Genomic DNA, 57,671 nt, shown 5'->3' with positions numbered 1-57,671 from the left:
ATGATAGATGCGCGTCAAATTGCGAAGCTCAGTAAAGAACAACTGAATATCGGCTTTGTTCCTGTGGCTGAAATGAAGGTCTTTCCTTATATCATGCCAAATATTCGAGCTCAGTTTCCTGAGTTAAAAATTCATTTTCATAGTTTAATGGATGTCGATCAAATCAGTGCAGTGCGTAAAGGAGAGATTGATATTGCCTTTACCCGTTATGTCGAAGAAAGCCCTGATATAGAATCTGTTCAGATTTTTACTGAGCCTTTGGCGCTGATTGTACCGAAAAATTCGCCTGTTGCAGAACAGCGGCATATCAGCATTAAAAACATGAATAATCAGGATTTTATTATTAGCGATGAACACTCATCACCTGAGCTATACCGAATTATTCAAGATTTCTTTAAGCAAAATAAACTGAATGTGAACTTGGTACAGCACTCGACCAATATTTTGTTAAATGTCAATTTGGTCGGTATGGGCGTGGGATGGAGTTTGGTGCCGTCTTATGTCATTCCATTGCTCGGTGATAAAATATTGGTTAAAAGTACCGTTGAACCTTTGCCGACCATTGGTCTGTATGCGAGCTATCGAAAAGATCGTAAAAATGATGCGATCGAATTGATTTTAAAAGTCTTAAAAGAGCAGTTCTATATGGGCTTTTTCTAAGCCTTTAAATATTGCCCTAAGATTTAAATGAAAAAATCCCGAATTAAGCGCTTCGGGATTTTTTTAGTTATCGTATTTTTAATCATAGATTAAATGAAGAATGGAGCTTGTTCAGCTCATTCATTTAAACCATTTTTGTAAATAGGGTTTCATCACGCGGTAGGCAATCAAACCGATAATAATAATCAGATAGAGTGGCCAAATCGTAATGAGAACAACCAACAGGCTCAACACAAATTGCCAACCTTTTTGAATACCGTACCACGCTCTTTTCCAGAAACTATCGCCATTTAATTGAGCAATAGCATCAAGGTTAATATCGATATGTTCACGGACAGTGGCAGGTTCAGTAAAGCCAATTACAATCGTGCTATAGCTGACACGATCTTGAACTTCTAAGCGGGTCAGACGTGAGATTTCATTGATTTGTGCTGCTGCAACATGGTCGGGCACGACCTGTGTTTGCGACATTTTTTCTTCGAGTAGTTTTAGCTCATAGCGTTTTGCCGAATATTGCTGACGGTTCAAAAAATGCATTAGTGGTAACAGTTGATTGACGAAATGTGCAGCTTTTTCACTTGGCACACGAATGATCATTTCCGCGTTCGGATTTACTTTTTCAAAGATTTTAATTTTGCCGTCAGTAATCGGGTAGGATTGACTCTCTTGCACCACAAAGTCGATATTTTTCTGTTCAATAAAGCCGCCTAAACTTAGCGTCAGTTTTTCAATTTCTAAAGCAGTTTTAACCACATCTTTCGACTCAAAACTGACATTGGCTTCTCGTACCATTTTACGAGAGGCTTCGGCTGGGTTGACCTGCTCATTTAAAATAGTTTCAGGTTTCTGTGTTGTTGCAGGCGTGGTAGACGGCTCATTGGATGTGCTTTCCGCTGCTTGATCTTGCTGTGTACTGACTTGAGCAGGTTGTGCATCTGCGCTGGCTTCAGTTGCCATTTCTTCGGTTTTCTTGGAACAGCCTGAAATTAAAATCACCGTTAACATGACAATTAAATATTTATTTTTCATCGATGTAGAGCTCAATTGTTTGATTATCAGAAAGTCGGAGTAAATACTTTTTGCTTTAAATATAAATTCAAATTTAGCGTAATTATTAGTCGGGCGTATTGTATCGGAAAGTGTTTAAAGCACGGATGAACGCAACATAATTCTACATAAAGCCGCGTATAGTAATAGACAGAACAACAAGGATGAAAATAAGGATATCTACAATGAACCCAGCAATGAAACTCTACAGCAATCCACGCTCACGCAGTAATACTATTCTGCCTTTATTGAAAGAATTAGACATCGAGTCAGAAGTTGAGATTATTGAAGTGCCATATGAAGAGATGCACCAAGCGGCATATCTCAAGATTAATCCCATGGGCAAAGTTCCCTGCTTGGTCGATGGTATTGTCGTGATTAGTGAGACCGCAGCCATCTTTAGTTATTTAGCCGATAAATTCAGTGACAAAGGTTTGGCACCCGCCTTGGATGATCCCAAACGTGGTGAATATTTGAAATGGATGTTTTTCTGTCATGGTCCGCTGACTGAATACCTGGACATGAAAAATGTCGGCATTAGCACAGAGTTGATGGATGAGAAACGTGGCAGTTTGAGTTTTGGTAATGAAAAAATACTTTTAGATTTTATTAAAACAGGGCTTGCACAGGCTCAACCATATCTGTTGGGGGATAAAATTAGTGCAGCAGATTTGTATTTAGCTTATTGGATGGTGTATGCAATTTCATTCAAAATATTGCCATATTTGGATGAATTTAAACCTTTTATTCAGCTGATTCAGCAACGTGAATCGGTAAAAGATGTGCATTGGTTTCAGTCGGTTTAACTTGGATACTTATTTGATTAATGACTGAACGTAGTGTTGCTATATGTCTATTCATATAACTCTTTCTTTGAGAACTAAAAAGAAAGAGTTTTAAATATCAATCACGAAGATGCTAAAGCGATTTTAATTATTGCCTAGATAATGTATGGCATATATTGCGCTAAATTAAATAGACTCAATCGTTGTTGGTTCTATTTAAAAAATCATGGGATTCATCATCAGATAGAGGTGGGCCTAAATCTCTTTCAATTTTGGCATATATTTCAAGCAGTCTTTTTTGTTGTGGATCCATATCTAAGGCACGATGCTGCTGATATGTTAATTGATCATTAATCCAATAATAATGCTGAACCGCAGCCCCTGCGAAACTGGTTTTCAAATGGAGTTTGTAATAACCAGAAAATTTATGTTTCTTGGTATCTAGACAGAGATACGCGAAGGTAGACCAACCACTTTCGGGAAATTTAAGGCGAGCTCGGCAGGGCTTCTTTTCTAGTGTAAATGTAGGTGAATAGACTTGGCCTTTTAGAATGATATTTTTATCTTGACCAAAATATTGAGTTTGTAATGCAAATAAAGCAAGAATCACTGTGGTGAGAAAAAAGCTGGCAATGACTGAATAAAAAAATGAAATGTATAAATGGAAGGACAAAAAATTAGATTCTTCGTTTTTGTTCACATCTTTTTCTAAGCGTAATAAATAGCAATTCAAAGAAATAAGAAAACAGAGGCAAAAAACGAAAATAGGTAACCAACTATTGGCATGAAAATGATGTATCTCTACGAAAATGAGTGAACAGATAAAAATAAAACCTAACAAACTATAAATGAATAATTTCTGAAATCTTTTTTGCATTTTGCGAAGCTTATAATTATGTATTGAACGATTATAGCATCTGATGTTTATAGTGATTGTAGAAAAAAATCACCATGCTTTATGCATGGCGATTTTTAATTCTTGCAGATCTATTTAGATTATTAAGCATGCAATTTTGCAAAAAATTGTTGGCTCACGCTGTCTAAAGTTTGTGGAATTGCAATCGCTGCAACAAAACGGTCTGGGCGAAGAATCGTAACAGATTCAGTGGTTTTACCAAACCAACCACGAATATCGGTACCAATATCACCAATCGTAATCACATTGTCGTACTTGGTGCGATTTTCATTGCTAAGTTGAACAGCAGGCAATACTTGGATAAATTTAACGCCCAATTTTTGCCATTTTTTCATGGTCGCATCTGACAGACCCCATTTTGGATCGACGCCCCAAGCAATGATTGCAAAGTCGTTACCGATGACTTCATCAAGTAGGACTTTCTCACCAGATTCAAGTTGAACATGTGGTTGAATGAACATTTTACCCACAGGTGAGTCTTTAACGCCGTTATTGATCAACGCACCGTCGTTGTACTTTGGCATCGGCTTGAAGCGCATTTCCAATAGATATTGCTTGATCGGTTTGATGTAATTGAGCGCATACGCGATACCATCACGCACGAAACCTTGCCATTTTTTAGGTGGCGCAAGGACATGACCTGCCATTACAGAAAGATCAATCATCGCTTTGGCATGATCTTTACGTTCAACTTGGTATGTATCTAAAAGCGCAGGGCCAGCTTTGCCTTGTACAACCATTGCAACTTTCCACGCAAGGTTGAACGCATCACGCATACCACTGTTATAGCCTTGACCTTGCCATACTGGCATGATGTGCGCAGCATCGCCTGCAAGTAAAATACGGTCTACACGGAATTTATCTGCAATACGGGCATTGTGGGTATAAACGCGCTGACGAATCACTTCAATACCATCGGTCGTTGGAAGCACTTTCGACAATAGTTTGGCAATGTTTTCAGGTTTGCTTAATTCTTCTTGAGTCTCCCCAGGCATCACCATAAATTCGAAACGACGAATACCGTGTGGAAGCGCAGCAGATACATAAGGACGCACAGGGTCACAGCATAGGTAAATGTGTGGCGTTGCAAGTGGGTCATTATTGATGTCGATCACGATCCATTGGTTCGGTGCAGTTTTACCATCGAAGCCGATGTTGAGGGTACGACGTACCACTGAGTTACCACCATCACAAGCAATCAAATACTGCGCTTGAATTTTTTCAGCTTCACCGTTTTTATTTTGAATATTTAGCGTTACACCATTGGCATCTTGGCTAAAATCAGACAATTGACGAGAGAATAAAATATTTGTGGTTTCGTACTGTTTTAAACCTTCTAGCAGTACATTATCGACTTGTGGTTGAATAAAGGCATTACGACGTGAGAAACCAAATTCACGAGTGAGCGGTTGAATGTCTGCGAAACAACGACCTTTAGGTGTTAAGAAACGCATCGCGTGGTTCGGTGTTGTATGAGGTAACACTTGGTCCACTAAACCTAATGATTGGATGGTACGTAATGATTCATCATCAATACCAATCGCACGTGGGTAGTCAATCAGGCTGTCCAGTTGTTCAATCACAGTGACTTTGACACCTTGCTTACTTAAGTAGTTTGCAATGGTTAAGCCGACAGGACCTGCGCCCAGAATGGCAACTTCCGTTGTGTAATTTGCTTTATTGCTCATGCGTAAACATCCAATCACTTCACATATGCCACTATTAAGTTCTAAAGCGAGGCTTTCAACAAGCTAGGCATAAGTCGAAACGATGAATCGAATTGTCGTGTTTTTTGCAGGGTTTTATTTTAAGTGAATGATATATATTTATTTATATGAAAATCATCAATCATTTTGAATGATTTATCGATCATTAAAATCTATCAATCAGTGGCTTTGAGCATAAAAAAGCCGAACCATTTTTAAATGATCCGGCGACTTTAATTCATTTAGCACAACATTTTATTAGTGAGGGATAAATGTTGAGCAGCAGACTAAATGAATTTAGCGTGTGGAGTACGCTATTCGTCTATTACTGAGCAGATTGAGCTGGTGCAGAACCTTCAGCATTTGCTTCTGAAGCAGGTTGAGCAGCAGTACCTTCAGCAGCAGTTGTTTCAGTCGCTGGCTGTTCTTGAGTGCTAACCACTACTTTTTCTTGTTCAGGCGCTTCTTGTTTATCTTTGCTCGCAGCAAAACTTGTTGCAGCTGCAGCAGCTAGAGTAGAAGCAAGTAAAATTTGAGTTAATTTCATTTTGAGCATCCTTATATATTTTAGTAAGTCCTGAAAAGATCATCACGTCCATCAGGAGAGAACTCATGCTAAATCGAGAAAACCGAGTGATCAATGCGAGCAACAAAGTGAAACAGACTGGTTAACTGGATGAATACATAACCGTCCATCCTGTGTTTTAAATGTAAAAAAATATCGGAATCTTCATTTAACTTTGCAAGAAAAAATGACCAAATCGACTTCATGATTCATTCATTGTTTACATGATGATTACATCGATGTCGTAAATAAGCAGAATCCAGAAATTTCACTAAAATCCAAATGTAAGGATTCTTTTCGAGATAACCATTTTTTTAAATATAAGAGTTAACTTTGCCAATAAAGTGTGACCAGATATGTCATGCATTCATGCAAATGGAATAAACAGGCTGTTTAACAGCCAGATTATCATTCAATGCCTCGGATACTAGGCTGATCTATGCTTTAGGAAAATGAAGACGGAGAAATGAAGACTAGGCTTGCAGCATTTTTTTGAAATCATTATGGTAAAGGCCATCAATCATTGGCTATTTATTTGAGTGATTCACTTTTGAAATTAGTTTCTACCCACGGTGCGATTCCTGTTCATATTATTTCTGGCTTTTTAGGTGCGGGTAAAACCACAGTTTTACAGCAGCTATTAAAGCAAAAGCCAGCGGGCGAAACTTGGGCCGTACTGATGAATGAGTTTGGGCAAATTGGGGTCGATCAACAGATGTTGCCGCAAGATCAAGGTTATGCGGTGAAGGAACTATTGGGTGGTTGTCTATGTTGTAGCAGCCAACTGCCGATGCAAATTGCGTTGTCACGATTATTGTCAGAGGTGAAACCCGACCGACTGTTTATTGAGCCGACAGGTTTAGGTCATCCGGGACAACTTTTGGAGCAATTGACCGAGCCACATTGGCATCCGCATTTAGCCATGCGAGCATTGGTGACCGTGGTCGATGGCTCACGCTTACATGATCAAGAGTGGACGTCACAAAACCTGTATGCCGATCAACTCAAAGTGGCACAAATCGTTGTGGTGTCTCATGTCGATTGTATGAGTGATGCCGATCAAGCTGGTTTGGAACGACTCAAACAAGCATATTTACCGTATCAGCAGCAATGGATCAATGTTGTAAAAGGTGATTTAAAACTGGCAAATATTGATCTCGCCTATGTGGGAAGTCCGCGTAAAATTCAGCCTTTATTGGCGATACAAAAGCAAATGCTGGTCGATGTGCCCACAGAAATTAAACAGTTGCCTTATCATTATGTTGAATCAGCTCAGGGTTATAGTGTCGCAGGTTGGAAACTCCCAAAACGATGGACCTTCGATTTTTTTGAGCTGTTAGATTTACTCTGTGAGCAGCAAGATTGGCTACGGATCAAAGGTATTTTTCAGACCGACCAAGGGTGGAAAACCTTTAACTTTAATCCCGATCAGTTTAATTATCAGTCGAGCGATGAAAGTATCGATAATCGTGTCGAAATTATTTACCAAACTGAACGTGAATGGCTCGAATTTGAAGATCGCTTAATGCAGTGTCGTATCGATGCCGATAAAGCTGAGAAATAAGTAAATCAGCGCAGCAAAAGCTTGCTAAATCTTATATGCTAGGCGCCAAATTTGAGGACTTTACCATGGCGCTAAAAGCTACAATTTATAAAGCAGATTTGAACATTGCCAATTTGGATGTACACCAATATGGTGATTATCAATTGACGATGGCTTTGCATCCTTCTGAAACGATTGAACGTTTGATGGTGCGTGTCTTGGCATATGCACGCTATGCCAATGAAGCATTAGAATTTACCAAAGATCTTTTCGAAACAGACGAACCAGCGCTGTGGGAAAAAGATTTAACAGGTCAATTGGTGAAATGGATTGAAGTCGGTTGCCCTGACGAAGACAAAGTCAAAAAAGCCAGTGCTCGTTGCCCACAAGTCGCTGTGATTACTTATGGCTCATCAGTAGACGAATGGTATAAACGCAACAGCAAACTGAAAACCCTGAAGAATGTTGAAATTTGGCAATTATCTGAAGCGAGTACAGCTGCCATTCAAGAGTTATGCGAACGAACCATGTCTTTACAATTAAACGTAATGGATGGCGAATGGACTTTGATAGGTGATAAAGCTCAAGCTGTGATTGAATGGACACAATTGCAATAAGTTTATCATTTGATTTAACTTTTCATGATGGGTGTGAGTTTAGGCTTGCATCCTTGTCGCTATAACTATTTTTTCAGCTAATACGATTCTGTTAATTTAACTGTCGATTTAAAACTCAGTTGACCTAAAACCAAAATAAAAATTTAATTCGGGAAATTTTCTAGCCCCCCATTTATGTAATGCCTATGGATGAATCCTCTTTATTATCTTTGTAAATAGCGTTGTTCTTACCGCATAAACGTCTTCATTCAATGAACGTTCAAACTTTTAGAGCGCTTTAAATTTTTTATTCGTTTCTTCCCAATGCATCTTAGTGATAACGGAATACTCCTAAATGTTTCAAGACATGTGAGCTTTACTAGTAAATGTTTATTTGCATGCTGATCTAAATCATTGTGTTCTCAACTTTGAGTCGGTCCGTTCTAGCACATTCAAGGGCATCATGTTCAGACTGATTCTGTTTATAATAGGGCTTTATTTAGATTGCGGCATTTGAGGTTGAGAGCATGAGCACGGAATTAGAAATTATTGACTTAGTGGTAGGCGAAGGTAAAGAAGCGGTTAAAGGCGCTTTGATTACAACGCACTATACAGGTTGGTTAGAAGACGGTACAAAATTTGATTCATCACTAGATCGTGGTAATTATTTTGAAACAGTGATTGGTACTGGCCGTGTGATTAAAGGTTGGGATCAAGGCATCATGGGGATGAAAGTCGGTGGTAAACGTAAGTTAATCGTGCCATCACATTTAGCTTATGGTGAACGTAAAATGGGTAATGTAATTCCTGCCAATTCAAATCTTATTTTTGAGATTGAATTGTATGATGTAAAAACTCGCGATTAATACAGCGACTGTTTTAGATCAGTGACATGGAAGTTATTGATCAATTTGATAAAATAGTAGTTGTTATTTTTGTCTTTTACCGTAGATTAGAATAATAGCTCGAGTATAAACGCAGGAATCAAAGCCGTTGTCTTTACAGTTGCCTTGCACCAGATTGTTCTGGGTTCTTACCTTTATTATTTTTACATTGGCATTCACTGTATCGACTGCTCAAGCACAGTATGAAACTGCTCCTAAATCGTTTTATTTAAAACATCAAAACGAAGTTAACCAAATCTACTTCACGGAAGACACCAGTAGCCTCTTACAAGGCAAATGGTTGTTTTATCCAAATCAATTTTTAACTTCTCCGAGTTCGGTTCTAGTCGGTCAAACGGTCTATCTGCCTGCATCATTTAAAGACATCACAGGGGATAGTAAAGGCTTTGGGACATATACTGGACATTTCCAAATCCCCAAACAATTTATTGGTCGTCGTATCGCGGTATTGATTCCAAATCAGTACGGTGCGTATCGGGTCTTTTTAAATGGTGATGTGATCGTTCGTTTGGGTGAAGTTGGGCGAACTGAAGCAGAACAAAAAACGGAGAATGCACCACGAATTGCCTATTTTGTGGCACAAGATGAATATTTCACCTTAACCATTCAGGCTTCAAGTTTTAACAGTATGCACGGCGGGTTTGAAAACCCGATGCGTATTGGTATTGCTAAGACAGTAAACCGCCAATTCCAACAACAGATGATGAGTATTGGAATGGTGTCTGGTGCCGTCTTGGGTGTGGGACTATTTACAATCCTATTTTCAGTCTTTCGAGGTTTACGCGGTCGCAATAGCCGAAGTAATTTGGTGTTTGGCTTATTTATTGTCTTTTTAGCACTCCATAATTTATTTTCAGCACCTTATGCCTATACCACTTTTACCGATATTAATTGGTTGTGGGGCACGCGATTAGAATACTTATTTACCTATTTGGCATCGATTTTCTTTTTAAGTTATATCCACTTGCTCAGTCGTCGCTATTTATTTACCTTAAATTATCAGATCGCGATGTTGCTGTTGTCGTTGAATATTTCAGTGACTTTTGTTTCGACGCCTGAAATTTTTCAACCTTTGGCAACTTACAGTTTTGCCTATGTGATCGTTGTTCTAAGTAATTTTGCTTATGGTTTTTACCTAACACTGAAAAAGAAAGAGCCGTATTCAAAATTAAATTTAATCGCGGTTATTTTCCTGTGCATTACTTTTTTAAACGACTTTTTGCTGATGATGAATTTGATTGATTCCGTCAATTTATCGTTCATTTCAACCAGTTTGTATGCCTTGTTGATCATGTTTCAGCAATCGCATCATTATGCACAGCAGTCGATGCATACGGAGCAGTTAAATAATAGTCTGCTTGAGCTAAACAGTTCACTCGATCAGAAAGTCAAAGAGCGCACCTTACAGCTCCATGAGCTGAATAAAAAATTAGAGCTACAAATTCGTATTGATGCCTTAACGGGGGCATTCAACCGTCGTGCTTTGAATGCCGAAATTCAACGTTTATATTCAGAAGTCCGTTTTCATAGTCATCGAACATTGGTCTTTGCCATGTTAGATGTCGATTATTTTAAAAATTATAATGACCACTATGGACATCTCAAAGGCGATGAGGTGTTACAGCAGATCGTGAAAACCATGCAAAATACCCTGCCAAGTTCAGCCTATGTGGCTCGCTATGGGGGAGAAGAGTTTGCCATATTGATGCATGATGTTCCGTATGCGATTGCCCAAGAACAATTGCAATTGGTACTCGAAGCCATGCGTAATGAACAACTTGAACATGTTAATCGGGGGGATGACAAAAATTACGTCACACTGAGTTTGGGCATGGCATGGATGGATAAGCAAAATGACTTCGACAGTATCGAAGCCTTAATGAAGCATGCAGACCATTATTTATATATGGCTAAACAGGCAGGACGCGATCAACTTAAGCCTTGATACTCCGTTGTAAACGGCGAAAACTTTGCGGTGCTATCGCTAGTATCCTTTGCCAATACTTATTTAGATTGATCTCTTTTTAAATTCACCTATCATAATCATCCTATTTGAAAATCTATCTTTTTATGAGGTTTGCCTCTCTACTAACAGAGCTGTTTGACCAATTTGAGCGGAACATCGGCAGGCTCAAAATCCTGATGTGCGACAAAGCCATATTTTTGGTAAAAGGCGAGTGCTGTATGAGTACTTTCTAGACTGATCTCGGTAATATTCTTTTTTCGGACGCAGTGCATCATGTTTAACAATAACGCCTTACCAATGCCTTGGTACTGACGTTCAGGGCAGATATAGTTCAGTAGAATTTGTCCCTGATCACTGACTAAAATAAAGCCGACCACTCGATTGTCACTGACGTAGACCCAACTGTCGTTGTAAAGCATCCACATTAAGATATTTGATTGATTTGCCTCCTCAAGCCAAGTTTGAATCACACTTTCATTACGTTGATGGTCCTGGATACATGAACGAATGCTGTTGTGAATCACGTGAATAATTTCGGGTATATCCTGAATTTGTGCTTCGCGTATCATAATTTTTTCTTTTTATAGAAAACTCCAACAGCCTGTCATTTCAGAAGATATCGCCTTGTGCTTAAAGAGGCTTCTTGTTGCGTTTTATGTTTTTTTGCAGCCATTGCACCGTTGGGTTGGGTTTTTATTTCAAAATTGTTGCAAAATTTACAAATGTATATTTATAAATTAATCGTTAAATACGGATAAATAACCACATAAATGCATCTAACTATACTGTTTTAAAAGTAATAATAGATTTTTTAGAAATGTATACATACTCAATGATTTCAACAGGTGTAATAGTTTGAAATAAATTAGCAAAGAAAATTGGCAAGATTTCAGCTTTAAAATAATTTTGTATGAATTTTAAACGTTATTGTGCGTTATATTAGTCCATAAAAATATTCGATGATTCAAGATGTGCATGCGCGTCATCGGCAGTAGGTTGTTATTATGGTAATTTTTCTCATTGTGATGTGTATTCTGATTGCGTTGTCTGCAGCAGGAATCGTGGTCAAAAAAATAATAAAAACAGAAAAATATCGTCAAAAATATACGCGTTACCAAGCACCAAAAAAATCGAAAAGTATCTCTTTAGCATCGAATGATGATGCTATTCGTGACGTCGATCAAGTCATTGAAGTAGATGAATATGAACAGCAACTTTTTGATGATATTGCGGAAATTTTCTTTCAACAACAATACAAATTAGATTCGCTACAGGCAGCCGAACAGTTACAAGAAGTTTTTTTACGTCGCATGCCAGTCAATTGTAAAACTCAAATTCGCCAATTAGATCTGAATGAATGGTCGATTTATTGGAGTTTTTACAATCAATCGCTCGAGTATTATTTAGGCCGATACGGTGAGTTTTATACACATGTCGACCGTTTTGGCGAAGAACATAAAATTGAATATCGCTATCAAGACTCCGCAAGTTGAAGCAAAATGCGATCTTGGACTAAATCGAGATAACTCAAATCATCGGTTATTCGGGCCATTAAAATCGCGCCTTCATAATCCGCCAAGCTGACTTTGGCAAGTTGAGCGGCATGTTCGATGCTCATGCATCGCTGAAAAAACACTTCAAAGGCAAGTTGCCACTCGTGAAAGATGGACTGTAATTTTGCAAAAATCTCGGTAGGCAAATGTTGCCGCTCCATACTTAATATCCCGACTAAACAACCTAATCCACCTTGGCTAAAAAATTGTATGGCGAGTTGATGGATGTGCGAGAAAGCCTGTTGAGGTGAGGTAGTAGTTTGCTGTAATTGCTGAAAAATACTGTGCTGTAACTTTATATGCGTCAGGTTTAAAATTTCCATCAGCAATGCGTCTTTATTCGGATAGTCATAATAAAACGCAGCTTTTGAGAGTCCACAGGCTTCAGCCAATTTCCCCATGCTACAGCCCATATAGCCATAGCGTTTAAAGGCGTGTGCTGACTGTAACAATAGATGTTCAGAGGTGTTTTTCCGTGGACGCATGTATCTCTCTATCCGAATAATTCAATATGATGTGTATGAAGTAAATTGGTCTAGGCGATTAATAGTTCGTCAAACCGTCCAATGATTTCCTGCCATAAAGGTTCAGCACCTTTGCGGAAATAACCCATATGACCAATCTGTTTTAGACCATAATCTTGCGCTTCAATATTGATATAGTGCATTGATGCTTGCGCATAATGTTGCATAAAAGCATGTCGTGAATTGGGTAATGCCCAGTCATCATCGAGCGCAGCGACCGCATAGATCGGCGTTTGAACTGCAGCATATTGTTGAGACAGCTCACTCAGCTCAGGGTCGGCAAAGAAATAGGTTGGGTTTTTACACCAACGACGCCATTGCTTATAGACATCGACAGGAAGGTCAGCGCCCATATTGAGTTTGCTCCAAGGCAAATACCCTTTGACGGCAACCATCGGTGGAAAAACGATATTCCACATCACGTGCACTTTCATTTTTTCCTTAAAGGGCATATAGCCATGCCAACCTGCGCCAGTGCCAAAACAATACATGGCACGTATCTGATCATGATTTGAGGTGAGGCCTAGTGCTTGACCGCCATAGGAGTGTCCCACTAGAAAAGTTTCCTGACCGTGTTGTTGCATATAAGCTATGGCACCAGAAAGGTCATAACGTCCCCAGTCAAGATAAGACATCTTAAAGCCTTTGAGTTTTGACGGTGCAGAACGTCCAATACCACGATAATCAAAAGTCAGTACTTGATAACCGAGTCCTGTGGCATACTTGGCAAAACGACGGTAAAATTGTTGAGGTACACCTGTCGCACTTGAAATAATAATATTGGCCTTAGCGGCAGTATTAGGCCGATATTCAACGCCTGAAAGCGTATAACCATCGGTTGCAGGGAAACTCACGGGTGTACTATGTATTTCTTGCGCTGCTGGTTCTAAATCCGTTGACATAATTTTTCTCTTGATAGGCAGGACGTAAAGGGTTTACTCAGTTTAAATAAAGAGTTATTTGCCCTGAAAATTGGCTGCGCGACGTTGTAGCATGGCCATCACACCTTCTTGTACATCTTGTGTTTTTAGTAGTGGTTGTAAATGCTGATCTAATTGAGCAAAGGCAGCATCGGCTCCCAAATGCACACCTTGCTGTGCTGCAGCGAGTGTTGCCTGAACCGCCAGTGGTGCAGCCTGTGCAATTTGTTCTGCAAGTTCAATTGCACGAGATAAGGGCGCTTGGTCTGTGATTTCAGTCACCAAGTTCATGTCATATGCCGTTTGTGCATTGAAACGTTCACCCGTGAGTAAATAGCGCATCGCCTTATTCCAACCCGCTGCTTGCACAAAGCGAACAGTTGCACCACCAAAGGGAAGAATGCCACGTTGCACTTCCATTTGAGCAAACTCTGTCTGACGCTGAGCGATCACGACATCGGCATTCAGCATGAGTTCAATACCCGCTGTAAAACAGAATCCTTGTACCGCGACCACAACTGGTTTTTTTCGTTGCCGTGAGTTGGTTCCCCACGGATTAATTTGCTGATCAGGAAAATTAAATAGTCCACTGCCAAGTTTGGGTTGTAGTTCAACCAGATCCAGACCTGCAGTAAAATGATCACCATGTGCAAAAATCACTGCACAGCGTAAATTTGGATCATCTTCATATTCAGTGAGTGCCAGTGAAAGGTCATGAATTAAATGACTGTCAAACGCATTTCGTTTATCTGCACGGTCCAAACCGATCAAATAAAGATGACCACGGATTTCTCGACTTACACGACCTTGTTGTTCTGACATTTTAATGATTCCTTCTGATTATTCTTTAGGCATAGATAAGTTTTTAAACGATTGTTAGAAAACTGTCAAAACTGATGCGTTCAAAACATCAAAATCATCGTCTGGTGGATGAGTGGTTTGATTTAAAATTTACAGAGTTGATATGAAATAGTGTGGGATATAGCTTGCCTTTGGGCTGATTTTTTCCATAATAGCTGCAGCTTTTTTAAGGCCCAATCAACCATGTCGAACTTAGAAATATTTGCAGTTATTATTAGCTTAATCGGGGTGAGTTTAACCATTAAGCGAAATATGTGGTGTTGGTGGTTTAACTTTGCAGCTTTTTTGCTGTATGCCTACCTGTTTTATACCTACAAACTTTATGGCGAAACCATTTTGCAGTTTTTCTTTGTAGTGGTGAACTTCTACGGTTTTTATCATTGGTTGAAGGGCAAACAACAAGATCATGACATCCGTATTGAACCGATTGCGACCAAACTCGTGATCTTTCAAATGCTCTTAGCAGCGGTGGGCGGTTTGATTTTTGGTTTAAGTTTGCACTATTTTACCGATGCAGCCGTGCCAATTTTGGATGCACAATTGGCCGCGTTTAGCTTACTCGCAACGTATTGGACCAGCCGGAAACATATTGCTACTTGGGTGCTTTGGGTATTTGTCGATATAATCTATGTGGGTATGTTTATATACAAAGACCTGTATCTCACTGCGGCGTTGTATGCTGGTTTTGTGGGCTTGGCGGCATTTGGTTGGTGGCAATGGACACAAGTCAAAAATAAACAGCAGCAACAGGCGATGAAAGCTTTATCCATTTAGCCCACAGATGTTTTTTTCATTCCCAATTTGACAATTTATAAAAATATATTTACTTATGTAACCATAAAGGGCATTTCATAATCGGGCTTCACCCCGATGAGAAGTGCCTTTTTTATGCCTTAAGAAATGTGGCTGTGTTCATTTGAGTCTAAGACATGTCATAAAATCCTCTGTGAATTTATAAGCAAAATTGGGTGTCTGCGAAGCTTGATTTTAATAGCCGATGATCCGATCCCGATGAATAAGTAAAGAGCGTGCAGAGTCATGATTATCGACTTTCAACTTGAGCAGCAACTGCGTTTTGACCGACAAGCTACGGTTCTACTGCAGCAAAAGGCGAGCTTTTTTCAGTTTGAGCAAATAGCAGATGTGTATAACGCTGAATGGCTCAAGGCATTTCCACAAGGGACGCAATGTAGCATCAGTGGTTTGGATGATGGTGCAGATGAATACGGCATCCAGATCAGTTATAAACACCAAAGCATCTTGATCGATTATTCACAACCGATCAAACTGGTACACCGTGATCGGGATGGTGTGGTGCATAGCATGCTGTTAAATTAACTAAAAAAAATTTTAAATCAGTACCACAAAGACTCGTTTTATAAAGATAAAAAAAGCGCAAGAAGAGTTGAATAGATAAGGGAAGCTATTAAAGCTATGACGCAACTTGACCCAAAAAATTCATCATTTAAAATTTTCAATCAGCTATGTTTCGAACTTTTTCATCATTATGGCTCGCACTGCACGTCTTATGAACCTAGCGGTTTGATACATGCAAAACCAATGCAACAGCTTCCTGAACAAGCCAGCTTTGATATTTTTAGCCTCGACTTCGGTCATTGGTACGCAAAGTTGTCTTATGCAGGGATGTATTTAAAAATTGATGCGGGCTAGGAATTTCAGCTTGAGTTGAAAAATCAGCATGGGCAAATCTTTCAAAAAAGTATTTAAGGCAGAGTCCCTCTGAGTTGCAGTATGGCAATTCTGTTTTTTTAGCTTGGTTTCAGGTCAATGACAGCCACAGCGCTTTCCGATTTAATCCAAAACACAGTTTTAGCAACTGTAGACTGGGCGAAATAAAACAATAAAACCAATATTGACCTGAAGGATTACGAGAATGGCACATCAATTTACCGTCAATGCCACAATTCATGGCGTTTCACTTGAAGATTTTAAACGACTAGCCGCAGATATCAGCTTGCATGAAGCGGTGTGCAAACGCATACCGGGTGAAAATCTAGAAATTTTAGAATCAAAAAAAACAGGTGATATGTATACCTTAAAACGTGCCTATAACTTGGATGTAAATATTCCAGATATTGCCAAGAAGTTTTTAAAAGATGCGTTTCGTCTGAAACGTACGGATATTAGTAATTTGGCGGCATTAACCTCTGACGTCAAACTAGATCCGAACCTACCGCTCGAAGCCAGTTGTAAACGAAGTGTCAGTGGTGATGCAACACAAGTGAGTTTCAATTTGGACTGGACGGTGAAAGTCAAAGTTCCACTGCTTGGTGGATTACTTGAAAAACATGCAGAAGGTGAAATTCGTCGTTTTAGTCAGCTTGAGATTGAAATTGTAGAAGATGAATTGCGTAAAAATTTAAAAGCCTGAATTGATTTGAAAGCAAGTTAAAAAAAGCGGTCATTGACCGCTTTTTTATTTTTAGTGCGAAGTTTTTTCAAAACGTTGACGATAGAGCATCGCAGTAAAGAAGGTCACCAAACAGACGCTCCATATATAATACATGGCGCCAATGTTGCTGTATAAACTCAACCATTGAACCAATGGCAAGGTGATACCACCCGCGATGGCATAAGCCAAATTGTATGAAAATGAAATGCCCGAGAAACGAATCTGTGCAGGGAACATTTTCACCATACTATAAGACACCATACCAACCGTGCCTGATGCCAAACCGAGCAGCATATAGAGCGCAAACACGGTCGATGCTGCCACATGGCCCAAGCTGTTATAGAACACTCCCGCAATTATCGCAACAAGGAGGGAACCGAATAGCATCACTTTACCCGCACCGAAGCGATCTGCCAAAAGACCTGCCAAGATACAACCGACCATTTGCATCACAATAGCGGCACTTTGCATTTTAAAGGCATCGGCACGTTCAAAACCAAAGGCGCTCGTGAGTAAATTTGGCATCGCTAAAATCAGCACAACAACGCAGCCAGTTAAGAACCATGTAAACAGCATACCAATCACAACGCCTGTTTTGTGCTGTTGCAGTACTTGTTTCACTGGAAGCTCTTTAGCCAATTGTTTCTTTTCTTGCATGGCTTTAAATACAGGCGTTTCTTTTAAATAACTGCGGAGATAGAGCGCAACAAAGCCAAAGATCCCGCCTAAAATAAATGGAATCCGCCATGCCCAATCATGGATTTCTGACTCTGTAAATTGTAATGAAATAAACAAAGACATCAGTGCGCCCAATAGGATACCCAAAGATAAGCCGGCAGTGAGTAGGCCGTTGGCGATACCAATTTTTTGCTCAGGCACATGCTCTGAAACAAAAGTCCATGCCGCAGGGATTTCACCACCAATCGCGATGCCTTGAATCACACGCATCAGTAGGAGCAAAAGTGGTGCTGCATAACCAATACTTTCAAAAGTCGGCATCACACCGATCATCAGCGTAGGCAAAGCCATGAGTAAAATAGACAAACTAAATAAACGCTTACGACCAATCAAATCGCCAAAATGCGCCATTACGACACCACCCAATGGGCGGAAAAAATATCCTGCTGCAAAAATACCGTAAGTATTCAGCATCGCCCAAAATGGACTGAGTCCAGTGGGGAAAAACAGTTCCGAAATAATTTTGGCGTAGAACACATAAATGACAAAGTCATAAAACTCAAGTGCGCCACCGAGGGATGACAGTCCGAGGGTGCGTTTATCTTGACGAGTCAGGCGTGGCTGAGCTTCCATGCAAATATTTTCCAGCAGCAAATAGCATTTGACGATTTTAGTGATTCAAATTTTTATTGAATAATCAAACTTTGTTGCCTTATTAAAAACTTATAGTTATGAAAAAATTATTAATTAAGAACAAAATAATATAGATAAAGTCGCATTAACTAAAAGAATGATTGGTAATAGATAATAGTGTACCTTGATGTATAAATGATAAATATCAATGGTATAGGGTAGTGTGATCTACTATTTTACTTTGTGCTCTATATAAACCACAAAAGATTCAAAGCCATAGCACGCTGTTGTTTTATACTCAGAACCGATAATTATACATATCGTGTGGTTGTTTTTTTACGTGATTTAAGCCCGCTAGACTTAAAAGGATAAAAACATGAGTTATGTTGATGTTGTTGCACAGCGTGGTGAAGCAATTTTGACGCTAACTGCCGCAGAGGTACAAGCATCTGAAATAGGTTCTGCATGGTTAACTGCACTAAGTGAAACACTGCATGCCACTATGCTTGAGCGTCAAGGCGTAGGCATTGCCGTGCCGCAAATTTATGTTTCAAAGCGGGTGATTATCGTGGCTTCACGTGCAAATTTACGCTATCCCGATGCGCCTGAAATGGAGGCGATCGTGATGGTCAATCCAGTGATTACATCTCGATCTACGACCACGGTTTTGGGTGAAGAAGGCTGCTTAAGTGTGCCGAATGCACGAGGACAAGTCCCGAGAGCCGAGCAAATTCACGTGCGATATTTGACCCTTCAAGGTGAAGTCAAAGAGAAAACCCTGAATGGCTTTCCCGCACGGATCGTACAACATGAGGTCGATCATCTGAATGGGATCTTATTCACCGAGCGTTTAGAATAAAAACCGTGCTATTCCAAAAATATAAAAGTAACCAATTGAGCTAAAAAAAATAGCGGAAAAGTAATTTGAATAGTGGTGCAATTGAAGTTTAAAGGCTTTAAAGGTTGCATGCTCATCTGTGAAAATAGACTTTCTTTTTGAAGCTAAAACCTTGTATAACTAGCGAAATAATAAAATAAAAAAGAAGATTAATGGGGAAAAATTGGGGCAATGCTGTCTGTACGAAATGGGGCGTACAATGGCGTAAGTTGAAGCATCTTTTATTTGAATCCGACTATCTCATCATCAATTGGTCTGACTATGATAAAGGACGTTTACTCCTCATCTTTGGCATGCTGAGTCAAGTCAGCGTGTTGAAGTGGTGCATCATGAATTTTTATTATTCGACCAATCGGATTTGGTTTAATCCGAGTGAACTCAAGTTCAGGATCATCGTCGCTTGTATAGTCCTACTCAGTTATGGCGTATTGGCAGTACTCAGTCTTTATTTCAAAAAATATTTAAATTTTAGACTGTTTTTTAGCTATTTTGCGCCCGTCCTGTTTGGGATCGGCATGATCTATGGTGGCTATATGATCGGGATCTATAGTCCTGCCACTATGGCGGGGACGGTCAATCTGCTGATGGTCGGTTTGGTTTTTTATCGTCCTGCGATTATGCTCAGTATTACATTTCCGATCACACTGTTTATTGGCTACATTTGCTATCAAACTTCGATTGACCATCTAGAATATGCACCGATTTTCAGCCCAGCTTTAAAACAGAGTGAGTTTTACGACAACGCCTTTTGGCTCATGAGTATGGCGGAGTTGTATTTGCCCATATTGATCGTCAGTGCAGTATTTTTTCAGATTTTGCTTTTACAGTGGCGACACCGTGAACAAAAGATGGAAGTCCTCAGCCGTGTCGATGGCCTGACCAATGTGTTTAACCGTCGTTATGTCAGTCATGAACTTGATACGCTCAGCAAACAGACACGGCCTGAATTTGCAGTGGTTTTGCTTGATCTCGACCATTTTAAATTGATCAATGACCAATATGGACATGATGCAGGAGATGCCGTTTTACAACGTGTTGCTCAAATTTTAAATGACAATACTCGTGTACAAGATGTGGTTGGGCGTTATGGCGGTGAAGAATTTATTTTAATTTTAAAAAATCAGAGTTTAGAGCAGGCGATAGAGGTCGCTGAACGCTGTCGATTGGCCATTTCTGAAGCTGAAACTATGATAGCCAACCATCAAATGTTGAAGATTAGTGCAAGTTTTGGTGTAGCAAATGCGATCGAGGGGACACCGTCTGCTGTGGTCACGCGTATGGCCGATCAAGCGCTGTACATGGCAAAGCAACAAGGACGTAACCAAGTGCGTAGCTTTCGTGAGTTAAACTTGGCAGAAGATTAAATAATTTAAACGATAGCGATGCAGCAATTACAATTTCAGATCGGATTAGCGCAGCTCGACTTTCAGACCGAGCAACAGAATATTCATTTTGATCATGGCTTAGTGGCTTTGGTACAAAAATGTGTCCGACATCAGCGCTTCGATGCTTTGGCAATTGAATATTTGATCTATGAAATTGAAGAAATTTTAGAACGATTACAGCTCGATTATCAGACGCAGCGTTATGCTCAGTCGAATGATGCGATGCTGCATATATTGTCGCAGACCTTTTTTGAACATGAGACCCGCATTGACCGACAAAGCTTAGAACATGGCTTTAATGAAATGATTGAACATACCGAATATTATCAAAATCTATTAGGTGAGCAGGCAATCATTCAACTCAGTTATTTCGTTTTTATTCGAGAAATGATGCACCATTTAAACCTACAGCACATACAGGTTTTAGCTCAGAACGCGTCTTCACCATAAGGACTTATACAGATGGAGTTCAATTTGTTATAAATAAAAAAGCGCACAACAAAAAATAACCCTTATGAAAACGCCTGTTCCAGATTATTTACAGCATGTCCTCAATGCCTGCGATGCCAATCAGCACGGAGCTTTGGCAGATTATATTCCTGAGTTAGCTAACGCCAATCCAAATAGACTGGCTTTGGCACTGTCTACCGTAGATGGCACGATTTATTCCTCGGGTGATGACGAAGTCGAGTTCACCATACAGTCGATGTCTAAACCTTTTGCTTATGCCTTAGCGATTCGTCATCTTGGCTTGGACAGCGTTTTACAAAAGGTCGGTGTCGAGCCATCGGGAGAGGCATTCAATCAAATTGCGCTCGATCCACAAAGCAATACCCCGAAAAACCCGATGATCAATTCGGGGGCAATCATCACACATTCACTTTTACCGCATGACGAACACAGCACCCGAGCTGAAAAACTCCGCGAATTTTTAAGTGAACTGGCAGGGCATGAGGTGGTTGTTCGAGAAGAGTTGAGTCAATATTTACAGCAGTTTGATGGTTAATTGATAAAAATCCATTGTTGATTCATACAAGCTGCTCATAAGTTTAGTGCTTAGATCGGCTATAATTTTCTTTTTGCGTTAAATTTGCTTATGTCTTTTGAGTTAAAAGTCAGTTTACTCCCGAGTGTTGACGCTTTATCCCCACAGCATAAAAAGCTGAATAAACTGATTGAGCAAATCGAACAGCAAAAGCTGGATTTAGCGCTTTGGCAAAATGCAAAAAGTGAGATTCAGAGTTATATTCAGTTAAAACTTGTGCCGATTTATCGTGATTTGCATGCGGTGTACTACCGTCAGCTTGCACAGCTTTGGCTGCATCTACAGCAAGAAGACTTTGCCAAAGCGGATGTAGCACAGCTCGATGCCAAACTCACGAAATTGGCAAAGCAACTGAAAAAATCCAACTATTTAAATACAGCAGAACTTGAAAAAGTCGCAGAGGTAGATGCCTTTTATCAGCAGCACCATGCGCATAATCAAAAGCCAAATAAAAAGGCCAAGTCAGCCCAAACTGAACAGAGCAAAGTAGAAGGTCATGTTGATATAGAACAAGAAACTACAGAACAAAATGAGTCTTATGAAGCGTGGGACAGCGAACAATATCAACGTGAGAAAGAAGAGCATCAGCGCAGACGCTTAGCGCAAAAACGCGAGCAAGCTGAAAAGTTAGTGAACCAATCACTGAAAACCGTGTATTTAAAAATTACCGCCATGATTCACCCAGACCGCGAACCTGATGAAACTAAAAAAGCTGAAAAAACCGAATTGCAGCAAGTGGTGAACCAAGCCCATGAAGCACAGGATTTGTTTTATTTATTAAAGTTGCAATTACAGCTTGAGACCAATCAAGGCAAAAGCCCTAAAGCCTTAACCGATGAACATTTAAAGTTTTATAAAATGGCGCTTGAGGCACAAAGCCAACGCCTTGCAAGTCAGATTGATGACATCACGGATAGTTTCCACTGGAGTGAAAAGCCGAAGCCTAAAAATATGCAGGTGAAAGATGTATATAAGGTGATTGATGGCGATGTTTCAGTGCTGAAAGAGCAAGTGAAGTGGGAAAAAGAACGACTGAAATATATGGAGAGGGTAAAAGGGTTGGAAGTATTGTTGGGGAATGGGGTTTTATAAAAGCACCTCTCCTTTACGCAGCAGTGCTGCTCATCTCCTAGGAGGAGAGGGAACTTCATTACTAAATTTTGAAAAATTTTTCATTTTCGGATAACTCAAGAATTACACAGTCTTTATACTTTTCAAAAGTATCATTATCTATTTTGTCTGCAAGCATAGATAGGATTTCATAACCTTCAATTTTTTGAGCTAACTCAAATATTTTTTTAATTTGATTTTTATCGATATCTTCAATACTGTCATGAAAAATAAAATTAGGTCTATGAATATTTAGAGTATTTAAAATTGTGATATAAGCTAGGTCGAAAGAAATTACTTCAGCTTTTTTCTTTCCACCTTCTGGATTAGCATTATTATTAATGAATAATTTAAGAATACCTTTTTTCTCATCATATTCATAATCTAAACTAATTTTTTCATGATATAAAAAATAATAATTATTACTAAATTCAATATTTAATTTTTTAATAAAGTTTTCGACAGTATTAAAGCTCTTAGCAACCTCAATACTAAGTTTATAAAGTTTAACTTCAGCAGAATTTTTATCTGTTTCAGCCTTTATTTGCTGTTCAATAAGTCCCTCAAGTTTTCCAATCTCAGTACGTAGCTGAGATAGCTCCTTAATTTTTTTACTCAATAACTCAAGATTTTCATTTGAGGTTAATTCTCGCATTAATGTATTTTTAGTAGATTGAATGTGATCTATATTCTCGTTAAGTGTGAGCAATCGATTTCTAAGTATAGGTAATTCTCTGCCGATAAATGTTTGTTTTTTATCAAGTAGATTATTGTGAAAGTCTATGACTTCGGACAAATCAAGTAGAGCTTTATCTAAAGCAATGCCTGCATACGCATAGATATCATTTAATTCCTCTAAAAGTTGATTTTTAGGATGCTCATTTAAAATTAGAATGGTTTTTTCGATATTATCAATCTTACGTTCAATATGTAAGATATCCGTATTATAGTTATTTTCTCTGACTTGCAATTCAGTTAATTCATTAAGTGGACTCGATGAATCTTGGTCATAACTAAAAGTAACGATTTGTTCTTCTATAGTTTTAGATTGAGCATATAGATTTGTCAAATTTGATTTAGGATTTTGTTCCTTTACTAAATATTTAACACTAGCAAGATTTTTAGATCTTTTATTTAATAGATTAGAGGCTTCTTTTTTTTCTGATAATAGTTGAGTATTTGAGAAGCCAAATAAGTATAAAAAAACTTCTGAAAAAAGTGCATCATTTGTATACGCATCTTGAAATTTCAAAGTGTGTAGCATTTTATGCGTATCGTTTCTAATAAATTTTGAAATTATTGATCTCAAAGTAGGTTTTTGGGACTCGATACTAAAAAATTCTGACTTTATGAATTTTTCATAATTTGTTTTGGATGTTCGGTTGTTATTAATGAAATATGTGTCTTTTTCATTTTTTAATATTCTTGAAATTTGTATATTTTGTTTTTTTTGATTTATATAGAATAAAGTAGCTGAAACTTCATTATTATTAAGAAATTCTAAAATTTCTATATTGTCTGTGCCGAATTCGTAATCTCTATATAACTGCTCAATCTTTCCAAGAAATAGGCAGTCAACTACTTTGGATAATGTGGTTTTACCAACACCATTGCCTGTATTGGCTGATTTCTCTGATTTGTTTAATACAAGGTTTAAACCCTTTTTAAAAGGAATTTCCCTAATAGTTTCGCCATTTTTAGAAATAACTAATTTTAAGATTTGCATATAAAAACCTGGTTTTCTCTAATATTTATGGCTTTTATCATATAAAGCCAATCTAAACTTAAAATGATGTGGTCTAGCGAAAGATTAAAGTTTTTTTGAAAATATTCAAATAAACTATCTATAGTACAACACTGATTTTTTTGACTTAAATAAATTAAAATTTTAGCACCAATAGTTAGTATGTTAATTTCTGGATTTGTACCAACTTCCGGAATCATGGAATAGGATTCTCCATAATAATGCATTCAATAAACGCATGTGCTACGACAACTTTAATACCGATATCGATAGCTTCGTGATTTAAATTACAGTTATTAGATTCGACTGATAAGTTTTTTAGTTTAAGAATGATATAATCAATAATATCATCTGAATTTTCTCTAATTTTATTAATATCAATTACATCTGAACATATATAATCAATTTCTAGTTCATCTAATACTTCAAAATATAGATTCTGAAGATTCTCTAGAATAATTGTTTTACCATTAATAATCTGCTGGTCAATGTCTATGAAAGATTCTTCAATTTGTAGAGAGTAATTTTGATAAGTTTGAACTATATTTTGACGTGCCTTCAGATTATTGTATTCAATTTTAATAATTGTATCTGCAGATGGTCTTCTTCTTTTTGCTTGGAATGTCCGTGGTTTTTTAGTTAACGTATTTAAGAGTTCATTAATAGCTGAACCTATTAATAATTCAGGGTTGGTTGAGAAATAAGTGTTTCCTATCTGTTTAGAGATAGTTACCTTATTTTTAATATTTTCTTGTGGGGCAGGTAGGTTCATATTTATTTAAAGTGTATTCCACCTTTATTTTTTTCTACGTAAGCATTGTTTTTGCCAATTTGATTAATTTCATTATTATCAACTTCTTGCGTTAGTGTTTGAATCGTTTTCTCTAAACTCATATTGGCTATTGTAAGTGCTTTTTTAGTCCGCATAGCCCAGATAGTAAGTAGTAAACTTAAAATAGTAGCTATCCAAGCAATTGTGATACCTATGTCTGACTTTACAAATGCAATTATTATATCCATAAAAAAATCCCCTCAATAATGAAGGGATTTTAGCTTATTTTTTAGATATTTAACAACACATTAAAGCGCTGCAATCTGCTCCATATTCGCTTTAATCTTCGCTAACTGGTCAGCAAACTCAGCAAGTTTTACTTTCTCGCCTTCAACTACAGCAGCAGGCGCTTTCGCCACAAAACCTTCGTTAGAAAGTTTAGTCGCAATTTGGTCATGCTGTTTTTGAACCTTGTCTAAGTCTTTTTGTAGACGACCCAATTCCGCTTTAGGATCAATTAAGCCCTTCATTGGAACAAATACAGATACGTGACCTACGACAGATGAAGAAGACAATGGTGGTTGTTCAGCATCTGAAAGGAAAGTAATGCTTTCAACTTTAGCCAATGCTTTAAACAATGGTTCAATACGAGCGATTTGCGCTTTTTCAGCATCAGTCGTGTTTTGAAGAAGAACAGGCAACAAGCGAGCATTACCTAGACCCATCTCACCACGAATATTACGTACCGCACCAATCAAACCTTGCAGCCATTGCATATCTGCTTCAGCTTGTTCGTTGATTTTCGCTTCATCCGCAACAGGGTACTGAGCCAACATGATTGTTTCGCCAGAAATGTTCAGTTTCGGCGCAAGCGTTTGCCAAATTTCTTCTGTTAGGTAAGGCATCAACGGATGAGCCAAACGTAAAGATGCTTCCATTACAGCAAGAAGAACACGACGTACTTCAGCTTTACGCTCAACTGATACGTTTTCATCATTTAGAACAGGCTTAGTCAGCTCTACATACCAGTCACAGTATTCATTCCAAATGAACTCGTAAATCGCTTGTGCAGCCAAGTCTAAACGGTAAGTCGCAAATGCTGTTTGCACCGCTTGTTCCGCTTTTTGCAGACGGCTAACAATCCACTGTTCAGGCAATTCCCAAAGGTCTTGACGAGCATCGATACCAATCACTTGCTCTTCGCAGTTCATCATCACGAAACGGGTAGCGTTCCAGATTTTGTTAGCAAAGTTACGGTAACCTTCAACACGTTTCATGTCGAACTTGATGTCACGACCTGTGTTTGCAAGCGCACAGAATGTGAAACGTACAGCGTCCGTGCCGTAAGATTGAATACCTTCAGGGAATTCTTTACGGGTTGATTTTTCAATCTTCGCTGCTTGTTTCGGGTTCATCAAACCTGTCGTACGTTTTTGTACTAAAGTTTCAAGATCAACACCGTCAATCAAGTCTAATGGGTCAAGCACGTTGCCCTTAGATTTAGACATCTTCTGACCTTCGCCATCACGTACCAAACCGTGAACGTACACTGTTTTGAACGGAACTTGCGGTGTGCCATCTTCATTTTTCATGAAGTGCATGGTCATCATGATCATGCGGGCAACCCAGAAGAAGATAATGTCGAAACCTGTTACCAGTACATCAGTCGGGTGGAAAGTATTTAAGAAATAGTTTTCTTTATCTTTCGCAGCGTCGCCAGTCCAACCTAAAGTTGAGAATGTCCAAAGACCAGAAGAGAACCATGTATCAAGCACGTCTTCGTCTTGTTTCAATTCAACTTCAGGTGCAATGCCGTTTTTCGCACGAACTTCAGCTTCATCACGACCTACAAATACGTTACCTTCAGCATCGTACCAAGCTGGGATACGGTGACCCCACCACAATTGACGTGAGATACACCAGTCTTGAATGTTGTTCATCCAAGCCATGTACATGTTGCTGTATTGCTCAGGAACGAATTTAATTTCGCCATCTTTAACCGCTTTAATTGCAGGCTCAGCAAGTGGTGCAATTTTTACATACCATTGGTCAGTCAGTAATGGTTCAACGATCACACCTGAACGGTCACCGCGAGGTGGCTTCAAGGTATATGGTTGAATTTGGTCTAACCAGCCTTCAGCTTCCGCTTGAGCAACCAATTTTTTACGTGCTTCAAAACGTTCTAAACCAATGTAATCCGCAGGTGCAGGAATGGTTTTAGAAATTTGCTCGCCCGCTTTTGCGATGTATTCAAACTCAGCCAACACTTCAGCATTTTTGTTGAAGATGTTGATGATTGGAAGTTCACAGCGTTTGCCCACTTCATAGTCATTGAAGTCGTGCGCAGGGGTGATTTTCACACAGCCTGTACCAAATTCTTTGTCTACATATTCGTCTTTTACGATAGGAACAGCACGGCCTGTAATAGGTAGGATGATGTTTTTGCCTACAAGCGCTGCATAGCGTTCATCATCAAGCGCAACCGCAACAGCTGTATCGCCAAGCAATGTTTCAGGACGTGTTGTCGCCACAACAATGTGATCTTTGCCGTCATGGGTACGAAGTGACTTATCTTCAAAGAAATATTTGAAGTGCCAAAGTGAACCTGCTTCTTCTTTATCAGACTCAACTTCTAAGTCAGAAAGGGCAGTTTGTAGTTTAGGGTCCCAGTTTACAAGGCGTTTACCACGGTAAATTAAGCCTTCTTCATGTAGCTTAACAAATACTTCTTTAACCGCGTTAGAAAGACCCTCGTCCATGGTGAAGCGTTCACGTGACCAGTCTACAGATGAGCCTAGACGACGAATTTGACGGGTAATGTTCCCGCCAGATTGTTCTTTCCATTCCCACACTTTTTCGATGAACTTTTCACGGCCTAGGTCGTGACGGCTGATGCCTTCAGCACCCAATTGACGTTCAACAACCATTTGCGTTGCGATACCTGCATGGTCGGTACCCGGCTGCCAAAGAGTGTTTTTGCCAGACATGCGGTTATAACGAGTCAACGCATCCATAATGGCATTGTTGAAACCATGACCCATATGCAAGCTACCAGTGACGTTTGGTGGCGGAATCATAATACAGAATGAATCACCTTTTTGAGATGGCTTGAAGTAGCCTCTCTCTTCCCAAGTCTTGTACCATTTTTTTTCGATCTCGGTCGGATCGTAGGTCGTAGCAATATTTTGCGCTGAATCAGTCATAGTCTAAACAGATCAAAAGTGGATAAAAAATTAGATCTATTGTAGCAAAAAAAATGGTGAATTAGGGATGTTGGGCGAATGTTAACTTTTAGGATTTGGCAGTAAATAAAAGAGTCCGTATGATAGGACCTAAGATAAGAAGTATCCATTGATCCCAAAACTAAGATAAAAGGAGCAATATCAAATGACTTATTCTATTTCTTTAAAGATTCAACCTACGACATATCAACGTTTTGAGACGATTCATCAAAAACTCAATGCAGGTGAAACAGAAAGTCAGTCCAAAGCCTTAGGGGATAATTTAGCGGATATTGCATGTGAAATTTTAGATCAAGTTTTTGGCCAAATGGCGCGCATGAATAAGTCTGGAGACAATGAATCTGAAAAAATTATTCAGCAAATACGTGAAACGACCCGTAAATATATGCCGTGGTCGGTGTCTTTTTTCAGCAATGACCGCCTTGTATCGATGGTAAATTATTTATATGGACGTTTTTACAGCGAAGATGGTCAGCATTATATGCATTATCCGATCGATGCCTCTTTAGCCACCGACTTGCTTGCCTATGTTAGTCAAATGAAAGAAGGGCAGAATCAATATGTCCCACTCGCATTGAAGGCATTTACACAAGTGGTCGATGCCGGGGTGACGCATTTGGTGCGAGAACCGAAAAAAATGCTGAAATTTAACATGGTGGTGGATAAAACTTTAACCGGTGTCATCAATCTCACCACGCAACTCGGTTATAAACGTTTTGATAAACTCGGCAAAATTTATGATGCACAATCGATGAGTCAGTACTTTGACCATTTTATGGTGTTTTTGAACAATGAGCCTGTACTACGTAAAGCATAAAATATATATAAATGAATAAATTAGTTATTTAAAAGGATGTCAAAATGGCAAAACGTGATGATTTGAACGGAAAAGTGGTATGGATTACTGGGGCATCTTCAGGTTTGGGTGAAGCTTTAGCAAAAGAATGTGCTTTGCAAGGGGCGCAGGTTATTTTGACCGCACGTCGTTTTGAAGAGTTGGAAAAAGTCCGTGTTTCATTATTACATCCAGATCAGCATCTTTCAGTGTGTGCAGACATTACCAATGAAGAACAAGTTCGCCATGCTTATGAACAAGTCCTTGCGCATAAAGGCCGAATTGATTGGCTAATCAATAATGCGGGATTGAGTCAGCGTGCATTGATCACGGATACGACTATGCAAACTGAACGTGCCATCATGGAAGTAGATTATTTTTCGCAAGTCTATTTAACCAAAACCGTTTTACCGACATTTTTAGCACAAAAGTCTGGTCGAATTGCTTTTGTTTCAAGTGTTGCAGGCTTATTAGGGACACAATACCGCGCGACCTATTCTGCTGCAAAAGCTGCTATTCATATGTGGGCAAACAGTTTACGTGCGGAAGTTGCGGATCAAGGGGTGGGCGTATCGGTGATATTCCCCGGATTTGTCAAAACCAATGTTTCATTTAATGCACTCAATGGTGCCGGCAAGCCACAAGGGCATCAGGATGAAGCCATTGAAAATGGTCTAGAAGCCAATGAGTTTGCCGAAACGGTGGTGCAATCTTTGCAACGTGGGGAAGAATACATCGTGGTGGGTGGTTCTAAAGAAAAGCTCGGTGTTTGGGTATCTCGATTATCACCGACAACGTTATATAAAATGATTCGTAAAACCAAAGTGAAGTAAATTTTATCAAGTTTAAATAGTTTAAAAGTCACTCTTAACAGTGACTTTTTTAATGAGTAACGAGATTATAAGAAATGAAAAAGAATAATTTTAACAAATGGGGAATAGCCATCATTTTGTGCGCAATCATTGGTGCAATCGGTACAGTGGCATATTTTTATTTTAAACAGAAAACTCAAAAAATTGAGCAGAAGTCAACGCTCGAAAAGCCTGAAAAAGAAATAGGAACTGTATCAGAACCAGTTATTGAATCTGTTGAGATTGAACCTAAAGTTGAAGCGGCGAGTGCAGAAGTTGTTATGCGAGGACCAAATGAGGGGTGGTTACCGATCGAAGCACTGTTTGATGAAAAAGGATTATTGAAGTCTGAGTATTACAGTCAAAATCCTCAAGATTCAGATGTTGATAAATTACCTTATAGCTCGAATAAAATTGGTGATTTTAAATGGCGAGCTGAATTTCATCCTGTTGATGATTTTAAAGGCGATCAGGCTAGATTCAAAGATCAATGTTTTGGATATTGTGTTTTAGTGAAAGGTAAGTTGCTGACCAGTGTTGAATCGACTGTATTTACGGGAGCATTTATTGCGAAAGATCATTTGATCGAAGTGATTGCACATAAGGGGAGTGGCGCATATATGCCTGTCAACTATAGCTTTATCAAAATCGACAAAGCTGGTAATGCAGAGTTAATCTCAGATGATCATAATTCTTACAAAGATCAATTGGCTCGTATCAATCATTCGGGACTCGAGATTGACTTAAAACCATTTAGAAAACTTCAATATTTTCTTCTAATGAATGAAAATGGTTTAAATGTGTCGATGCAAAAACCCAATAAGGTGGATGTCGAACCGACTCAGTGTAAAGAGTATTACGAAGGAACATTAGAGGCATGTCCAACTTTATATGGATGTAAAGCTGACATTGTGGTGCAAGATCTGGCACGTGCTTATGCTGGAGATGTTGCATTTAGTTATCATGATCCAAATATTGATGAAAAGAAATTTAATGAAGTTTGTTTTAAAGTTTGTCGCAATGAAAATGTGAGTTATGAAGAGTTTGAAAACACATTGTGTAAAGTAAATTAAATAGTAAAAAATGAATAGGGGAGAAGTAGAGAGATCAGATGTCTCTCTTTTGAATTGCTGTTCCATACGCAAAGACTTCGACCATGCCGCCTTGCATACCCAGCTCAGTGGTGCTTAAACGCAGGCCCATAATTTGCGTTGCGCCCATCTTTTCAGCTTCTTGCTTTAAACGCACCACGGCTTCACGACGTGCCCGATCGACGATGCTTTCATAACTGGTTAAACGTCCGCCAAAGAAGTTCTGAATATTGGCAATCACATATTTAAAATAATCATGTGAAATCACTACATTACTTGAAATCAGTTGTCCGAAATGTTCAGTAGTTTTAAAACGGTTGTTGTCTATTTGAATATGCGCCAATCGCTTTTCTTGAGCTTCGAGTTCTTTGAGATGTTTTTGTTCGATATGGCGACCAAAGCCCCAACCAATACAAAAGAGCACCACAAAGATCAGGACTTTAAAAATAAAGGCATCCATGACTTAGTCCTGAGTTGGAAATGGGTCTGGTAGTTTTGCTGAGTTGGCTTCTACGCAAACTGCCGTGCCATACACAAATAATTCAGAGGCGCCTTGAGCAATATTTGAGGTTGAAAAACGGATACCGACGATCGCATTCGCGCCTAAGGCACGTGCTTTGTCAATCATACGGCTCATAGCTTCTTGACGGGATTCTTCGAGTAGTTCTGTATAACCTTTAAGTTCACCACCCACGATATTTTTTAGGCCAGCCATAAAGTCACGACCAACATGTTTACTGCGGACAGTACTGCCATAAACGACATCAAGTTGTTGTGTAATGGTATGACCCGGAACAGATTCAAGATTACTTAAAAGCATTTTTAGTTATCAATATAAAAAGGTGAATTGAAGATAGGAAACTCTTTAGCAAAAAGCAATATCTTCATTTTTATTTTGTAGCTCCGATCTAAAAATGAAAAAGCCCACCGAAGTGAGCTTTTCAAATATTACGGGCTAGGCTAACTCAAATTATTGTTTTGATGCAGCTTTACGCTCAGCAGTAGAAGGTTGGTATTGCACAGCATCAGAAGTGTTGGCTTTGATACCACCACCAAGTGTTTTATACAATTCAACTTGGTTGTTGAGATTTGCTTGTTCAAGCAACAACAAACCTTGCTCAGCTGCATAAGATGCACGCTGCGCATCCAGTACAGTTAAGTAGCTATCAATACCAGCACGGAAGCGGGCATTTGATAGTTTGTAAGTTGTATTGGTTGCATCAACTAAACGGCGCTGTGCTGCAATACGGTCACCAATGTTTTGGCGAACTGCAAGCGCATCATTCACTTCACGGAAAGCTGACTGAACTGATTTTTCATAATCAGACAATGCAATTTTCTGGTCAGTTTCAGAAACTTTAATATTGGCCTGACGTGTACCCCAGTCGAAGATTGGAATATCTAGGCTAGGGCCAGCAGACCATACAAAGTTGCCTGATTTAAATAGATCACCTAAGTCCGTTGAAGCATAACCCGCAGAACCTGTCAGGCTAATCGTAGGGAACAGACGTGCTTTAGCTGCACCAATGTTCGCACCGGCAGCAGACAGTTTATATTCAGCTGCACGGACATCTGGACGGTTGTTCAACAAGTCACTTGGAATACCTGAACCAATGGTATTGGTCGAAGTAATTCGATTGACACGTTGGTTCGGCAGCAAGTTCGCAGGTACTTGTTGACCCACTAATAGGTTCAATAAGTTTTGCGCTTGAGCAATTTGAGTCTTGTAGTTTGCAACATCATTACGTGCAGTTTCTACAGAAATTTGAGCCTGACGAACAGGAACTTCACTGTCAATACCGACATCAAAACGCTTTTTGTTGAGGTTGTAAGATTCAAGCTGAGCTTTTAAGGTTTGATCCGCAAGCTTCAAGTTCGAATTGGCATACGCGTAGTTTAACCATGCTTGAGCCACTTGACCGATCAACGCAATTTGTGTTGCATCACGGGCACTTGCAGTTGCAAGGTAACTGTCCAAAGCATTGTCTTTTAAGCTACGTACACGACCCCAAAAATCAAGTTCATAGGCAGTGACACCTAAACCGACATTATAAGAGGTGATAGGCTTTTGTGTATTCAACGTGTCTTGACGAAGTACACTACCACTTGCACCAATGGTTGGTAATTGACCATTGGCAGTGATTTGATACTGTTGCTGTGCACGTTCAATATTTAAAGCAGCCGTACGTAGGTCACGGTTATTGGCTAAAGCTAAGTCAAGAACTTGTACCAGACGTTGGTCAGCAAAGAAATCTTTATATCCTTGTTCAGCAACAGAAGTACCAGAAGCACTTGCTGTGTAGCTTTCGGGGATATTGGTCTGAACAACCGGCTCTGGACCACGCATGCTTTGGCAGGCAGCCAAAGCAAGCGCAAGTGAAGAAACCGCAATGCTACGACCTGCAATAGACCATACATTTTGCATCACGATAAATGCTCCTGATTATTTTGTTGTTTTGGTTTGTACTTAAAGATACTTCGGATCCATACATAGAACACAGGAATAAAGAAGATACCAAGTAGGGTAGAACTGATTACGCCACCCAATACACCATAACCTACGGAGTGCTGACTACCTGCACCTGCACCCGAAGAAAGTGCAAGCGGAAGTACACCAAAACCAAAGGCTAAAGTGGTCATGATAATTGGACGTAGACGCATTTTAGCGGCATGCAATGTTGCGTCAAACAGATCTTCACCTTTTTCTTGAAGTTCTTTGGCGAATTCTACGATCAAGATCGCATTCTTCGCGGACAAACCAATGACGGCAATAATAGCCACCTGGAAGTAAATGTTATTCGCCAAGTTTGGATTTTTGAAGAACACCATTCCAAGGAAAGTCAGTAATAACGCACCCAATACACCTAATGGTACAACCAGTAATACTGAGAACGGAATAGACCAGCTTTCATACAAGGCAGCAAGACATAGGAAGACGATTAACAATGAAAGTGCGTATAGGAATGGTGCTTGTGCGCCAGACTCACGTTCTTCTAGAGATAAACCAGTCCATTCATAGTCAAAGCCTTGAACGCCCATCGAAGGAAGTTTTTGTACAATTTCTTCCATCGCTTTCATCGCATCGCCCGAACTTACACCCACACCCGGTGAACCTTGAATGTTCACAGATGCGATACCGTTATAACGTTCAAGACGCGGTGAACCATAAGTCCATTCACCAGTAGCGAATGTCGAGAATGGAACCATTGTGCCTTGGTTGTTACGGACATACCACTGGCTCAGGTCTTCAGGCATCATACGTGCCGCAGCTTCACCTTGTACATAGACTTTCTTCACACGACCACGGTCAACGAAGTCATTGATGTAAGAACCACCCCATGCCATACCCATTGTGGTGTTAATCTCAGAAATACTCACACCCATTGCACCAGCTTGAGCTTGGTCAATCGTGATTTTGTACTGTGGCGTATCTTCTTGACCGTTAGGACGAACACCCATGAGGCGTTTATCTTGAGCAGCCATACCGAGCACCATATTACGGGCATCGATAAGTTGTTGATGGGTTTGACCTGCAGAAGCTTTTAACTGCAAGTTGAAGCCGGCAGTTACACCCAATTCAGGCATTGCTGGTAATTGGATTGGCATGATGTATGAAGCATCCTTCACGATCATGTTCAATGCCATACCACGTTGAATAATCGCACCCACTTGAGATTCAGGTGATGTACGGTCTTCCCAATCTTTTAACTTGATGAATGCAAGACCTGCGTTTTGACCTACACCTGTGAACGAGAAACCGGCAACACTGAATACAGAATCGACATATTTTTCTTCGTTTTTCAGGAAGTAATCGGTCATTGCAGTGACAGTTTTATCCGTACGCTCAAGTGAGGCATTCGGTGGTAACTGTACCAGTGTCATTACAACACCTTGGTCTTCTTCAGGTAAGAATGATGATGGTAACTTTTGGAATAAAAGCACTAATAACCCGATTACAACTGCATAAATCACACCAGAGAAAATCTTGTGGTGTGTCATGAAGTTCACGCCGCCTTGGTATTTATGCGCAACTTTATCAAAAGAGCTGTTAAACCAACGGAAGAAACGGGCAAAGATATTGTTGCTTTCTGGTTTGTTTGGATCATGTTGTTTCAACATGGTCGCACATAGGGCAGGGGTAAAGGTCAATGCCACAATCAATGACAGAATCATTGCTGTTACCAGCGTGATTGAGAACTGACGATAAATTACACCTGTCGTACCACCGAAGAATGCCATCGGCACGAATACAGCGGTTAACACAGAGGTAATACCGATAAGGGCACCCGAGATCTGTTTCATTGAGATTTCAGTTGCAGTCACTGGGTCAAGATGATCTTCAACCATGACACGTTCAACGTTCTCTACGACAACAATAGCATCATCCACGAGGAGACCAATCGCCAGTACCATCGCGAACATGGTGAGTGTGTTGATCGAGAAACCAAACATGTTAATGACAGCAAAAGTACCCAATACCACTACAGGTACAGCCAATGTCGGAATAATCGTTGCGCGCCAGTTCTGTAAGAATAAGAACATCACAAAGAATACGAGAATCACGGCTTCTACAAGGGTATGTACAACACTTTCAATCGATAACTTAATGAATGGAGTCGTATCAAATGCAAGCGTGTCTTCTAAACCTTCAGGGTAGTTTGGACGTAGTTCTTTTAAACGTGCTTCAACAGCTTCGGCTGTATCTAATGCGTTTGCACCAGTTGCTAGTTTGATCGCTACACCACCAGCAGGTTTGTTGTTGAACTTAGAGTCGAACTGATAGTTGTCAGCACCTAATTCAACACGTGCAACATCACCTAAACGTACCTGAGCACCATCACTACTGTTACGCAGGAAAATGTTTTTAAACTGCTCTGGTGTTTGCAACAAACTTTGTGCTGTAACTGTCGCGTTCAGTACTTGACCTTCAGTTGCAGGCGCACCGCCTAACTGACCAACAGCAACCTGAGCATTCTGTGTACGGATAGCCGCAGCCACATCACTTGGTGTAACTTTCAGGTTTGCCATTTTGGCTGGATCTAGCCAAATACGCATCGCATAAGAACCACCAAATACTTGGACTTCACCTACACCTGCCACACGGCTGAGAGGTTCAGAAATATTCGAGTTTACATAGTCCTTAATGTCGTCCGCAGTCAACTTGCCCGACGGTGAGTGGAATGCTACAACTTGTAGGAAGCTTGCGCCAGATTTGGTGACTTTTACACCTTGACGCTGTACATCTTCAGGTAATAGCGCTGTCGCAGACTGGAGTTTGTTTTGGACTTGAACTTGGGCGATATCTGGATCGATCCCTTGTTCAAAGTTCAATGTAATAGATGCCTGACCGTTACCCGCACTGTTTGACGAAATATAACGTAAGCCATCCAAACCATTCATTTGTTGTTCAATGATTTGGGTTACGGTGTTTTCAACTGTTTCTGCAGATGCACCAGGGTAAGTCGCAGAGATTGAAACCGTTGGCGGCGCAATGGTCGGATACTGTGCAATTGGCATATTTGATAGCGTGAGTACACCCGCCAACATAATCACCAATGCAATCACCCATGCAAAAATGGGGCGATGAATAAAGAATTGAGCCATTCAGTCTACTCCCTATGCGTTTGAAGTAGCTTTTTGTTCAGTTTTAGGCGCTGCTTGTTCTGCGGCTTTAGCATCTGGCTTTGCTGCAGCAGGTTGTTGCGCACCTTGAGGTGCAGCAGCCTGAGGTTGATACGGTTTGGCTACAACTTGTTGTTCTGGCTTAACTTTCGCAATGCCGTCAACAATCACTTTATCGCCAGTGTTTAAGCCTTGAGTAACGATCCAATTCGAACCTTGCGTACCAACAGTGGTTACAGGACGAGATTCAACAGCACCTTTTGCATTTACAATCATTGCAATCGCTTGACCTGTAGGGGTACGCGTAATGGCAGCTTGTGGAATCAGGTAAGCATTTGGAATCACACCTTGAACGATGCGAGCATTGGCAAACATACCCGGAAGTAATAAATGATTCGGGTTAGAAAAAACAGCACGAAGTGTAACCGTACCTGTATCTGGGTTTACACTCGCATCAGAAAATGCAAGACGACCTTCAATTGGGTATTCGCTACCATCTTCAAGACGTAATTTCACTTTGGTGTTATTACTGCTGTCTAAGTTGCCTTGGCTTAATTGTTGACGTAAGCGAAGAAGTTCAGCACTTGATTGGTTAATGTCAACGTACATTGGATCAAGACGTTGAATTGTTACCAATGGATCAGCTTGAGATGCAGTAACTAATGCACCAGCAGTCACAGTTGAACGGTTTGTTTGACCCGAAATTGGCGCACGTACAGTTGAATAACCTAAATTAATTTCTGCATTTTTAAGTTCTGCCTGAGATGCAGCAACGTCTGCTTCAGCCAGTTTAACTTGAGCAACAATATCGTCGTATTCTTGTTTTGAAATCGCATTTGAGCCAACAAGCTGACGGTAGCGACCTTCTTTAACACGTAACACGCCTAAATTTGCTTGTTGACGTCTTAAAGCAGCACGAGCACTGTCAGCTGAAGCACGGTTTGTACGCGAGTCGATCTCGTACAAGGCTTGTCCTTCTCGAACATAGCTACCTTCTGCAAATAGACGTTTCAGTACTACACCACTGGTTTGTGGACGTACTTCTGAAATTTCATAGGCAGATGTACGGCCTGAAAGTTCAACAGATTGTTCAACGCTTTGCGGTTGGGCAACAATGACACCGACTTCAGTTGGTGGCATTTGCTGTGCAGCAGCAGCTTGCTGTGCATCTTTAGGATCTTTGCTACAACCAACAAGTGCAATACTTGTTGCCAATGCGCAAGCAGTCAGGGCGGGAGCCCAAAGCTTTGCAGACATCATTGTTCCACCTCAATTAGATATTTATCTAAATTATTCATTTGTTTACGCTTTACTGATTTTGATGTAACTCAAATAAAGTAGCGCGATCCAAATAAAACTTATGCTCCAACCGGATAAGACATCTGTCGGAAAATGAACCCCAACATATACTCGCGAAACACCCATACACAGCATCCATAACAATGCCAAAATGGTGATCAAGCGATGTTGAGCATGTTGTCGGTAAATCAAGATCATCAGACACGCAAGCGATGCAGCATAACAACTGTGTGCGCTTGGGAATGAACTCCCGTAAGACACTACAAGATGGTACATTTCTGGGGGACGCGGTCTGGTGAACGTAAATTTAAGCAACCATGCAAGGCCGATACTTCCAAAGATCCCTATACTGATAAAAACAATCTCTGTGTATTTTTTATACCACGCAAAGTGTAAACACCATAGCGTGGTGAAAAATAATACAAAAGGCATGCCCCCTAGCGCCGAAAGTCCGATGGCAATTTGATTAAAAACAGCAATACGGTGCTGACTCATCCATTCCACGATACTCAAATCTAATAGATTTAAATGGCTAGAATAAAGCGACAACACACTGATAATTAATGCAAAAAAACCAACAAACAGTAGCGTTCGTGGCATATTTTATTCCTTGTCATTTTAACCGGTTTGAGCTCGGTTAATTAATGGACTAAAGTGTACTCATCAGTACACTTTATTTCAAGTATGTGTAAATCATACTGATTTTATTTTTTGCGTTCATTCACATCTTACTAAAATAAAACACAAATCTGCTAATGATTGTTCTTGCTGGCTTGTGTGCCATCTTCAACTTCAAGTGGGGTTTTCGGTGGCCAGAAAAAATCACTTGGTCGCGTTAGAAAATGAGTCATCACCAGTTTAGCCAGTGGTTTCCATTGTTCAAATCTTACGCGACGTGCCCGTAGTGCCACAATAATGGTTAACGTGAAACTGACGAATAAGTTGGTAAGACCGATCAGAATAACCCCTAAGAATGACACAATGATTAAGCCAATGTCTGGTGAACCATTAATATTGATGAGGCCTTGAATGAAGTTGGCCGAGGCGAAGGCGATATGGCGAATATCTAAAGGTAAACCAAAAATAAATCCAATTGTTCCCATACTGCCCAGCATGATCCCGAATAAGAAGTTACCTGCTAAAGCACCTAAGTTTCGCTCAATGTAAGCGGCAAGCTTATCCAGTCTCTCTTGACCCATGATGCGTTTTAACTTTGGATGTGCTTGAATCCGTGGTCCAACTTTGCGATAGATCGCCATGTTGTCAAAGTACCCAGCAAGCAAACCTGATAAAAACAAACATACTCCAGCTATCGCAGCATGTGGCACAGCCAGTGAGGTAAATGGATTGAGGTCGTGTAAGGTTTTAGCTGCTTTTGCATGATTCATTAATGGCTCATGTAAAGCCATGTCCCAACTTAATGCGATCAATGCTGCAACAGGAATCGCAATACTGATGTTGCCTAAGATTGCAATAAACTGGGTTCGAATGATATTAATAATCAGCGCGGCAAGCTCGGCAATCTGCGCCATTTTCGAGCCTTTACGATGCTGAACCGTCGAGGCAAGGGCGGCAGCTGTCATCGCAGGCTGTTTAGTGGCAACAGTAAAATGTAAGACATGAATCAGCATAAAGCCGAAAGAGTAGTTCAGACTATATGAAATGGCTTGCATGAGCGGTGCCATGCTGACACGGGCCATCAGCACTTTTAAAGTTGCCATACATGCAATGATCACACCGGCACCTGCCGCAGATCGGTACATGCTCATAAAGCCTTGTTTGTCCGTACTTACATAGTGTTCGCCAGTTTTACTTGCGTTTTCGGTGACTTGTAGGGCAACCAATTCACTATTGGTGGCGAGCAAATCGCGCACACTGCGTTCGCTATAAATCGCTGACGTCACATCACTGAGTAAACTCCCCATAGACACATAGCGGACATCATCTTCTTCAACAATCAGGTTGAGTAAGATTTCTAAGCGATCTAAACACTGTTCTAAAAGCGACAATAAGTAAGTCAGGCTGACACTTACGCCAATTCGTTTGGTCGCACGCCGAATCTTCAGCACCACATCACGACATTGTTCCAGCATTACCAACGCTTGAGAAGCATCTGGCGGTAGCACAGCACTCATTTCTTCAGCACTTTGATGGAGCTTTTTATACTGCTGAATAAAATCATTTATTTCACGGTTTTGCACCAAAAAAGGTGATTCATATTCAGTCAGTTCAGGCTGTGCATTAATAAATTCAGGATATAAGCCAATACCACTTACCCGATAGGACAAAACGGTAATGGCTTTAATTAACTCACGGCGAATTTTCTTTTTTTCTTCCTGATTGCTATGACCTTGATTAAATAGTCGAAAGAGCTGCATCCATTGCTGATCATCAATACTGTCCAGCCAATATTTGTCGCTATGACGATAAAAAACTCGACGGACTAAATCTTGTAATTGAGTTTCGTCATTGATCAGAGGAAGAAAATGTGCGCCAAGCCGTTGGAACAGTTGTCCCCAGAAACCATCGAGAGACAAAATACCCGTGTCCGCATATAAACTGGTTTGTTTATATCGGCTAATGAGCTTTAGGACAAAACTTTGCAGGGTAGAGGCTGCATCTGGCGTGATGAGTAAAGCTTGGATGAAAGCCTGAAATTTTTTCTTAATTTCGTCGGTATTTTTTGTATCTTCTGGTCGAATTCGGTTGACCAATTCGATCAGCAAGTTTTCATCCAGCACAGCCCGAGGGGTATCGAGCTGTTGCTGCATGGTCAAAAAGATATCATTGAGTTTTATATGCATAGGCAAGGGGAATTACGATGAATATTGTTAATTATTGAATTCGGTGTAATGCCAAGTTTGCGAGGTTGATTAAAGCTTGACGATATTCAGTATCTGGTAGCGCTGCTAAAGCGGCTAGTGCTGCCTCAGTTTCTTCAGTCGCTCGTTGGCTACAATAATCAAGTGCCCCAGAGCTTTGTACAATCTGAATAACACGCTCTAAATCTGCCGTACCACCTGTGGCAATACTGCGGCGAATAATGTCATGTTCTTCGCCAGTGGTATTCTTTAAGGCAGAGATTAAAGGTAAAGTTGGTTTACCTTCCATTAAATCATCACCAATATTTTTACCTAATGTTTCAGCGTCTGAGGTGTAATCTAAAATATCGTCAATAATCTGAAAGGCATTTCCAAAGTGTCCGGCAAATTTTCTAAGCGGTTCACGGTACTCTGGTGTACCCGTCAAAATCGCGGCACCTTCGGTAGCGAGCTCAAATAAACGTGATGTTTTGCCGTGAATAATATCTAAATAGGTTTGTTCAGTAGTTTCAGGTTGGTGCTGTGATTGAAGTTGTAAAACTTCACCTTCAGCAATTTCACAGGTACCTGTTGAAAAGTCTTTGAGTAATACTTTGCTGTCTAGATCCACCAATAAATCAAAAGCGCGAGAAATCAAAAAATCACCCACTAGTACGGCAGTTTGATTATTCCATGTCGCATTTGCGGTTGGGCGACCACGGCGTAATCCCGATTCATCGACTACGTCGTCATGAACCAAGGTTGCGGTATGTAGCATTTCAATAATTGCTGCAAGTTTACGGTGTTTTTCTAAATCTTCTGCGCCACATGCCTTTGCTGCAAGTAAGCACATAATGGGACGCATGCGTTTACCGCCTGCTTCAACTACATGTTTACTGACTGCCATGACCAAGGCAACTTTAGACGTGATCCCTTCATTAATAAATTTGTCCATCGCAGCAAAGTCAGTAGCAACAGGCGCGAGAATATCTTGCTTAAAGTCGATGGTCATATGAAGAGAAACCTCAATAATTTTTGAATTACAGACGTAGTGTAGCAATTTGTTATATGAATAACAGATAAGAACTTACTCAATTGACTTAATCTTAAGTGATTTTTTTCATCAAGCGGAAGTATTGTACTTATTTTTTAACAGACTTTTATCTTTAGCATGTTGTTTGAACAGCATGTTGTTGATGTCAGTCCAGAGTATATTAGCGAATCGTTGCTAAAAATCTATGTCAAACCTTGCAAAAAAACATGGTAAGTGAAATAGATCACTCATTTTAATACTTTTAATGACACTGTTTATATAATAAACGCATACTCATCTAATATTTTACGGAAATGACTTGTTGTTTTTCGGGTTATCCCTTAAAATCTTTGCCTTTGCGAAACCCCAGTGACGATCGTTTTAAGATCGGTATATCCCTTTACCGGCACGACAACACGGGCATGTTTGGAGTACTTAAATGTACGCAGTAATCCAAAGCGGTGGTAAACAACACCGTGTAGTTGAGGGTGAAACCCTTAAAGTAGAATTATTGAAAGCTGAAACTGGCTCAACTGTTACTTTTGATGACGTGTTGATGCTTGTTAACGGTGACAGCATTCAAATTGGTGCACCAGTAGTAGCTGGCGCTAAAGTAACTGCTGAAGTAGTTAGCCATGGTCGTCACGACAAAATCCGCATCATCAAAATGCGTCGTCGTAAACACTATCGTAAACAACAAGGTCACCGTCAATGGTTCACTGAGTTGAAAATTACAGCTATTTCAGGCTAATTACGAGGAGTAAGTAGACATGGCAACTAAAAAAGCCGGTGGTTCGACTAAAAACGGTCGTGACTCGAACCCAAAAATGTTGGGTGTTAAAATCTACGGCGGTCAATCTGTGACTGCTGGTAACATCATCGTTCGTCAACGTGGTACTGAATTCCACGCTGGTGTAAATGTAGGTATGGGCCGTGACCATACTTTATTTGCAACTGCTGACGGCGTTGTGAAATTCGAAGTGAAAGGCCAATTCGGTCGTCGCTACGTATCTGTTGAAGCGTAAGCTTGAATAGAAAAAAACCCGCATTTTTGCGGGTTTTTTTTTCGTCTGAATAAAATGTGAGGTATTTTTTAGATTGTTACAAACGTTATATGTATCAATAAATCACTATAAATAGTGATTTAAATCACAAAACATAAAGGGCGTAATAGAGGAGTACAAATACAAAAAAAGGATAGGGACATGAATAAAATATTGAATACAGTTTTTATCGGTGCTGACTATCAGAAAAGGAATTGTCCTGATAAAAGCCAACAAATTGAATTTGAAAAGACACTAGGACTTGGTGAAACAACTTCAATCGCTATTAAAGCTGTACCAAAATTACTTGCTGTGAGTATTTTGCTTTCTCTAGGTTCAATTGCATGGGCTGGTGGAATGGCTCGTTATACCTGAGCATACTTGTAATCGTTGCAATAGTGGAATTCCTGGCCCAGAAGGGCCAATAGGTCCTCAAGGTCCTGCTGGTGAAAAAGGCGATACAGGAGCAACAGGTGCTACTGGTAAAGATGGACTCAATGGCCGAGACGGCATCGATGGTAAGGATGGGTTGAACGGTCTGAATGGCAGCAATGGTCTAGATGGTGCAAGTGCTTATCAAGTTGCGGTGAGCAATGGTTATGAAGGCAATGAAGACCAATGGTTAGAAAGTCTACGTGGTGCAGTTGGCGCACAAGGACTAACTGGTGAAAATGGTTTCAGTGCATATGAACTTACGATAAAAAATGGATTTGTAGGTACTGAAGTGAACTGGTTATTGAGCTTAAAAGGAACAGATCCGTACATTAAAATACAATCAAACGTTGCTAATACCGCACCTAAACCAACTGCGAATGGACAAAATGCGATTGCAGTTGGTGCAGGTAATAAAGCTGATGGCAATCAGTCTACTGCCCTCGGTGTAAACAATACAGTCAGTGGTGATGGATCTGGTGCTGTAGGTTCAAACAGTCACAGGTAATAATACCTATGTGGTTGGTAACAATATCAACACCTCTGCAAATAATGCTATTGTACTTGGCAATGGTTCAAGCTCTGACCGCAATAATACGGTTTCCGTTGGCTCGGCTGGTGTAGAGCGGCAAATTATCCATGTGGCAGCAGGTACGGCAGACACCGATGCGGTAAACGTGAAACAAATGCGTCAAGCAGATCTAGAAGTGTTAAATAGTTCAAAAGCATATACAGATCAGCATGGGGCAAATGTACTTAATCAAGCCAATAGTTATACCAATCAACGTGTGAATGAATTGAACCATAATTTCAATAAATTTAAAGATAATGTTTACGGTGCTGTTGCTTCAAGTATTGCAATCGCCTCCTTACCGCAACCCACAGATGCCGGATACAACATGTTTAGCGTAGGTATGGGGGCTTGGGAAGGTTCACAAGGCTATGCAGTTGGTTTCAGTGGAGTGACTGAAACCAATAAATATGTGTATAAATTGGCTGCAACAGGGAATTCTGAAGGTGACTTTGGCGCTGGTGCATCGATCGGTTGGCAATGGAAATAACTCAATATTGGATTATTAAAATTGCTAAATCATGGTTTAATTATTTGAAAGGCATTTGAGTCAAATTAAGTGCCTTTTTATTTTATATTTCTCCATCATGATGAATAAAAAACAGCAATTTGCATTAATAACCATACAAAACTTCTTATTTTCTCTAAATTTAGTCAATGAAAGTGGTTTAAGATGGAGCCATCTAACAAATTGCGTTGATGCAAATATAAAAGGTGAATCTATGAAAATGCTTCGTAAAACCATCTGTGCTATGGCATTAGGTGCAGCGACACTGGCACCGGTTATGAGTACGACAGTATTCGCGGCACCAGTTGCAGCGTCGGAGCAGCAGGCAACTGCCAATTTGGTGAAACAATTATCGGGTATTAAAAGTTTTACAGCTAACTTTCAGCAAACTACAAAAGTGACCAACCCGAAAGCTACTCAAAAGAAAGGTTTAAGTGCGCAGCATATGAACCAAACTTTTACTGGGGTCATGAAAGTTCAGCGTCCGGGTAAATTCTATTGGGAAACAACCAGCCCATCTAAGCAAACCATTGCGACTACAGGTAAAACAGTTTGGATTTATGACCCAGACCTACAACAAGCGGTACGCCAAAGCTTAGATGACCAAGTTGCGAATACACCTGCATTATTATTGTCAGGTAATACGGCTCAAATCATGAAGTCTTATCGTATTACACAGCCGAATAAGACCAAAACTTACTACACTTTATATCCAAAAAGTGATGATGGTGTGTTTCAAAGCTTAACTATTAGTTTTGGTGCGAAAAATGCGCCGACTTTAATGATTCTCCAAGACTCATTAGGTCAAACAACGCATGTACGTTTCAATAATGTGAAGGTGAATGCGTCTATTCCAGCATCAACCTTTAATTTTGTACCTCCAAAAGGTACGGACATTATTGATCAATAATTGTCATGAACGAAAAAAAGCAGACATCGGTCTGCTTTTTTTATGGAGAAATGTAAAGCAAGCAAGCTGAATTTAAGTGAAATTTAGTAGTATGCTGATATTCACAGTTTGCTTAAATGAAGTGACTTGTGGTTTTGACTGTTGCTATAGGGAATTTTGGGATGAAAAAAAATCATATGAATAATATAGCTTGGGCTGTTTCAGCTGTGGTTTTAGTCGGGTCATTAACGGCCTGTCATCCTCGAAATGAACCTGTTGAAGGTGAAACGACGGAACAGAAGCCAGCGGTCGTCGCTGATGCGATTCCACTTATTCAATCTAAATCTGTTGCAATGCAATTGCCGAAAGCACAAGTTTGCGATGCGGAAGGTTGTACCCAATATACGATTCAAACGGTTGAAACCAATGTTGATTGGATCAATCAATATTTTACTGACCGGATTAAAAAGGCAGATCCAATTGCATTTTCAACTGAGCCGAATCAAAAAATTGATTTATCGGACAAGACGGATGCAGGCTTAAGTCAAAGTACCACTTCTGTTCGATACATTAGTCAGTGGGGACATATCGCAACTTTTGCAATCGAAAGCTATACCTACGCAGCGCATGCGGCTCATGGTATGTCCCATGTTGAATATGTCAATTTTGATTTAAAAGCCAAAAAACGTTTGGCTTTACAAGATGTCTTGGTCAAAGGTGCAGATGCGAAAGTGATTAGCGCACTTTTTGATGCCAACTATATGTGGTTAGATAGTCATGATATTGAACGTTCAAAACTTCAGTTAAGCGATAATTTTTATTATGGTGCGAACGGGATTGTATTTGCTTATCCACTGTATGAATTGGCGAGTTATGCGGAGGGCATGCCTGAGCTAAAACTTCCATATTTTACGGCTAAAGGACTATTTAAACCTGAATATTTACCAAGTTTGCCAAATTACGACACCAAATAAGACAATTTGAAGCAAGATTATTGGTCTAATAAGGGGCAGCTGTAAGCTCGGTCACTGTATTTTTGAGTGTTAAGAGCTTACACTATAGCCAGTTTTTTTCTTTACTTAAGATTGGCTATGATCGACCCGAAATTACTCAGAAATAATATTGAGGCTGTAAACTTAGCCTTAGCAAAACGTGGTGTTCAACTCAACGTAGCAGAGTGGGCAGACCTTGAAGCTCGCCGTAAGGAAATTCAGTCTAAAACTGAGTCGTTACAAGCTGAACGTAATGCTGGTGCAAAACAAGTTGGTCAAATTAAAAAAGCTGGCGGTGATGCATCTGAAATCATGGCACGTATGTCTGCTATTGGCGATGAAATTAAAGCGGCTGAACTCGCACTTTCTGACCTTCAGGCTGAACTCGAAGCCAAATCTTTATCGATTCCGAACTTACCTCATGAGTCTGTGCCAGAAGGTAAAGACGAAAATGACAATGTTGAAGTTCTAAAATGGGGTACACCGCGTCAGTTTGATTTTGAGATCAAAGACCATACTGACCTTGGTGAAATGATGGGCGGTTTAGAATTTGAAACCGCGACTAAATTGACTGGTACCCGTTTTAGCGTACTCAAAGGCCCATTGGCGCGTTTACAACGAGCAATTACCCAATTTATGTTAAATACACATACCTTGGAAAATGGCTATACCGAAGCGTATGTACCGTATTTAGTTAATGCAGACTCTTTACGTGGTACAGGCCAATTGCCTAAATTTGAAGAAGATTTATTTAAACTTCAAGGTGAAAAAGAATATTACTTGATTCCTACAGCTGAAGTCCCTGTAACTAACTTCGTGCGTGATGAAATCATTGACCCAGAACGTCTACCTTTAAAATATGCAGCACATACGCCATGTTTCCGTAGCGAAGCGGGTTCGTATGGCCGTGATACACGTGGTTTGATCCGTCAACACCAATTTGACAAAGTAGAAATGGTTCAGATTGTAAAACCTGAAACTTCGATGGATGCTTTGGAAGAATTAACGGGTCATGCCGAAGGTATTCTTCAAGCATTAGGCTTACCATACCGTAAAGTCGTTCTGTGTGGCGGAGACATGGGCTTTGGTGCAATCAAAACTTATGATTTAGAAGTTTGGGTGCCAAGTCAAAATACCTACCGTGAAATTTCATCTTGCTCATGCATGGGTGACTTCCAAGCACGTCGCATGAAAGCACGTTACCGTACTGACCAAAAGAAAACTGAGTTTGTACACACGCTAAATGGTTCAGGTTTGGCAGTTGGCCGTACTTTACTTGCCGTGATGGAAAATTATCAACGTGCAGACGGTTCAATTGAAATTCCAGCAGTACTTCGTCCATATATGGGCGGTGCTGAATTTATCGATTAATAGTCGATAAAGTGCATACATTTGTGCACAAAAATTGCTTAAGACAATCAGATTTAAACTATTGAGGTCGTGTGTGGATATCTTTCCAATCTCTTTGAAGTTGCAGCAGCAACCTTGTCTGATTGTTGGTGGTGGTCGAATTGCATATAGAAAGGCTGTGCTGCTTGCAAAAGCGGGCGCTCAGCTGACAGTTTGCTCACCCGAAATTGAAAATGATTTATTGAGCTTGGTTAATCAAACTCAAGGTCAATATCTCAACTCGATTTATCACGAATCGGTTTATCAAGAAAATGCCATTGAGCTTCGTCAATTTCGTTTAGTGATTGCAGCAACCAATGACAAAGCAGTCAATCAGGCGGTATTTGAAGCCTGCGAAGCTGAAAATGTCTTGGTCAATAGTGTTGATGATCCGCCGCATTGCCGTTTTATGGTTCCTGCGATAATTGACCGTTCTCCGCTGGTCATCTCTGTTGCATCTAATGGCACATCGCCAGTGCTTTCACGCCAAATCCGCACCCAGTTAGAAAGCTCAATTCCACATGGCATGGGCAAACTGGCTGAGTTCTCAGGCCAATGGCGCGCAGCTGTTAAAGCCAAAATCGTCAATCCAGATGAACGCCGTATTTTTTGGGAAGATTTGTATGCAAGTCCGCTCAAAGAGCAAGTATTCAATGACAATTTGACTGAAGCCAATCGTTTGATTGAACAGGCCTTATTGGAATGGAAACAGCCGAAAGGTGAGGTGTATTTGGTTGGGGCCGGGCCGGGTGATCCTGAACTGTTGACCTTAAAAGCTCTGCGTTTAATGCAGCAAGCGGATGTGGTGATCTATGACCGTTTGGTTTCTCAGCCGATTATGGACCTCTGCCGCCGTGACGCTGAAAAAATCTATGTAGGTAAAGCACGATCCAATCATGCTGTTCCGCAAGAAGGCATTAATGCCTTACTGGTAAAATACGCAAGTGAAGGCAAACGCGTCTGCCGCTTAAAAGGTGGAGATCCGTTCATCTTTGGCCGCGGCGGTGAAGAAATTCAGGAACTCTTTGCGGCAGGCGTTGCCTTCCAAGTCGTTCCGGGAATTACTGCTGCCTCTGGATGTTCGGCTTATGCAGGGATTCCTTTAACGCATCGAGATTATGCGCAAAGTGTACGCTTCTTGACAGGGCATCTCAAAGAAGGCTCACCTGAGCTACCTTGGAATGAGTTGGTTTATCAAAATCAAACGCTCGTGCTGTATATGGGCTTGGTCGGTCTAGAAAAAATTTGTGAGAAACTCATTGCGCATGGGCAGCGTCCAGACATGCCTGTCGCATTGGTCTCTAAAGGGACGACACCTGAACAAAAAGTCGTGGTTGGGACATTGGCAGATATTGCATCTAAAGTCAGTGAATACCAAATTCAGGCGCCTACATTGACGATTATTGGTGATGTGGTGAGTCTGCGTGAACAACTTCAATGGCATGAGCGAGGGTAAGCAACGCAACGCGTTGCCCGAGCGCAAGGCGAAGGCTATGCCTGAGCAAAGAGGATAAGCAGGCTGCTGAATTGTCCACATGCAAGACGAAGGCTATGCCTGAGCAAAGAGGATAAGCAAGCTGCTGAATTGTCCAATTGCAAGGCGAAAGCTAAGTACAAAGGATATGAGTAAGTGGATTGTCCTCGTGTAAAGCGAAAGCTAAGCAAAGAGGATAAACAAGCGCTTGTAGTATCATCTAAACTTATGCTTTAGCTTTGTAACTATAGCCTGAGTTTTAAGCCATTATTTAACTAAAGAGTAGAGAAAAAAACTGTGATCCATGTTGTTTTATACGAGCCAGAAATTCCTGCAAATACAGGGAATATCATTCGTTTATGTGCCAATACTGGAGCGCAGTTGCATTTGGTCAAGCCATTAGGCTTTGAGCTGGATGATAAAAAACTTCGCCGCGCCGGTTTGGATTATCATGAATGGGCGCACATGAAAGTGTGGGAAAACTTTGAAGAATGCCTTGCTGGCTTAAAAGCACAAGGTATTGAGATGGATGCCATTTATCCATTAACCACCAAAGGTTTTGAAACACCGCATACCTCTAATTTAAATCGTCCTGTGGCGCTGTTGATGGGGCCAGAAACACGTGGTTTGCCGGAAGATGTCCGTATGATGTTCCCGAAAGAACATTGGATTCGCCTGCCGATGGCACCAAATTCACGCAGTTTAAACTTGTCCAATGCTACTGCTGTGATTTTATATGAAGCTTGGCGTCAGCAAGACTTTAAAGAATTGGTCTAAGTGTGATCTGTTCAAAATGCCGCTCTATCGAGCGGTTTTTTATTGGGAGTGAACACAGTGAACCGTTTACAGCAATGAAGTTTTGTAAAATAAGGGCTTAAAAACTTCAGCATCAATATAAAAATGTGTATAAGAACACTGTGAAGAAATAAAACGGGTACTTAAAACTTGAAATCTATAAATTTAAAAGCTTTTGGTGTCGTGATTGCGACCGGATTCATTTCATCAATGAGTTGGGCTAATCCAACCGTATCGAACACAACAGAACAGACACCAGTGACCGTCACTGCAACTACAGAAAATGTTCCAGTTGTACCGAAGGTTGAGGTGATCAAGCCTTTTACTAAGGCTGAAATCCAGCAGGGCATGCTGGAAATGCAGCAAAGACAAAATCAGCGTATTGAGGAATGGGGAAAAACACTAAAAGCCGACGATTTTGAACGTTCATGGTATGGTGGTCGCCAATTGAAAAAAGCAAAGCGTCAGGAAGTATGTGGACTATATCAAGGCTTAGTCAATGAAACATACAGCTTGGCTCAAAAAAATAAAGCACGTCTTAGCGTTGCTGATCAACAGCTAGTAGCAGATCGAAATCAATTTATTCAAAGTTTAGGTTATGAAAAAAATATAGTAGATACCAAGATGGGTTTTAACTGCCGCTTAAAATAAGTGGTTTGCTGAAACCCTTTTGATCCATCTCAATAATTAATATCCTTGATGCCGAGACATCAAGGATATGGAAAAGCTCAAGGACTTTTAAAAGCTCAAATTACCTCGTGAATTAATCAATTAAATTAAAGTCACTCAGTTCTGTTTGTAGATGTTTTGGATTATTTGCAAATAGCAGTTGACCACTGGTGTATAACCAACCCAATTGACCTTGCTGCTGAAGACGTTTCAGTAAGACGTCGTTAAATGTCGACGTTGCAAAGACAGTTTCACTAAAGACTTTAAACTCACCGATATTAGTGTTTTCACTGTCTTTCATAAACAGCATGCCGTTTTTGGTGGTTGAACTCATATCTAAAGCACGGCTGACTAAGCGGTAACCGTCTTTTGCTTGTTCATCGATCATCTCCTGTAATTTTAAGCTGCGCTCTACACTATTGCTGCCGGTTGGGTAAGTTTTATAGCGATAGCTGTAAGTGCCATGGTGTGCGCTGCTATTTATACAGGTTGCAACTTTAGGACTATTTTGTTTGCCGTTCAGAACTTCAGGTCGTAAACCTGTGAAATAGCTTTTGAACTGAATAATACGGCAGCCTTGGGCACCCAGTGTATTGAGCATAGTTTCCAATTGCACTGGGTCTACGAGCGGGGAAACATAGCCGCTGTCGTAGGTATATGTCGCGGTATCGTTTTCTTTTTTAATGAAATAATCTTTGAAATTCAGGGCATTGGTCGGTCTGACGCTATGCAGGTATTGATAGCCTGATTTACCTTTTTCATTTAACTGATTACGCCATGTAAAATATATGTCAGCGATAGAGGGTGCTGTACGGTCTGCCACAATATGATTGAAACGCGTATTTTCATTGGCAAGTTTCATGTAGCTATTAACATTACCATTGTCCAAAGTTTTAGAATCATAGCCAATTAACTTATAACCGCTTTGTCCCATTGTATTGAGCTGAGCCAAGAAGTTTACTGTGTCGGTGGTATTAATAAAATTCTCAGACTTAAAATCTGCAGTTGTGATTTTGGTTTTCGGTTTTAAATTGGTGAAGAATTCATTGGAATTTTTTGTATAGCAGCGGCTGTCCTTAAGCGGGTCGGTAATTAGACCTCGTTGCATGATGATATAGCTTGGATTTGAAATCGTCGCGTTAATCACACAGAAAGAATTATTATTTAAAAAAGTTAAGACACGATTGCTCGTCGCGCCACCTCTGACTGGTTGAAACTTAATCGCATGATATTCAAAGTTATTTAGTGTTGCAGCCGGCTGTATTTCACTTATAACCATGTCATGAAGTAATTGATAGCGTTTGGAAATAAATTCACCGCTGCAGGTTTTGCTTGAACTATTGTGTACCGTATATTTTAGTTCTTCGTTCACTGCACTGACTGAGTTTTCACTGGTTTTATGAATTGAAATTTGTGGTAAATCGCAATTATTGTTACCGAGGGCAGAATTCCCTTGAATCCATTCTCCTGTGAATTTATCCGCTACAGTTGTTGGCGTTGGCGTTGGCGTTGGCGTTGGCGTTGGCGTTGGCGTTGGCGTTGGCGTTGGTGTAGGTGTAGGTGTAGGTGTAGGTGTAGGTGTCGCGCCATCATCATTGGAGCTTGATCCACCACAGCCCACCAATGTCGTAAATACAGCAGCAATAATGCTGATTTTGTGATTATTATTCATGACTAGTGCTCAATAGAGTGAAGTTGTTATGTATGGCTGATGCGGTTGTATAAACATTTAAAATCAAGATTTATTGAACAAGGTGTGATTCAATCCAGCCATTGCCATGTTCTGTAGTGACTTCGATCAAACCTGTTTTAGTCATGTTTCCCGCAAAAATAATATCTGCATTTTTTGACAGTTTATTAATGACTTGGCTCGATTTATCGGCAGTTTGATAAAGCGGTAGATTATTAATTTTAGGTCTGAGTTGCTGTCCCATGCTGAAACCATTTGCAGCATAATTTGAGTTAGTCGTGGCCCGACTACCTGTCCATTCTTTTGCGGTATTCGATACTTCTTTGGATGTTTCATTAAATTGATTCAGTGTATTTCTTAAATCACGCATGGTATCGGCAAAACCTGCATATACCGGTATTGAAGCTAAAGACAGACTGCTAACAATGACTAAATGACGAATTTTCATGAACTTTCTCCTTTACTTTGTTATGTCATTCCGCATGAGTTTTTCGGATTCATAACATTCGCGGTGTTTAAATAATTATAAAATGCGAAAATTTAGCATTTTTAAAATAGATCATTTATACTTCACTTGTAAAGAGGGTGGAGTGGTGAAGATGAATGTAGAAAGCCAGAGTGAACATCTAAAGCAAAGTAAAAATTGGTATCAGTCCTTACCGACGGAATGGCAAAATTGGTTGAATGAAAATATTGAAAATGGTTGCGATGTACAGAAAATAAGTCTAATTTTACAATCACATGGATTAAGCCCAAGGGCGGATCAATACTTATTTTCTGATGCAGACCAACTTTCAGAACAGCTGCAAAATGAACTTTTGGAATACAGTCTTGAGGGCTTAGAGACAGATGAAATTTTAGAAAAAATTAAGCAAAAAAATATTTCAAATCATTTGATCATTCAGTTTCTAAAGCGTGTAAACAATAACGTAATTTTTAAAAAACTGAAGCAAGTACAGCAACAGCAGAATAAACAGCGTTGGCTATTACAGGTGATGGGTCAATTGAATCAATTGAACGACCACATTCCATCCACAATCGATTGCATAGAAACACCTGATTTTGAAACATTTATAGAGCGGTATTATAGCCAGATGCGACCGGTCATTTTAAAAGGTGGGATACAACATTGGCCTGCACTGCATAAATGGAGTCCTGATTATTTTGCACAGCATTTTGAAAATGAGTTGGTTGAAGTCCAGATGCATCGTGAGCAGCATCAAGATTTTGAAAAAAAATCGGTACAATTGAAACGTATTATTTTGATGCAAGATTTTGTTGCACAAATTAAAGCCACTAAGCACAGCAATGACATTTATTTAACTGCGAATAACGCCGCTCAAAATAAGCAATTCATGCAAAAGATTAGTGAAGATTTAGGTGACTTCGCCAAAGCTTATTGTCAAAAAGAGATCAAAAATCGACATTTTTTATGGTTTGGCCCTGCAGGCACATTTACACCACTGCATTATGACTTAACCAATAATATGTTGGCACAAATCTATGGACGTAAAAAAGTGACTTTGATTCCTGCATGGCAAATGCCGTATATGTATAACGATCAGTGGGTATTTAGTGAAGTTACAGATTTAAAAAAGGCTAATTTTTCTCAATATCCATCGTTGAAAAAGGTCAGACCTATTGAGTGTACATTGAATCCAGGAGAAACCTTATTTATCCCAATTGGCTGGTGGCATAGCGTTGAAAGTTTGGATATATCGATCAGCGTGTCGTTTACGCACTTTAATGTAAAGAATGATTTTTTTACTGAATACCCTCAAGATCTCATCAGATAAAAATTGTGTAGTAGAAAGAATAATGCGAAAATTTCACTTATGCAGTCTAATTTTCATGGCAATTTAATGAGCAAACTTCTCACCAATGAGGCAGATCAAAATTTACAGCAAGTATTGGTGCTGATGAATGAGCTGAGCCGATGGCTGATTCGCTCAGGTGTGGGATATACCGAGTTTACTGCTGCATTGAAACCGGTTTTTTTCCAACAAGCTGTACAAGAGTTGGAGCGTATCGATCAAAAACCCACGATTTCTGCGATCAGTTTACTTTCAGGCCTACACCGTAAAGACGTGACAGCTTATAAAGAAGTGATTTCTGAAGGTAAGGATTTGACCGAAGCGACTGTTTCAGAGCCGATTAGTGTGCCATCACGTGTGATTGGTTTATGGTTAGCAGAAGGTTGGGGGGATTCTTTACCATTTAGCAGTGAGTCAGAAAATAGCTTTGAAATGCTGGTGAAAAGAATTTCAACAGAACGTCATCCGCGTTCAGTACTCAACGAGCTTATAAGGCTTGAAATTGCCACTGAAAAAGATGGGCAGGTGTATTTACAACAACGTCGTTTTATTCCTGATCCTTCGCAGTTAGAAGCACGTAAAATTTTAACACGAAATGTTCAAGCGCATTTAGAAGCGGGTTTGCATAATTTATTGAATCCTGATGAAATACCTTATTTAGAACAAGCCATTTGTGCTGACGAATTAACAGAAGAATCGATTAATAAATTACATGAAATGAGCTTAGAGCTTTGGCAGAAATACTCACTACAACTTTTAAAACTTGCCGCGGAGCGTTGCGCAATGGATGAGGGAAATCCTGAAGCAAATCGTGTATTTCGCTTTGGAGTTTATCAACATGATACGAAAATTAAACTTTAAGACTTTAACCCTTTGTGGCTTGATCAGCGTTTTAGCGGGTTGTGACATAGAGTTTTTTCGAAGTGGTGGGGTTACAATTGAAGGTACAGGTGATCCAATTATTGATATCGGTCATGCAGGGGATGGCCGCGGAACAATTATCTTGGGGACACGATATTTAGAGTTTTCAGCTTCCGTGCAGGATTCTTGTTATGGCGTGGAACGTAAATTAGCCTTCCTCAATCCATTTGATCGTCAGTCGATTGACACAAAAACGTATGTAGAAATACCTGCTGCCCAAGCGGATCTTAATTCGCAAAATGTTCAATTGATCTTAAAAAATACCAATAGCGTACCAGTCACCATTCATTTGCAATGTGATATGCCATTAACCATGCAATTATTCGAGCAGGTTAGACCATATTTTCCAAAACAAGTATGTGATACACCTATAGATATCAAACTCTATCCACAACAACAGCATATATTTGAAGCAGCTGTAAATTTAGAGACTGTTGAAGATGGTATATGGTCACACGGTGATGGAGCATCGGTTGAATTAAAAGGCAATACACCAGACAAGTGTGAAGAAATTTCAATTCAATTTCAGCAATCTAGAAAAGCCATACAACCTTAATTGGTATATTTAGAATAACAAAAAAGGCGCTTTAAGCGCCTTTTTTGTTTAGAGATAAACTTGATTAGAATTTATCATCAAATTCGTTATGTTGCGGTGCAGGGTGTTTAAAACCTTTAGTTTTATAACCAAGGTATAAAATACCGAACATTGCCCACCACAAACCATATTTCAATGCAGTTTCTTCAATTTCTAACCACATCGCAAAGATACTGATAAAGCCAAGCATTGGAATAACCACGAAGCTAAAAATATCTTTGGCTGTTTTTGTGCGGCCATCACGAAGTGCATAACGTGAAATCACAGATAAGTTCACGAAAGTAAAGGCTGTCAATGCACCAAAACTAATCATCGAAATGACAATATCAAGATTCATAAAGCCCGCAGTTAATGCAACCGCACCTACGATCATGATGTTGTACGATGGTGTGAAGTTTTTCGGACTAATATGACCAAAAATCTTTTTGTTAATGACGCCATCACGACCCATTACATACATCAGACGTGATACGCCAGCATGTGCAGAAATACCTGATGCCATTACTGTCACAATCGCAAAAGTTAACACATAGGATTGGAACAGTGAGCCGCCGACGAGCAAGAGTATCTCTGGCTGTGTTTCAGCAATATTCTTGAAATAGTTACCCGGCTCAGCAGGGAAGAACAGCTGCATGAAGTAGGTACTAATAATGAAGATAATCCCTGCGATTAAAGCAGTTAAGAAAATCGCTTTCGGCAGTGTTTTCTCAGTATCTTTGGTTTCTTCTGCCAATGAACTTAATGAGTCAAAACCAGTGAACGAGAAGCACAGTAATGTTGCACCTGTAATCAGCGCACCCACAGACGTCAGCTCATTCCAAAATGGCTCAAGGCTCCATAATTGATAGCGTTCTGCCGCAGAAATCGGGCCATCAGCATTGAAGCCCATTTGAAGCTTGCTGTAGACCATCCACGTGAAAATACCAATTACTAATAACTGCACAAGTACAATTAGGCTGTTGAAGTTAGCAACAAAACGCGCGCCGCGTAAGTTAATTCCAGTCATGAATGCTGTTAGCACAATGACCCATACCCAGTGGTTTACTGTTGGAAATAGTGCTTCAAGGTAAATCACTGCAAGAATAATATTCACCATTGGAGACAGCAGGTAATCTAACCAAGAAGACCAACCCACCATGAAACCTACGTTCGGGTGAATAGATTTTTGGGCATAGGTATACGCAGAACCCGAAGAAGGGTAGCGACGGATCATATGACCATAACTAATCGAGGTAAACAGAATTGCAATAAGGGCAATAATGTAAGAAGTCGGCACGTGTCTATGACTTTCTTCAGATACTAAACCAAAAGTATCAAATAGAGTCATTGGTTGGATGTAAGCCAAACCAATAATAATAATGTGCCAGAGTCCAAGCGTTTTTTGCAGTTTAGCTGCCGATTGAGTCCCAGAGATATTTGTCAACGGCGTTATCCTCTTATCGTTGATCAAGGATCAGTCATGTTCTAAGGATCGTTTGAGACGAACGATCCCCCCTACGTTTTAAAACAAAAGTGCGCCAATCTACTCCAAATTGGTACATTTTGTCAGTAACTTTGAAATTATTTTTAGCAGAAATTATGCCAGTTTGATTAAAAAATAACTGATATTGCGTTCTGCAAGTGAAAAGCCCGATGTTTAAAAAAACATCAGGCTTAATTTTTCGCTATATTCGCTTATTTTTCAGCAATTACCAAGCTTTTTTTAGAATAGTTTTGAGGTCTTCTAAGCTGGCTTCTTTAGGATTATAAATAATAGATCCATCATTCAGTGCTTTCTCTGCCACTTCATCTAATTGAGCTTCAGTCACATTACCTGTTTCACTCAAAGTACGTGGTAATTTGGTCAAACTAAACAAGCGGTCACGCATGATTAAAAGCGTTGAAATGGCT

Annotated in this window: 58 protein-coding genes and 1 pseudogene (2 of these 59 cut by a window edge); 33 read left to right on the top strand and 26 right to left on the bottom strand. The window is 40.0% G+C overall.

The window, feature by feature from the left end:
- Positions 1-660 carry the 3' portion of a LysR substrate-binding domain-containing protein gene (locus FTU02_RS05625; RefSeq protein WP_078192238.1) on the top strand. 234 nt of this gene lie to the left of the window's left edge, so 660 of the gene's 894 nt are visible here — the last part of the coding sequence; its start codon lies beyond the left edge, outside the window; its stop codon occupies positions 658-660.
- A 120-nt stretch (positions 661-780) separates the two neighbouring features.
- Here the strand turns inward: FTU02_RS05625 and FTU02_RS05620 are convergent, their stop codons facing one another.
- Positions 781-1,689: a DUF4349 domain-containing protein gene (locus FTU02_RS05620; protein WP_180156250.1), complete on the bottom strand. Its 909-nt coding sequence runs from the start codon at positions 1,687-1,689 to the stop codon at positions 781-783.
- 215 nt (positions 1,690-1,904) lie between these two features.
- Between FTU02_RS05620 and FTU02_RS05615 the strand changes: the two genes are divergently transcribed.
- Entirely contained in the window at positions 1,905-2,513 is a 609-nt protein-coding gene (locus tag FTU02_RS05615) for a glutathione S-transferase family protein (RefSeq protein WP_180156398.1), read from the top strand.
- Between the two features lie 175 nt (positions 2,514-2,688).
- Here the strand turns inward: FTU02_RS05615 and FTU02_RS05610 are convergent, their stop codons facing one another.
- The 3 genes from FTU02_RS05610 to FTU02_RS05600 all read right to left on the bottom strand — a co-directional run bounded on the left by FTU02_RS05610 (position 2,689) and on the right by FTU02_RS05600 (position 5,661).
- Positions 2,689-3,192 (bottom strand): hypothetical protein, encoded by a 504-nt coding sequence (locus FTU02_RS05610; RefSeq protein ID WP_180156248.1) that lies wholly within the window; start codon positions 3,190-3,192, stop codon positions 2,689-2,691.
- A 299-nt stretch (positions 3,193-3,491) separates the two neighbouring features.
- Positions 3,492-5,096, bottom strand: coding sequence for a bifunctional 3-(3-hydroxy-phenyl)propionate/3-hydroxycinnamic acid hydroxylase (locus tag FTU02_RS05605; protein ID WP_180156246.1), 1,605 nt, complete (start codon positions 5,094-5,096; stop codon positions 3,492-3,494).
- 343 nt (positions 5,097-5,439) lie between these two features.
- The gene (locus tag FTU02_RS05600; protein ID WP_180156245.1) at positions 5,440-5,661 is read right to left on the bottom strand and encodes a hypothetical protein; all 222 of its coding nucleotides are present in this window, start codon (positions 5,659-5,661) and stop codon (positions 5,440-5,442) included.
- A 568-nt stretch (positions 5,662-6,229) separates the two neighbouring features.
- Between FTU02_RS05600 and FTU02_RS05595 the strand changes: the two genes are divergently transcribed.
- From FTU02_RS05595 to FTU02_RS05580, 4 genes are all read left to right on the top strand, one after another.
- Entirely contained in the window at positions 6,230-7,243 is a 1,014-nt protein-coding gene (locus FTU02_RS05595) for a GTP-binding protein (protein ID WP_180156243.1), read from the top strand.
- A gap of 65 nt (positions 7,244-7,308) precedes the next feature.
- Entirely contained in the window at positions 7,309-7,839 is a 531-nt protein-coding gene (locus FTU02_RS05590) for a YaeQ family protein (protein WP_180156241.1), read from the top strand.
- 506 nt (positions 7,840-8,345) lie between these two features.
- Positions 8,346-8,684, top strand: a complete 339-nt coding sequence (locus tag FTU02_RS05585; protein ID WP_078191421.1) for an FKBP-type peptidyl-prolyl cis-trans isomerase — start codon at positions 8,346-8,348, stop codon at positions 8,682-8,684.
- Positions 8,685-8,871: 187 nt separating this feature from the next.
- Positions 8,872-10,668 carry a diguanylate cyclase domain-containing protein gene (locus FTU02_RS05580; protein WP_180023258.1) on the top strand — a complete coding sequence of 599 codons (1,797 nt, stop codon included), beginning with the start codon at positions 8,872-8,874 and terminating at the stop codon, positions 10,666-10,668.
- A gap of 143 nt (positions 10,669-10,811) precedes the next feature.
- On the opposite strand, the gene FTU02_RS05575 is transcribed toward FTU02_RS05580, so the two are convergent.
- On the bottom strand, positions 10,812-11,258 hold the full coding sequence (locus tag FTU02_RS05575) for a GNAT family N-acetyltransferase (protein ID WP_078191420.1): 447 nt from the start codon (positions 11,256-11,258) through the stop codon (positions 10,812-10,814).
- 435 nt (positions 11,259-11,693) lie between these two features.
- On the opposite strand from FTU02_RS05575, the gene FTU02_RS05570 reads away from it, so the two are divergent.
- On the top strand, positions 11,694-12,182 hold the full coding sequence (locus FTU02_RS05570) for a hypothetical protein (RefSeq protein WP_180034488.1): 489 nt from the start codon (positions 11,694-11,696) through the stop codon (positions 12,180-12,182).
- Here FTU02_RS05570 and FTU02_RS05565 read toward each other — a convergent pair.
- The 3 genes from FTU02_RS05565 to FTU02_RS05555 are packed head-to-tail and all read right to left on the bottom strand — an operon-like array spanning position 12,164 to position 14,508.
- Positions 12,164-12,727, bottom strand: a complete 564-nt coding sequence (locus tag FTU02_RS05565; protein WP_180156239.1) for a TetR/AcrR family transcriptional regulator — start codon at positions 12,725-12,727, stop codon at positions 12,164-12,166. The two genes, FTU02_RS05570 and FTU02_RS05565, sit on opposite strands and share 19 nt — an antisense overlap.
- 50 nt (positions 12,728-12,777) lie before the next feature.
- Positions 12,778-13,668 carry an alpha/beta fold hydrolase gene (locus FTU02_RS05560; RefSeq protein WP_180156237.1) on the bottom strand — a complete coding sequence of 297 codons (891 nt, stop codon included), beginning with the start codon at positions 13,666-13,668 and terminating at the stop codon, positions 12,778-12,780.
- A gap of 54 nt (positions 13,669-13,722) precedes the next feature.
- Positions 13,723-14,508, bottom strand: a complete 786-nt coding sequence (locus FTU02_RS05555; RefSeq protein WP_180083688.1) for a crotonase/enoyl-CoA hydratase family protein — start codon at positions 14,506-14,508, stop codon at positions 13,723-13,725.
- Between the two features lie 222 nt (positions 14,509-14,730).
- Here FTU02_RS05555 and pnuC point away from each other — a divergent pair, with 222 nt between their 5' ends.
- The 4 genes from pnuC (at position 14,731) to FTU02_RS05535 (ending at position 16,939) form a co-directional block, all read left to right on the top strand.
- Positions 14,731-15,321 carry a nicotinamide riboside transporter PnuC gene (gene pnuC / locus FTU02_RS05550; RefSeq protein WP_078192228.1) on the top strand — a complete coding sequence of 197 codons (591 nt, stop codon included), beginning with the start codon at positions 14,731-14,733 and terminating at the stop codon, positions 15,319-15,321.
- Positions 15,322-15,585: 264 nt separating this feature from the next.
- Positions 15,586-15,885 carry a hypothetical protein gene (locus FTU02_RS05545; protein WP_180023193.1) on the top strand — a complete coding sequence of 100 codons (300 nt, stop codon included), beginning with the start codon at positions 15,586-15,588 and terminating at the stop codon, positions 15,883-15,885.
- 96 nt (positions 15,886-15,981) lie between these two features.
- On the top strand, positions 15,982-16,218 hold the full coding sequence (locus FTU02_RS05540; protein WP_180156235.1) for a hypothetical protein: 237 nt from the start codon (positions 15,982-15,984) through the stop codon (positions 16,216-16,218).
- Between the two features lie 223 nt (positions 16,219-16,441).
- A complete protein-coding gene (locus FTU02_RS05535; protein ID WP_180109767.1) occupies positions 16,442-16,939 on the top strand; it encodes a DUF2505 family protein in 498 nt (165 codons plus the stop codon).
- 51 nt (positions 16,940-16,990) lie between these two features.
- Here the strand turns inward: FTU02_RS05535 and FTU02_RS05530 are convergent, their stop codons facing one another.
- Positions 16,991-18,271: an MFS transporter gene (locus FTU02_RS05530; protein ID WP_180156234.1), complete on the bottom strand. Its 1,281-nt coding sequence runs from the start codon at positions 18,269-18,271 to the stop codon at positions 16,991-16,993.
- A gap of 376 nt (positions 18,272-18,647) precedes the next feature.
- Here FTU02_RS05530 and def point away from each other — a divergent pair, with 376 nt between their 5' ends.
- The 5 genes and pseudogenes from def to FTU02_RS05505 all read left to right on the top strand — a co-directional run bounded on the left by def (position 18,648) and on the right by FTU02_RS05505 (position 22,691).
- Positions 18,648-19,130 carry a peptide deformylase gene (gene def / locus FTU02_RS05525; RefSeq protein ID WP_180156232.1) on the top strand — a complete coding sequence of 161 codons (483 nt, stop codon included), beginning with the start codon at positions 18,648-18,650 and terminating at the stop codon, positions 19,128-19,130.
- 191 nt (positions 19,131-19,321) lie between these two features.
- Complete coding sequence (locus FTU02_RS05520) at positions 19,322-20,533, top strand: GGDEF domain-containing protein (protein ID WP_180156230.1); 1,212 nt, start codon at positions 19,322-19,324, stop codon at positions 20,531-20,533.
- A gap of 18 nt (positions 20,534-20,551) precedes the next feature.
- A complete protein-coding gene (locus FTU02_RS05515; RefSeq protein WP_180156228.1) occupies positions 20,552-21,004 on the top strand; it encodes a hypothetical protein in 453 nt (150 codons plus the stop codon).
- Between the two features lie 64 nt (positions 21,005-21,068).
- Positions 21,069-21,530, top strand: a pseudogene (locus FTU02_RS05510) (glutaminase); the annotation flags it as partial.
- 120 nt (positions 21,531-21,650) lie between these two features.
- Positions 21,651-22,691, top strand: coding sequence for a molecular chaperone DnaJ (locus FTU02_RS05505; protein WP_180156224.1), 1,041 nt, complete (start codon positions 21,651-21,653; stop codon positions 22,689-22,691).
- Between the two features lie 61 nt (positions 22,692-22,752).
- Here FTU02_RS05505 and FTU02_RS05500 read toward each other — a convergent pair whose 3' ends face one another.
- From FTU02_RS05500 to FTU02_RS05480, 5 genes are read right to left on the bottom strand one after another with little or no spacing between them, the layout of a single operon-like run.
- Complete coding sequence (locus FTU02_RS05500; protein WP_180156222.1) at positions 22,753-24,435, bottom strand: DUF2326 domain-containing protein; 1,683 nt, start codon at positions 24,433-24,435, stop codon at positions 22,753-22,755.
- Positions 24,423-24,653: an ABC-three component system middle component 6 gene (locus FTU02_RS05495; RefSeq protein ID WP_180156220.1), complete on the bottom strand. Its 231-nt coding sequence runs from the start codon at positions 24,651-24,653 to the stop codon at positions 24,423-24,425. The genes FTU02_RS05500 and FTU02_RS05495 overlap by 13 nt, the downstream gene beginning before the upstream one ends.
- A complete protein-coding gene (locus tag FTU02_RS05490; protein WP_180156218.1) occupies positions 24,650-25,225 on the bottom strand; it encodes a hypothetical protein in 576 nt (191 codons plus the stop codon). Before FTU02_RS05490 ends, FTU02_RS05495 begins: the two co-directional genes overlap by 4 nt.
- Before the next feature lie 2 nt (positions 25,226-25,227).
- The gene (locus tag FTU02_RS05485) at positions 25,228-25,473 is read right to left on the bottom strand and encodes a hypothetical protein (RefSeq protein ID WP_180156216.1); all 246 of its coding nucleotides are present in this window, start codon (positions 25,471-25,473) and stop codon (positions 25,228-25,230) included.
- Positions 25,474-25,533: 60 nt separating this feature from the next.
- A complete protein-coding gene (locus tag FTU02_RS05480; protein WP_180156214.1) occupies positions 25,534-28,428 on the bottom strand; it encodes a valine--tRNA ligase in 2,895 nt (964 codons plus the stop codon).
- Between the two features lie 184 nt (positions 28,429-28,612).
- Here FTU02_RS05480 and FTU02_RS05475 point away from each other — a divergent pair, with 184 nt between their 5' ends.
- From FTU02_RS05475 to FTU02_RS05465, 3 genes are all read left to right on the top strand, one after another.
- Positions 28,613-29,284 (top strand): hypothetical protein, encoded by a 672-nt coding sequence (locus tag FTU02_RS05475; RefSeq protein ID WP_180156211.1) that lies wholly within the window; start codon positions 28,613-28,615, stop codon positions 29,282-29,284.
- A gap of 44 nt (positions 29,285-29,328) precedes the next feature.
- Entirely contained in the window at positions 29,329-30,135 is an 807-nt protein-coding gene (locus FTU02_RS05470) for an SDR family oxidoreductase (protein ID WP_078191399.1), read from the top strand.
- Positions 30,136-30,209: 74 nt separating this feature from the next.
- Positions 30,210-31,226 carry a hypothetical protein gene (locus FTU02_RS05465; protein WP_180132969.1) on the top strand — a complete coding sequence of 339 codons (1,017 nt, stop codon included), beginning with the start codon at positions 30,210-30,212 and terminating at the stop codon, positions 31,224-31,226.
- A gap of 34 nt (positions 31,227-31,260) precedes the next feature.
- Here the strand turns inward: FTU02_RS05465 and FTU02_RS05460 are convergent, their stop codons facing one another.
- From FTU02_RS05460 to sdsA, 8 genes are all read right to left on the bottom strand, one after another.
- Entirely contained in the window at positions 31,261-31,704 is a 444-nt protein-coding gene (locus FTU02_RS05460) for a YbjQ family protein (RefSeq protein ID WP_180156209.1), read from the bottom strand.
- A gap of 3 nt (positions 31,705-31,707) precedes the next feature.
- Positions 31,708-32,064, bottom strand: a complete 357-nt coding sequence (locus tag FTU02_RS05455) for a YbjQ family protein (RefSeq protein WP_180156207.1) — start codon at positions 32,062-32,064, stop codon at positions 31,708-31,710.
- Positions 32,065-32,214: 150 nt separating this feature from the next.
- Positions 32,215-33,669 (bottom strand): multidrug efflux RND transporter AdeIJK outer membrane channel subunit AdeK, encoded by a 1,455-nt coding sequence (gene adeK / locus FTU02_RS05450; RefSeq protein ID WP_180021981.1) that lies wholly within the window; start codon positions 33,667-33,669, stop codon positions 32,215-32,217.
- Positions 33,669-36,848, bottom strand: a complete 3,180-nt coding sequence (locus tag FTU02_RS05445) for an efflux RND transporter permease subunit (RefSeq protein WP_111885287.1) — start codon at positions 36,846-36,848, stop codon at positions 33,669-33,671. The genes adeK and FTU02_RS05445 overlap by 1 nt, the downstream gene beginning before the upstream one ends.
- A 12-nt stretch (positions 36,849-36,860) precedes the next feature.
- Positions 36,861-38,126, bottom strand: a complete 1,266-nt coding sequence (locus FTU02_RS05440) for an efflux RND transporter periplasmic adaptor subunit (RefSeq protein WP_180156205.1) — start codon at positions 38,124-38,126, stop codon at positions 36,861-36,863.
- Positions 38,127-38,168: 42 nt separating this feature from the next.
- Complete coding sequence (locus FTU02_RS05435) at positions 38,169-38,765, bottom strand: phosphatase PAP2 family protein (RefSeq protein ID WP_180156203.1); 597 nt, start codon at positions 38,763-38,765, stop codon at positions 38,169-38,171.
- A gap of 152 nt (positions 38,766-38,917) precedes the next feature.
- Positions 38,918-40,969, bottom strand: coding sequence for a site-specific recombinase (locus FTU02_RS05430; protein ID WP_078192207.1), 2,052 nt, complete (start codon positions 40,967-40,969; stop codon positions 38,918-38,920).
- A gap of 31 nt (positions 40,970-41,000) precedes the next feature.
- Positions 41,001-41,978: an All-trans-nonaprenyl-diphosphate synthase gene (gene sdsA, locus FTU02_RS05425; RefSeq protein ID WP_078191391.1), complete on the bottom strand. Its 978-nt coding sequence runs from the start codon at positions 41,976-41,978 to the stop codon at positions 41,001-41,003.
- A gap of 460 nt (positions 41,979-42,438) precedes the next feature.
- Between sdsA and rplU the strand changes: the two genes are divergently transcribed.
- From rplU to FTU02_RS05370, 11 genes are all read left to right on the top strand, one after another.
- A complete protein-coding gene (rplU, locus tag FTU02_RS05420) occupies positions 42,439-42,750 on the top strand; it encodes a 50S ribosomal protein L21 (protein WP_078191390.1) in 312 nt (103 codons plus the stop codon).
- Positions 42,751-42,769: 19 nt separating this feature from the next.
- Positions 42,770-43,024, top strand: coding sequence for a 50S ribosomal protein L27 (rpmA, locus tag FTU02_RS05415; protein WP_067764378.1), 255 nt, complete (start codon positions 42,770-42,772; stop codon positions 43,022-43,024).
- A gap of 180 nt (positions 43,025-43,204) precedes the next feature.
- On the top strand, positions 43,205-43,417 hold the full coding sequence (locus FTU02_RS05410; protein WP_180156201.1) for a hypothetical protein: 213 nt from the start codon (positions 43,205-43,207) through the stop codon (positions 43,415-43,417).
- Positions 43,395-43,982 carry a hypothetical protein gene (locus FTU02_RS16445; RefSeq protein WP_180156199.1) on the top strand — a complete coding sequence of 196 codons (588 nt, stop codon included), beginning with the start codon at positions 43,395-43,397 and terminating at the stop codon, positions 43,980-43,982. The genes FTU02_RS05410 and FTU02_RS16445 overlap by 23 nt, the downstream gene beginning before the upstream one ends.
- 10 nt (positions 43,983-43,992) lie before the next feature.
- Entirely contained in the window at positions 43,993-44,535 is a 543-nt protein-coding gene (locus FTU02_RS05400; protein ID WP_373684211.1) for a YadA family autotransporter adhesin, read from the top strand.
- 232 nt (positions 44,536-44,767) lie between these two features.
- Complete coding sequence (gene lolA, locus FTU02_RS05395) at positions 44,768-45,463, top strand: outer membrane lipoprotein chaperone LolA (protein ID WP_111885313.1); 696 nt, start codon at positions 44,768-44,770, stop codon at positions 45,461-45,463.
- 161 nt (positions 45,464-45,624) lie between these two features.
- A complete protein-coding gene (locus FTU02_RS05390; protein WP_180156197.1) occupies positions 45,625-46,416 on the top strand; it encodes an RsiV family protein in 792 nt (263 codons plus the stop codon).
- Between the two features lie 117 nt (positions 46,417-46,533).
- Positions 46,534-47,805: a serine--tRNA ligase gene (gene serS / locus FTU02_RS05385; protein ID WP_180156195.1), complete on the top strand. Its 1,272-nt coding sequence runs from the start codon at positions 46,534-46,536 to the stop codon at positions 47,803-47,805.
- A 73-nt stretch (positions 47,806-47,878) separates the two neighbouring features.
- Positions 47,879-49,279, top strand: a complete 1,401-nt coding sequence (gene cysG / locus FTU02_RS05380; protein ID WP_180156193.1) for a siroheme synthase CysG — start codon at positions 47,879-47,881, stop codon at positions 49,277-49,279.
- A gap of 315 nt (positions 49,280-49,594) precedes the next feature.
- A complete protein-coding gene (locus FTU02_RS05375; RefSeq protein ID WP_111885295.1) occupies positions 49,595-50,074 on the top strand; it encodes a tRNA (cytidine(34)-2'-O)-methyltransferase in 480 nt (159 codons plus the stop codon).
- 168 nt (positions 50,075-50,242) lie between these two features.
- A complete protein-coding gene (locus FTU02_RS05370) occupies positions 50,243-50,743 on the top strand; it encodes a hypothetical protein (protein ID WP_218956165.1) in 501 nt (166 codons plus the stop codon).
- A 112-nt stretch (positions 50,744-50,855) separates the two neighbouring features.
- Here FTU02_RS05370 and FTU02_RS05365 read toward each other — a convergent pair whose 3' ends face one another.
- Together FTU02_RS05365 and FTU02_RS05360 are read right to left on the bottom strand one after the other, a co-directional pair.
- On the bottom strand, positions 50,856-52,433 hold the full coding sequence (locus FTU02_RS05365; RefSeq protein ID WP_180156190.1) for a PT dipeptide repeat lipoprotein: 1,578 nt from the start codon (positions 52,431-52,433) through the stop codon (positions 50,856-50,858).
- Between the two features lie 70 nt (positions 52,434-52,503).
- Complete coding sequence (locus FTU02_RS05360; protein ID WP_078192198.1) at positions 52,504-52,899, bottom strand: hypothetical protein; 396 nt, start codon at positions 52,897-52,899, stop codon at positions 52,504-52,506.
- Positions 52,900-53,050: 151 nt separating this feature from the next.
- On the opposite strand from FTU02_RS05360, the gene FTU02_RS05355 reads away from it, so the two are divergent.
- The 3 genes from FTU02_RS05355 (at position 53,051) to FTU02_RS05345 (ending at position 55,742) form a co-directional block, all read left to right on the top strand.
- Positions 53,051-54,247, top strand: a complete 1,197-nt coding sequence (locus tag FTU02_RS05355) for a cupin-like domain-containing protein (RefSeq protein ID WP_180156188.1) — start codon at positions 53,051-53,053, stop codon at positions 54,245-54,247.
- Between the two features lie 66 nt (positions 54,248-54,313).
- A complete protein-coding gene (locus FTU02_RS05350) occupies positions 54,314-55,126 on the top strand; it encodes a DUF6502 family protein (protein ID WP_180156186.1) in 813 nt (270 codons plus the stop codon).
- On the top strand, positions 55,104-55,742 hold the full coding sequence (locus FTU02_RS05345) for a hypothetical protein (protein WP_078192196.1): 639 nt from the start codon (positions 55,104-55,106) through the stop codon (positions 55,740-55,742). The genes FTU02_RS05350 and FTU02_RS05345 overlap by 23 nt, the downstream gene beginning before the upstream one ends.
- A 64-nt stretch (positions 55,743-55,806) precedes the next feature.
- Here FTU02_RS05345 and FTU02_RS05340 read toward each other — a convergent pair whose 3' ends face one another.
- Together FTU02_RS05340 and FTU02_RS05335 are read right to left on the bottom strand one after the other, a co-directional pair.
- Positions 55,807-57,204 (bottom strand): APC family permease, encoded by a 1,398-nt coding sequence (locus tag FTU02_RS05340; RefSeq protein WP_111885298.1) that lies wholly within the window; start codon positions 57,202-57,204, stop codon positions 55,807-55,809.
- Between the two features lie 265 nt (positions 57,205-57,469).
- Positions 57,470-57,671 carry the 3' end of an iron-containing alcohol dehydrogenase gene (locus tag FTU02_RS05335; protein WP_180156184.1) on the bottom strand. 983 nt of this gene lie beyond the right edge of the window, so 202 of the gene's 1,185 nt are visible here — the last part of the coding sequence; its start codon lies off the right edge, out of view — the gene reads right to left on this strand; it ends in the stop codon at positions 57,470-57,472.

Source organism: Acinetobacter sp. YH12045 (genome assembly GCF_013419925.1).
Classification (GTDB): domain Bacteria; phylum Pseudomonadota; class Gammaproteobacteria; order Pseudomonadales; family Moraxellaceae; genus Acinetobacter; species Acinetobacter amyesii.
This window is presented reverse-complemented; position numbering and strand designations above follow the sequence as displayed.

Coding starts and splice junctions, on each gene's coding strand:
- FTU02_RS05345 (WP_078192196.1), top strand. CDS start 55,104: ATGATACGAAAATTAAACTTTAAGACTTTAACCCTTTGTGGCTTGATC.
- FTU02_RS05545 (WP_180023193.1), top strand. CDS start 15,586: ATGATTATCGACTTTCAACTTGAGCAGCAACTGCGTTTTGACCGACAA.
- FTU02_RS05470 (WP_078191399.1), top strand. CDS start 29,329: ATGGCAAAACGTGATGATTTGAACGGAAAAGTGGTATGGATTACTGGG.
- FTU02_RS05365 (WP_180156190.1), bottom strand. CDS start 52,433: ATGAATAATAATCACAAAATCAGCATTATTGCTGCTGTATTTACGACA.
- FTU02_RS05555 (WP_180083688.1), bottom strand. CDS start 14,508: ATGTCAGAACAACAAGGTCGTGTAAGTCGAGAAATCCGTGGTCATCTT.
- FTU02_RS05465 (WP_180132969.1), top strand. CDS start 30,210: ATGAAAAAGAATAATTTTAACAAATGGGGAATAGCCATCATTTTGTGC.
- FTU02_RS05585 (WP_078191421.1), top strand. CDS start 8,346: ATGAGCACGGAATTAGAAATTATTGACTTAGTGGTAGGCGAAGGTAAA.
- FTU02_RS05500 (WP_180156222.1), bottom strand. CDS start 24,435: ATGCAAATCTTAAAATTAGTTATTTCTAAAAATGGCGAAACTATTAGG.
- FTU02_RS05460 (WP_180156209.1), bottom strand. CDS start 31,704: ATGGATGCCTTTATTTTTAAAGTCCTGATCTTTGTGGTGCTCTTTTGT.
- FTU02_RS05540 (WP_180156235.1), top strand. CDS start 15,982: ATGACGCAACTTGACCCAAAAAATTCATCATTTAAAATTTTCAATCAG.
- FTU02_RS05455 (WP_180156207.1), bottom strand. CDS start 32,064: ATGCTTTTAAGTAATCTTGAATCTGTTCCGGGTCATACCATTACACAA.
- FTU02_RS05590 (WP_180156241.1), top strand. CDS start 7,309: ATGGCGCTAAAAGCTACAATTTATAAAGCAGATTTGAACATTGCCAAT.
- FTU02_RS05480 (WP_180156214.1), bottom strand. CDS start 28,428: ATGACTGATTCAGCGCAAAATATTGCTACGACCTACGATCCGACCGAG.
- FTU02_RS05605 (WP_180156246.1), bottom strand. CDS start 5,096: ATGAGCAATAAAGCAAATTACACAACGGAAGTTGCCATTCTGGGCGCA.
- FTU02_RS05620 (WP_180156250.1), bottom strand. CDS start 1,689: ATGAAAAATAAATATTTAATTGTCATGTTAACGGTGATTTTAATTTCA.
- FTU02_RS05350 (WP_180156186.1), top strand. CDS start 54,314: ATGAGCAAACTTCTCACCAATGAGGCAGATCAAAATTTACAGCAAGTA.
- FTU02_RS05600 (WP_180156245.1), bottom strand. CDS start 5,661: ATGAAATTAACTCAAATTTTACTTGCTTCTACTCTAGCTGCTGCAGCT.
- pnuC (WP_078192228.1), top strand. CDS start 14,731: ATGTCGAACTTAGAAATATTTGCAGTTATTATTAGCTTAATCGGGGTG.
- FTU02_RS05530 (WP_180156234.1), bottom strand. CDS start 18,271: ATGGAAGCTCAGCCACGCCTGACTCGTCAAGATAAACGCACCCTCGGA.
- rpmA (WP_067764378.1), top strand. CDS start 42,770: ATGGCAACTAAAAAAGCCGGTGGTTCGACTAAAAACGGTCGTGACTCG.
- FTU02_RS05560 (WP_180156237.1), bottom strand. CDS start 13,668: ATGTCAACGGATTTAGAACCAGCAGCGCAAGAAATACATAGTACACCC.
- FTU02_RS05360 (WP_078192198.1), bottom strand. CDS start 52,899: ATGAAAATTCGTCATTTAGTCATTGTTAGCAGTCTGTCTTTAGCTTCA.
- def (WP_180156232.1), top strand. CDS start 18,648: ATGAGTTATGTTGATGTTGTTGCACAGCGTGGTGAAGCAATTTTGACG.
- FTU02_RS05565 (WP_180156239.1), bottom strand. CDS start 12,727: ATGCGTCCACGGAAAAACACCTCTGAACATCTATTGTTACAGTCAGCA.
- FTU02_RS05520 (WP_180156230.1), top strand. CDS start 19,322: ATGGGGAAAAATTGGGGCAATGCTGTCTGTACGAAATGGGGCGTACAA.
- FTU02_RS05505 (WP_180156224.1), top strand. CDS start 21,651: ATGTCTTTTGAGTTAAAAGTCAGTTTACTCCCGAGTGTTGACGCTTTA.
- sdsA (WP_078191391.1), bottom strand. CDS start 41,978: ATGACCATCGACTTTAAGCAAGATATTCTCGCGCCTGTTGCTACTGAC.
- serS (WP_180156195.1), top strand. CDS start 46,534: ATGATCGACCCGAAATTACTCAGAAATAATATTGAGGCTGTAAACTTA.
- FTU02_RS05440 (WP_180156205.1), bottom strand. CDS start 38,126: ATGATGTCTGCAAAGCTTTGGGCTCCCGCCCTGACTGCTTGCGCATTG.
- FTU02_RS05490 (WP_180156218.1), bottom strand. CDS start 25,225: ATGAACCTACCTGCCCCACAAGAAAATATTAAAAATAAGGTAACTATC.
- FTU02_RS05410 (WP_180156201.1), top strand. CDS start 43,205: ATGAATAAAATATTGAATACAGTTTTTATCGGTGCTGACTATCAGAAA.
- FTU02_RS05445 (WP_111885287.1), bottom strand. CDS start 36,848: ATGGCTCAATTCTTTATTCATCGCCCCATTTTTGCATGGGTGATTGCA.
- adeK (WP_180021981.1), bottom strand. CDS start 33,669: ATGCAAAATGTATGGTCTATTGCAGGTCGTAGCATTGCGGTTTCTTCA.
- FTU02_RS05535 (WP_180109767.1), top strand. CDS start 16,442: ATGGCACATCAATTTACCGTCAATGCCACAATTCATGGCGTTTCACTT.
- FTU02_RS05515 (WP_180156228.1), top strand. CDS start 20,552: ATGCAGCAATTACAATTTCAGATCGGATTAGCGCAGCTCGACTTTCAG.
- FTU02_RS05485 (WP_180156216.1), bottom strand. CDS start 25,473: ATGGATATAATAATTGCATTTGTAAAGTCAGACATAGGTATCACAATT.
- FTU02_RS05495 (WP_180156220.1), bottom strand. CDS start 24,653: ATGATTCCGGAAGTTGGTACAAATCCAGAAATTAACATACTAACTATT.
- FTU02_RS05435 (WP_180156203.1), bottom strand. CDS start 38,765: ATGCCACGAACGCTACTGTTTGTTGGTTTTTTTGCATTAATTATCAGT.
- FTU02_RS05570 (WP_180034488.1), top strand. CDS start 11,694: ATGGTAATTTTTCTCATTGTGATGTGTATTCTGATTGCGTTGTCTGCA.
- rplU (WP_078191390.1), top strand. CDS start 42,439: ATGTACGCAGTAATCCAAAGCGGTGGTAAACAACACCGTGTAGTTGAG.
- FTU02_RS05355 (WP_180156188.1), top strand. CDS start 53,051: ATGAATGTAGAAAGCCAGAGTGAACATCTAAAGCAAAGTAAAAATTGG.
- FTU02_RS05430 (WP_078192207.1), bottom strand. CDS start 40,969: ATGCATATAAAACTCAATGATATCTTTTTGACCATGCAGCAACAGCTC.
- FTU02_RS05390 (WP_180156197.1), top strand. CDS start 45,625: ATGAAAAAAAATCATATGAATAATATAGCTTGGGCTGTTTCAGCTGTG.
- FTU02_RS05475 (WP_180156211.1), top strand. CDS start 28,613: ATGACTTATTCTATTTCTTTAAAGATTCAACCTACGACATATCAACGT.
- FTU02_RS05615 (WP_180156398.1), top strand. CDS start 1,905: ATGAAACTCTACAGCAATCCACGCTCACGCAGTAATACTATTCTGCCT.
- FTU02_RS05575 (WP_078191420.1), bottom strand. CDS start 11,258: ATGATACGCGAAGCACAAATTCAGGATATACCCGAAATTATTCACGTG.
- lolA (WP_111885313.1), top strand. CDS start 44,768: ATGAAAATGCTTCGTAAAACCATCTGTGCTATGGCATTAGGTGCAGCG.